58 protein-coding genes and 1 pseudogene (2 of these 59 only partly in view) are annotated in these 54552 nt (G+C 70.6%); 23 read left to right on the top strand and 36 right to left on the bottom strand.

Translation table 11 applies throughout. The annotated features are described in order from the left end of the window. A protein-coding gene (locus tag BLU84_RS03850) for a DJ-1/PfpI family protein (protein ID WP_074863040.1) crosses the window boundary here: on the top strand, positions 1 to 51 show its final stretch. The gene continues 522 nt to the left of window position 1, outside the view; 51 of the gene's 573 nt are visible here — the last part of the coding sequence; its start codon lies off the left edge, out of view; the stop codon is at positions 49 to 51. A 61-nt stretch (positions 52 to 112) separates the two neighbouring features. On the opposite strand, the gene msrA is transcribed toward BLU84_RS03850, so the two are convergent. Further along, complete coding sequence (msrA, locus tag BLU84_RS03845) at positions 113 to 763, bottom strand: peptide-methionine (S)-S-oxide reductase MsrA (RefSeq protein ID WP_074863338.1); 651 nt, start codon at positions 761 to 763, stop codon at positions 113 to 115. 233 nt (positions 764 to 996) lie between these two features. On the opposite strand from msrA, the gene BLU84_RS03840 reads away from it, so the two are divergent. Beyond that, positions 997 to 2670, top strand: coding sequence for a peptide-N4-asparagine amidase (locus BLU84_RS03840; protein WP_074863336.1), 1674 nt, complete (start codon positions 997 to 999; stop codon positions 2668 to 2670). Between the two features lie 316 nt (positions 2671 to 2986). Here the strand turns inward: BLU84_RS03840 and BLU84_RS03835 are convergent, their stop codons facing one another. The 3 genes from BLU84_RS03835 to BLU84_RS03825 form a co-directional block, all read right to left on the bottom strand. Continuing rightward, the gene (locus BLU84_RS03835; RefSeq protein ID WP_074863039.1) at positions 2987 to 3517 is read right to left on the bottom strand and encodes an adenine phosphoribosyltransferase; all 531 of its coding nucleotides are present in this window, start codon (positions 3515 to 3517) and stop codon (positions 2987 to 2989) included. A 63-nt stretch (positions 3518 to 3580) separates the two neighbouring features. Next, positions 3581 to 4525: a DMT family transporter gene (locus tag BLU84_RS03830; protein ID WP_074863038.1), complete on the bottom strand. Its 945-nt coding sequence runs from the start codon at positions 4523 to 4525 to the stop codon at positions 3581 to 3583. Between the two features lie 238 nt (positions 4526 to 4763). After that, positions 4764 to 5033, bottom strand: coding sequence for a putative signal transducing protein (locus BLU84_RS03825; protein WP_074863037.1), 270 nt, complete (start codon positions 5031 to 5033; stop codon positions 4764 to 4766). A 333-nt stretch (positions 5034 to 5366) separates the two neighbouring features. Here BLU84_RS03825 and BLU84_RS03820 point away from each other — a divergent pair, with 333 nt between their 5' ends. The 4 genes from BLU84_RS03820 (at position 5367) to BLU84_RS03805 (ending at position 9948) form a co-directional block, all read left to right on the top strand. Further along, positions 5367 to 7130: a glutamine--tRNA ligase/YqeY domain fusion protein gene (locus tag BLU84_RS03820; protein ID WP_074863334.1), complete on the top strand. Its 1764-nt coding sequence runs from the start codon at positions 5367 to 5369 to the stop codon at positions 7128 to 7130. Between the two features lie 10 nt (positions 7131 to 7140). Beyond that, positions 7141 to 7716 (top strand): nucleoside deaminase, encoded by a 576-nt coding sequence (locus BLU84_RS03815; RefSeq protein ID WP_074863033.1) that lies wholly within the window; start codon positions 7141 to 7143, stop codon positions 7714 to 7716. A 293-nt stretch (positions 7717 to 8009) separates the two neighbouring features. Then, positions 8010 to 9080, top strand: a complete 1071-nt coding sequence (gene rlmM / locus BLU84_RS03810; RefSeq protein ID WP_074863031.1) for a 23S rRNA (cytidine(2498)-2'-O)-methyltransferase RlmM — start codon at positions 8010 to 8012, stop codon at positions 9078 to 9080. A 178-nt stretch (positions 9081 to 9258) separates the two neighbouring features. After that, complete coding sequence (locus BLU84_RS03805; protein WP_074863029.1) at positions 9259 to 9948, top strand: EF-hand domain-containing protein; 690 nt, start codon at positions 9259 to 9261, stop codon at positions 9946 to 9948. A 478-nt stretch (positions 9949 to 10426) separates the two neighbouring features. On the opposite strand, the gene BLU84_RS03800 is transcribed toward BLU84_RS03805, so the two are convergent. Beyond that, positions 10427 to 12274, bottom strand: coding sequence for a DUF1302 domain-containing protein (locus BLU84_RS03800; protein WP_074863027.1), 1848 nt, complete (start codon positions 12272 to 12274; stop codon positions 10427 to 10429). Between the two features lie 239 nt (positions 12275 to 12513). On the opposite strand from BLU84_RS03800, the gene BLU84_RS03795 reads away from it, so the two are divergent. Further along, a complete protein-coding gene (locus BLU84_RS03795; protein WP_233431053.1) occupies positions 12514 to 13830 on the top strand; it encodes an MFS transporter in 1317 nt (438 codons plus the stop codon). An 18-nt stretch (positions 13831 to 13848) separates the two neighbouring features. Here BLU84_RS03795 and BLU84_RS03790 read toward each other — a convergent pair whose 3' ends face one another. From BLU84_RS03790 to ubiH, 3 genes are all read right to left on the bottom strand, one after another. Beyond that, complete coding sequence (locus tag BLU84_RS03790; protein WP_074863024.1) at positions 13849 to 14142, bottom strand: hypothetical protein; 294 nt, start codon at positions 14140 to 14142, stop codon at positions 13849 to 13851. Positions 14143 to 14359: 217 nt separating this feature from the next. Next, entirely contained in the window at positions 14360 to 15559 is a 1200-nt protein-coding gene (locus BLU84_RS03785; protein WP_074863022.1) for an FAD-dependent oxidoreductase, read from the bottom strand. Further along, the gene (gene ubiH / locus BLU84_RS03780) at positions 15556 to 16869 is read right to left on the bottom strand and encodes a 2-octaprenyl-6-methoxyphenyl hydroxylase (protein WP_074863332.1); all 1314 of its coding nucleotides are present in this window, start codon (positions 16867 to 16869) and stop codon (positions 15556 to 15558) included. Before ubiH ends, BLU84_RS03785 begins: the two co-directional genes overlap by 4 nt. Positions 16870 to 17165: 296 nt before the next feature. Between ubiH and BLU84_RS03775 the strand changes: the two genes are divergently transcribed. From BLU84_RS03775 to BLU84_RS03765, 3 genes are read left to right on the top strand one after another with little or no spacing between them, the layout of a single operon-like run. Beyond that, positions 17166 to 17756, top strand: a complete 591-nt coding sequence (locus tag BLU84_RS03775) for a hypothetical protein (protein ID WP_074863020.1) — start codon at positions 17166 to 17168, stop codon at positions 17754 to 17756. Positions 17757 to 17781: 25 nt separating this feature from the next. Beyond that, positions 17782 to 18336, top strand: a complete 555-nt coding sequence (locus BLU84_RS03770; RefSeq protein WP_074863016.1) for a cob(I)yrinic acid a,c-diamide adenosyltransferase — start codon at positions 17782 to 17784, stop codon at positions 18334 to 18336. 4 nt (positions 18337 to 18340) lie between these two features. Next, the gene (locus BLU84_RS03765; protein WP_074863014.1) at positions 18341 to 19255 is read left to right on the top strand and encodes a histone deacetylase family protein; all 915 of its coding nucleotides are present in this window, start codon (positions 18341 to 18343) and stop codon (positions 19253 to 19255) included. A gap of 138 nt (positions 19256 to 19393) precedes the next feature. On the opposite strand, the gene msrB is transcribed toward BLU84_RS03765, so the two are convergent. Beyond that, on the bottom strand, positions 19394 to 19822 hold the full coding sequence (gene msrB, locus BLU84_RS03760; RefSeq protein ID WP_074863012.1) for a peptide-methionine (R)-S-oxide reductase MsrB: 429 nt from the start codon (positions 19820 to 19822) through the stop codon (positions 19394 to 19396). A gap of 175 nt (positions 19823 to 19997) precedes the next feature. On the opposite strand from msrB, the gene lptD reads away from it, so the two are divergent. The 8 genes from lptD (at position 19998) to BLU84_RS03720 (ending at position 28593) form a co-directional block, all read left to right on the top strand. Next, positions 19998 to 22571 (top strand): LPS assembly protein LptD, encoded by a 2574-nt coding sequence (gene lptD / locus BLU84_RS03755; protein WP_074863010.1) that lies wholly within the window; start codon positions 19998 to 20000, stop codon positions 22569 to 22571. Beyond that, the gene (locus BLU84_RS03750) at positions 22568 to 23929 is read left to right on the top strand and encodes a peptidylprolyl isomerase (RefSeq protein ID WP_074863007.1); all 1362 of its coding nucleotides are present in this window, start codon (positions 22568 to 22570) and stop codon (positions 23927 to 23929) included. The genes lptD and BLU84_RS03750 overlap by 4 nt, the downstream gene beginning before the upstream one ends. 1 nt (position 23930) lies before the next feature. Beyond that, complete coding sequence (gene pdxA / locus BLU84_RS03745; protein WP_074863005.1) at positions 23931 to 24938, top strand: 4-hydroxythreonine-4-phosphate dehydrogenase PdxA; 1008 nt, start codon at positions 23931 to 23933, stop codon at positions 24936 to 24938. Then, positions 24935 to 25780 (top strand): 16S rRNA (adenine(1518)-N(6)/adenine(1519)-N(6))-dimethyltransferase RsmA, encoded by an 846-nt coding sequence (rsmA, locus tag BLU84_RS03740; protein ID WP_074863003.1) that lies wholly within the window; start codon positions 24935 to 24937, stop codon positions 25778 to 25780. Before pdxA ends, rsmA begins: the two co-directional genes overlap by 4 nt. A gap of 148 nt (positions 25781 to 25928) precedes the next feature. Then, positions 25929 to 26312, top strand: a complete 384-nt coding sequence (gene apaG / locus BLU84_RS03735) for a Co2+/Mg2+ efflux protein ApaG (protein ID WP_074863001.1) — start codon at positions 25929 to 25931, stop codon at positions 26310 to 26312. Positions 26313 to 26325: 13 nt separating this feature from the next. Then, on the top strand, positions 26326 to 27192 hold the full coding sequence (locus tag BLU84_RS03730; RefSeq protein ID WP_083382285.1) for a symmetrical bis(5'-nucleosyl)-tetraphosphatase: 867 nt from the start codon (positions 26326 to 26328) through the stop codon (positions 27190 to 27192). 76 nt (positions 27193 to 27268) lie between these two features. Beyond that, on the top strand, positions 27269 to 27940 hold the full coding sequence (locus BLU84_RS03725; protein WP_233431052.1) for a DUF1287 domain-containing protein: 672 nt from the start codon (positions 27269 to 27271) through the stop codon (positions 27938 to 27940). Continuing rightward, the gene (locus tag BLU84_RS03720; RefSeq protein WP_074862997.1) at positions 27937 to 28593 is read left to right on the top strand and encodes a hypothetical protein; all 657 of its coding nucleotides are present in this window, start codon (positions 27937 to 27939) and stop codon (positions 28591 to 28593) included. Before BLU84_RS03725 ends, BLU84_RS03720 begins: the two co-directional genes overlap by 4 nt. Before the next feature lie 21 nt (positions 28594 to 28614). Here BLU84_RS03720 and BLU84_RS03715 read toward each other — a convergent pair whose 3' ends face one another. The 9 genes from BLU84_RS03715 to BLU84_RS03670 form a co-directional block, all read right to left on the bottom strand. Next, a complete protein-coding gene (locus BLU84_RS03715; RefSeq protein ID WP_139174604.1) occupies positions 28615 to 29142 on the bottom strand; it encodes a dihydrofolate reductase in 528 nt (175 codons plus the stop codon). Then, positions 29139 to 29744 (bottom strand): YqhG/Tai3 family protein, encoded by a 606-nt coding sequence (locus tag BLU84_RS03710; protein ID WP_139174602.1) that lies wholly within the window; start codon positions 29742 to 29744, stop codon positions 29139 to 29141. The genes BLU84_RS03715 and BLU84_RS03710 overlap by 4 nt, the downstream gene beginning before the upstream one ends. Before the next feature lie 68 nt (positions 29745 to 29812). Beyond that, positions 29813 to 30607, bottom strand: coding sequence for a thymidylate synthase (locus tag BLU84_RS03705; protein WP_074862993.1), 795 nt, complete (start codon positions 30605 to 30607; stop codon positions 29813 to 29815). Positions 30608 to 30610: 3 nt separating this feature from the next. After that, entirely contained in the window at positions 30611 to 31504 is an 894-nt protein-coding gene (gene lgt, locus BLU84_RS03700) for a prolipoprotein diacylglyceryl transferase (RefSeq protein WP_074862992.1), read from the bottom strand. 358 nt (positions 31505 to 31862) lie between these two features. Then, complete coding sequence (locus BLU84_RS03690; RefSeq protein ID WP_074862987.1) at positions 31863 to 32357, bottom strand: TPM domain-containing protein; 495 nt, start codon at positions 32355 to 32357, stop codon at positions 31863 to 31865. After that, positions 32357 to 33241, bottom strand: a complete 885-nt coding sequence (locus BLU84_RS03685; protein WP_425479320.1) for a TPM domain-containing protein — start codon at positions 33239 to 33241, stop codon at positions 32357 to 32359. Before BLU84_RS03685 ends, BLU84_RS03690 begins: the two co-directional genes overlap by 1 nt. A gap of 11 nt (positions 33242 to 33252) precedes the next feature. Beyond that, positions 33253 to 34626 carry a TPM domain-containing protein gene (locus tag BLU84_RS03680; RefSeq protein WP_074862982.1) on the bottom strand — a complete coding sequence of 458 codons (1374 nt, stop codon included), beginning with the start codon at positions 34624 to 34626 and terminating at the stop codon, positions 33253 to 33255. Next, positions 34626 to 35648 (bottom strand): TPM domain-containing protein, encoded by a 1023-nt coding sequence (locus tag BLU84_RS03675; RefSeq protein ID WP_083382284.1) that lies wholly within the window; start codon positions 35646 to 35648, stop codon positions 34626 to 34628. Before BLU84_RS03675 ends, BLU84_RS03680 begins: the two co-directional genes overlap by 1 nt. Positions 35649 to 35658: 10 nt before the next feature. Beyond that, on the bottom strand, positions 35659 to 36288 hold the full coding sequence (locus tag BLU84_RS03670; protein ID WP_074862979.1) for a LemA family protein: 630 nt from the start codon (positions 36286 to 36288) through the stop codon (positions 35659 to 35661). 130 nt (positions 36289 to 36418) lie between these two features. Between BLU84_RS03670 and BLU84_RS28210 the strand changes: the two are divergent. Next, a pseudogene (locus tag BLU84_RS28210) lies at positions 36419 to 36523 on the top strand (DUF6053 domain-containing protein); the annotation flags it as partial. 93 nt (positions 36524 to 36616) lie between these two features. Here BLU84_RS28210 and BLU84_RS03665 read toward each other — a convergent pair. The 8 genes from BLU84_RS03665 to BLU84_RS03635 all read right to left on the bottom strand — a co-directional run bounded on the left by BLU84_RS03665 (position 36617) and on the right by BLU84_RS03635 (position 44459). After that, the gene (locus tag BLU84_RS03665; RefSeq protein WP_233431051.1) at positions 36617 to 37360 is read right to left on the bottom strand and encodes a TerC family protein; all 744 of its coding nucleotides are present in this window, start codon (positions 37358 to 37360) and stop codon (positions 36617 to 36619) included. 130 nt (positions 37361 to 37490) lie between these two features. Beyond that, entirely contained in the window at positions 37491 to 37886 is a 396-nt protein-coding gene (locus tag BLU84_RS03660) for a diacylglycerol kinase (RefSeq protein WP_074862975.1), read from the bottom strand. 565 nt (positions 37887 to 38451) lie between these two features. Further along, on the bottom strand, positions 38452 to 39690 hold the full coding sequence (locus BLU84_RS03655; RefSeq protein WP_074862973.1) for an ABC transporter permease: 1239 nt from the start codon (positions 39688 to 39690) through the stop codon (positions 38452 to 38454). Then, entirely contained in the window at positions 39687 to 40403 is a 717-nt protein-coding gene (locus tag BLU84_RS03650) for an ABC transporter ATP-binding protein (protein WP_074862971.1), read from the bottom strand. The genes BLU84_RS03655 and BLU84_RS03650 overlap by 4 nt, the downstream gene beginning before the upstream one ends. Beyond that, positions 40400 to 41992 (bottom strand): efflux RND transporter periplasmic adaptor subunit, encoded by a 1593-nt coding sequence (locus BLU84_RS03645; RefSeq protein WP_083382283.1) that lies wholly within the window; start codon positions 41990 to 41992, stop codon positions 40400 to 40402. Before BLU84_RS03645 ends, BLU84_RS03650 begins: the two co-directional genes overlap by 4 nt. 59 nt (positions 41993 to 42051) lie before the next feature. Beyond that, complete coding sequence (locus tag BLU84_RS28205) at positions 42052 to 42321, bottom strand: DUF6053 domain-containing protein (protein WP_425479302.1); 270 nt, start codon at positions 42319 to 42321, stop codon at positions 42052 to 42054. 68 nt (positions 42322 to 42389) lie between these two features. After that, the gene (locus BLU84_RS03640; protein WP_074862969.1) at positions 42390 to 43724 is read right to left on the bottom strand and encodes a sensor histidine kinase; all 1335 of its coding nucleotides are present in this window, start codon (positions 43722 to 43724) and stop codon (positions 42390 to 42392) included. 24 nt (positions 43725 to 43748) lie between these two features. Further along, on the bottom strand, positions 43749 to 44459 hold the full coding sequence (locus tag BLU84_RS03635) for a response regulator transcription factor (RefSeq protein ID WP_057948657.1): 711 nt from the start codon (positions 44457 to 44459) through the stop codon (positions 43749 to 43751). Between the two features lie 108 nt (positions 44460 to 44567). Here BLU84_RS03635 and BLU84_RS03630 point away from each other — a divergent pair, with 108 nt between their 5' ends. Next, on the top strand, positions 44568 to 44909 hold the full coding sequence (locus BLU84_RS03630) for a DMT family protein (RefSeq protein ID WP_074862967.1): 342 nt from the start codon (positions 44568 to 44570) through the stop codon (positions 44907 to 44909). Positions 44910 to 44961: 52 nt separating this feature from the next. After that, on the top strand, positions 44962 to 45609 hold the full coding sequence (locus tag BLU84_RS03625) for a hypothetical protein (RefSeq protein ID WP_074862965.1): 648 nt from the start codon (positions 44962 to 44964) through the stop codon (positions 45607 to 45609). Between the two features lie 43 nt (positions 45610 to 45652). Here BLU84_RS03625 and BLU84_RS03620 read toward each other — a convergent pair whose 3' ends face one another. The 9 genes from BLU84_RS03620 to nudE all read right to left on the bottom strand — a co-directional run bounded on the left by BLU84_RS03620 (position 45653) and on the right by nudE (position 51920). After that, complete coding sequence (locus BLU84_RS03620; RefSeq protein ID WP_139174600.1) at positions 45653 to 46225, bottom strand: hypothetical protein; 573 nt, start codon at positions 46223 to 46225, stop codon at positions 45653 to 45655. Between the two features lie 80 nt (positions 46226 to 46305). After that, positions 46306 to 46611: an Mpo1-like protein gene (locus tag BLU84_RS03615; RefSeq protein ID WP_074862961.1), complete on the bottom strand. Its 306-nt coding sequence runs from the start codon at positions 46609 to 46611 to the stop codon at positions 46306 to 46308. Between the two features lie 110 nt (positions 46612 to 46721). Further along, on the bottom strand, positions 46722 to 47456 hold the full coding sequence (locus BLU84_RS03610) for a hypothetical protein (RefSeq protein ID WP_139174598.1): 735 nt from the start codon (positions 47454 to 47456) through the stop codon (positions 46722 to 46724). Positions 47457 to 47812: 356 nt separating this feature from the next. Further along, a complete protein-coding gene (locus tag BLU84_RS03605) occupies positions 47813 to 48478 on the bottom strand; it encodes a hypothetical protein (protein ID WP_139174596.1) in 666 nt (221 codons plus the stop codon). A 49-nt stretch (positions 48479 to 48527) separates the two neighbouring features. Beyond that, positions 48528 to 48854 (bottom strand): YnfA family protein, encoded by a 327-nt coding sequence (locus BLU84_RS03600; protein WP_074862955.1) that lies wholly within the window; start codon positions 48852 to 48854, stop codon positions 48528 to 48530. Positions 48855 to 48997: 143 nt separating this feature from the next. Then, positions 48998 to 49642, bottom strand: coding sequence for a hypothetical protein (locus BLU84_RS03595; RefSeq protein WP_074862953.1), 645 nt, complete (start codon positions 49640 to 49642; stop codon positions 48998 to 49000). 1 nt (position 49643) lies between these two features. Next, positions 49644 to 50465, bottom strand: coding sequence for a nucleoside triphosphate pyrophosphohydrolase (mazG, locus tag BLU84_RS03590; RefSeq protein ID WP_425479319.1), 822 nt, complete (start codon positions 50463 to 50465; stop codon positions 49644 to 49646). A 1-nt stretch (position 50466) separates the two neighbouring features. Continuing rightward, positions 50467 to 51306: a 3'(2'),5'-bisphosphate nucleotidase CysQ gene (cysQ, locus tag BLU84_RS03585; RefSeq protein WP_074862949.1), complete on the bottom strand. Its 840-nt coding sequence runs from the start codon at positions 51304 to 51306 to the stop codon at positions 50467 to 50469. Then, positions 51303 to 51920 carry an ADP compounds hydrolase NudE gene (gene nudE, locus BLU84_RS03580; RefSeq protein WP_083382282.1) on the bottom strand — a complete coding sequence of 206 codons (618 nt, stop codon included), beginning with the start codon at positions 51918 to 51920 and terminating at the stop codon, positions 51303 to 51305. The genes cysQ and nudE overlap by 4 nt, the downstream gene beginning before the upstream one ends. A gap of 110 nt (positions 51921 to 52030) precedes the next feature. Between nudE and bioA the strand changes: the two genes are divergently transcribed. Both bioA and BLU84_RS03570 read left to right on the top strand, forming a co-directional pair. Continuing rightward, positions 52031 to 53425 (top strand): adenosylmethionine--8-amino-7-oxononanoate transaminase, encoded by a 1395-nt coding sequence (bioA, locus tag BLU84_RS03575; protein WP_233431050.1) that lies wholly within the window; start codon positions 52031 to 52033, stop codon positions 53423 to 53425. Beyond that, positions 53422 to 54162, top strand: coding sequence for a 16S rRNA (uracil(1498)-N(3))-methyltransferase (locus BLU84_RS03570; RefSeq protein WP_074862946.1), 741 nt, complete (start codon positions 53422 to 53424; stop codon positions 54160 to 54162). The genes bioA and BLU84_RS03570 overlap by 4 nt, the downstream gene beginning before the upstream one ends. A 165-nt stretch (positions 54163 to 54327) precedes the next feature. Here BLU84_RS03570 and BLU84_RS03565 read toward each other — a convergent pair whose 3' ends face one another. Beyond that, positions 54328 to 54552: the 3' end of an ATP-binding protein gene (locus tag BLU84_RS03565; protein WP_074862944.1), read on the bottom strand. Its footprint extends 2349 nt past the window's final position; 225 of the gene's 2574 nt are visible here — the last part of the coding sequence; its start codon lies beyond the right edge, outside the window — the gene reads right to left on this strand; its stop codon occupies positions 54328 to 54330.

The following is a 54552-nucleotide window of genomic DNA, read 5'->3' as shown; positions in this document are numbered from 1 at the left end:
GCCGAAGGCATCGCGCAGATGCGCGCGATGTTCGCGCGCGAATTCGCCTGAGCCTTGCGCCCAGGCCGCGCCCGCGCGGCGGTGCGGCTTCGCACCGCCGCGCAGTCGCGCCTCAGAGCGCGCCGATCGGGCAGCTCACGCCGGTGCCGCCCAGGCCGCAATAACCGGCCGGATTCTTCGCCAGATACTGCTGGTGATCGTCCTCGGCGTAATAGAACTCCGGCGCCGGCGGCGCGGTGATTTCGGTGGTGATCTCGCCGAATCCGGCCTCGCGCAACTTGGCCTGGAACGCGTCGCGGCTGCTCAGCGCGGCGCGGTACTGGCCTTCGTCCTCGCAATAGATCGCCGAGCGGTATTGGCTGCCGGTGTCGTTGCCCTGGCGCATGCCCTGGGTCGGGTCGTGGCTTTCCCAGAACACCTTCAGCAGCTCGTCGAAGCCGATCTTGGCCGGGTCGTAGACCACCAGCACGGTCTCGGCATGGCCGGTCTGGCCGCTGCAGACCTCGCGGTAGGTCGGGTTGGGCGTGTAGCCGCCGGAATAACCGACCGCGGTGACCGCCACGCCCGGCAGCGACCAGAACTTGCGCTCGGCGCCCCAAAAGCAACCCAGACCGAACTGCACCCGCGCCAGCCCCGGGTAGGCATCGCGCAGCTTGGCGCCGCTGAGGTAGTGGGCGTTGTGCAAGGGCATCGGCGTCGCGCGGCCCGGCAGCGCGTCTTCGCGCTGCGGCATGCGCTGCTTGAACGCGCCAATACCGGGGATGAAGGAACCGGCCATCGTCTGCCTCCGTAGCAACGGGATGGTGATGCGGGGTGTGGCGGCATCGCCGCCGTGCCAATGAAATGCGGCGCCGGTCGCAGGATTCAAGGCACCGGCGCGCATGCGCGCCTTGCCGCCGCGCGCGCCGGGCGGGAAGCTCGATCTTGCGCGAACGCCGCGCGGCGCCGCCCGCGTCGCGCGGCCCGCCTCCCCTGCCCGCCGCCAAGGATGCCCCGATGTCCGCACGCCCCGCTTCCCGCCTGAACGCGACTGCGCACCGCACTGCCGCGCGCCTGCCCGCCCTGGTCCTGGCCCTGCTGTGCGCCCACGCCGCGCCGGCGCTGGCCGCCGACGAGTTCGGCAGCGACTGGGACGACCCGCGTACCGCCGACCCGCCGGTGGCGCGGCCGGCCACGCGCAGCTGCACGGTCGAAATCCTCGACACCGCCTTCGCCGACTTCGACTGGCACCTGGGCCAGATCGCGCCGCCGGCCGCCTGCCCCGGCCCATGGAGCAAGGTCGTCCTGGAGATGGACGGACAGGTCAAGGGCGTGCAGTACGACCGCCTCGGCCATCTGGAGATCGGCGGCGTCACCGTGTTCTCCACCAGCACGCCGGAGCCCTCGCGCGACGGCATCGGCTGGCATGTGGAGAAGGACATCAGCGGCTACGCCGCGCTGCTGAAATCGCCGCAGCAGGTGCGCATGGCGCTGGGCAACGTGGTCAACGACACCTACACCGGGGTGATCTACGTGCAGGCGCGGGTGGTGTTCTACAACGCCGACCGCCGCCATCCCGCCGTCGACAGCGCCGACGCGGTCGCACCGCTGGCCAACGCGCGCCGCGACGGCGGCGACCTGGTCGGCGAATACACCCTGCCGGCCAACGCCACGCGCTGGTCGGGCGAGGTCTATGCCACCGGTTCCGGCGGCGGCTGCGAGGAGTTCTGGTACTTCACCGCGCCGCCGGAGGCGAACTATTCCTGCCCGGCCCAGCACGGGCCGTACCGCGAAGTGCAGGTGCTGATCGACGGCCGCGTGGCCGGCATCGCCATGCCCTACCCGCACATCTACACCGGCGGCTGGTCGAACCCGTTCCTGTGGTACGTGCTGCCGGCGCCGCGCGCGTTCAACATCGAGCCGATCCGCTACGACCTCACCCCCTTCATCGGCCTGGTCAACGACGGCCGCGCGCACGAGGTGCGTTTCCGCGTCGCCAACCTGCCCGACGGCGCCTCGGGCTGGACCTTGCAGCCCAACCTGCAGGCCTGGACCGACCCGCGCCGCGGCGCCACCGGCGGGCGCCTGCTGAGCTACGAGCTGACCCCGCTGGCGGCGCGCTCGACCTACACCGCCAAGCCCGATGGAACCTTCCAGGTCGACACCCGCGGCGGCCACCGCCTGCGCGCGACCGGTTATGTCGATACGTCCAAGGGTCGCGAATACACCACGGTCGAACGCATCGTCGGCAATACCGGGCTGCACACTTGGGGCGCCGACGAGAACCCGGACGGCATCAACGCGCAGTGGAACGACACCCAGACCGTGCGCCGCCTCGGCCGCGGCCTGCCGACGGTGTCGACCCTGGCCCAGCGCTTCGGCTTCGACGGCGCGATCAGCGTGACCCCGTCGGGCAGCGCGCAGCGCATCGTCACCACGATGAAGATCTTCGACCACGCCGACTGGCTGCAGACCCCGGGCCTGGGCCAGCCGGCCGCGGCGCAGGTCAAGCGCAACACCTTCGAAGGCGAAGCCGGCTGGAACTACGGCGTGCCGCGGCCGGAGCGGCACGCCACCGGCCATTCGACCCAGCGCCATCGCAGCTACGGCACGCAGGGCTGCTACGACCACGAGATATCGCAGCGCAACGGGTTCATCGACACGGATCGGTATCGCTGCGGGGCGCCGTAAGCCGGTATCGCGGAATCGTCGCGTTGCTTCGCGCTGCGGCGTGGAGCGGCGCGGCGGTTGCGGGAGCGGCGCCGGGCGGCGTGGCGGCGCGGTCGCGGCTTGCGCCGCTCCTACAGGGGCTGCGGGCGGTTTCGTGCGGTCCGCAGGTGGAACCCGGCTCGATCGCGGCGGCGCTGGGCGGCGTGGTGGCGCAGTCGCGGCTTGCGCCGCTCCTACAGGTAGCCCAGGGGCGATCCGCAGCCCCTGTAGGAGCGGCGCGAGCCGCGACCGCGATCTTTCACGATCGCGGCGCCGCTTCGATCAGGCGCCGCTTCGATCAATAACGCAGCAACGAATGCACCGGCGCCTCGCCGCTCCAGCGCGAGCGCCCGCCCAGCGCCGGCAGCTCGATCAGCACGCTGGCGCCGACCAGCACCGCGTCCAGCCGTTCGACCAGTTCGCGCGCCGCCGCCAGGGTGCCGCCGGTGGCCAGCACGTCGTCGACGATCAAGGTGCGCTCGCCGGGTTTGAGCGCGTCGCTGCGCGCCTGCAAGGCATCGCGGCCGTATTCCAGCTCGTATTCCACCGTCACCAGCGGCGGCGGCAGCTTGCCCGGCTTGCGCAACGGCACGAAGCCGGCGTGCAGCTTCTGCGCCAGCGCCGCGCCGAAGATGAAGCCGCGCGATTCGATCCCGCACACCGCCTGCACGCCGCTGCCCTGCCAGGGCTCGGCCAGCGCGTCGATGCAGCGGGCGAAGCCGCCGGCGTCGGCCAGCAGCGGGGTGACGTCGCGGAAGGTCACGCCGGGCTTGGGGAAGTCGGCGACGCTGCGGATCAGGCGCTGGATCGGGAGGAGAGGATCGGTCATGAGCGAAAACAGGCGATGAGGGGGGAATGAAAGAAGTGTGCGGCGCCGCGGCGTTGGGCCGCGTCAACGCGGCTTGCGCGAGAACAGCGGTTGGTCGCCGCGGGCCAGGCCGAGGAAGATGCCGGCCAGCGACAAGGCGATGCCGAGCAGCTCCAGCCCGCCGAGCTGCTTGTGGAAGATCAGCACGTCCCAGACATAGGCCAGCAACGGCTGCAGCAGCAGGCACAGGCCGACGATGCCGGCCGGCAGCAGCGGCATCGCCCGGCCGATCACCAGCCAGCCCAGCACCTGGGCGATGGCGGCGTAGGCGGTCAGGATCAGCCAGTCGTGCGCGGTTTGCGGCCACATGTTTTCGCCGCCCAGCGGCACGGTCGCGCCGAGCACGAGCACGCAGCCCAGGCACAGCCACCATTGCAGCGCCTCGTTGGGCGCCTCGCCGCGGCGCGCCTGGGCGGCGCGGAAGGCCAGCAGGAAACCGCCGTAGGCCAGCGCCGCGGCCAGGCCGAAGAACACGCCGAGGCGGAAGCGCGCGTCCATGTGCTCCCAGCCCGGCGCCAGCAGCAGCGCCAGCCCGACCAGGCCCAGGCTCAGGCCGACCCACAGCTTCCAGCCGGCGCGCTCGCCCAGGAACAGCGCGCCGGCGCCGGCCAGCACGAACACCTGGAAATTGGCCAGCAGCGTCGACAGGCCGACGCCGACATAGACGATGGAGCGGTGCCACATCCACAAGTCGAAGGCCAGGAACACCGCGCTGAGCATCACCAGGCCGAGCACGCGCGGCGCCGGCCGCCACGCGCGCAGGCGGCCGGGCCGCCACGGCTGGCCCAGCAACAGCAGCAAGATCGCCGCGGCCAGCGCCATGCGCCAGAACGCCGACGCGCCCGGGCCGATCCCGACCCAGCGCACGAACACCGCCGAACTGCTGATGACGCTGGCGCCGAGCAGCATCTGCAGCAGCGGCCCGTTGCCGGAGGCGGCGGGCGACGTGGACGACGAGGCGGCGTTCATGCGCGCCCCCGGGAAATGCGGCGATCGATGCGACAGATCATGGAAAAACTCCGGTAATCCGCCCGCGGCGCACCGCAGGCGGCGCGTCCGTCGCGGCGGCCGGCGCTGCGCCGGCCGCGCCGCTGCGGGCGCGAAGGGTTCGAAGACAGGTGGGGCCGGGAGCGACCCCGGCGCGGCCCGCGGCCGTAACCGGGACCGTGGGCGCCTCAGGCGCCCGGGCGAGCGGCGACGGCGCCGCTCAGGCCGGCAGCCACGCCGGTGGCGACAGCGTCGCCGGCGGCTCCGGCTCGGCCGGCGGGTCGCCCAGGGCCAGCGCCTGGACCACCTCGTCGGCCTGCGGCCAGGCCGGATCCGGCACGCAGACCTGGACCGCGCCGAACAACGGCAGCTCGCCCATCCCGCCGACCAGGGCCTCGCCGCGCAGAAACACCGGAATCCCGGCATCTTCCAGCGCATGGCGGACCAGATGGGCGTCGATCAGGTGGGCGGCTTCGTAGACGACTCGCATCGTCGCGTCCTTCGGCCGGCAGGCCAGGCGGGTTCGCGGCCAGCATACGCCGCAACGCCGCGCCGGGCGTATCCACATTCGTCATGTTCGGGCGCGCAAAGCGTCCCAATCGTGCAACGCCGCGCGAACCGGCCGCTCGGGCAAACCGGGGCTGTGCAGCGCGGCCTGCGCCAAGGCGGCTCGCCCCCAGAACTGCCCGCCGCCGAGCGATCCGCCGCAAAACCGCCCCGCTCGAACCGGCCGCTTCCGGCGGCCTCCGGACCGCCCGCCCAGGCACGCCGGCGCCGCACCGGCTAAACTCCCGATTCTCCCTTTTCGAAGATGCCGCGCCGCATGTCCGCCGATCCGTCACGCCTTGCCCCCGAAACTCCGACCGATGCCGCCCCGGCGCAGAAGCAGGATTTCGTCCGCCAGATCGTCCGCGACGACCTGGCCAGCGGCAAGCACCAAGCGGTGCGCACGCGCTTCCCGCCCGAGCCCAACGGCTACCTGCACATCGGCCACGCCAAGGCGATCTGCCTGGATTTCGGCGTCGCCAGCGAGTTCGGCGGCCGCTGCAACCTGCGCTTCGACGACACCAACCCGGCCAAGGAAGACCCCGAGTACGTCGAGGCGATCCAGGAAGACGTGCGCTGGCTCGGCTTCGAATGGGCCGAGCTGCGCCACGCCTCGGACTACTTCGAGATGTTCTACCTGGCCGCGCAGAAGCTGATCCGCCAGGGCGACGCCTTCGTCTGCGACCTCAGCGCCGAGGAAGTGCGCGCCTACCGCGGCAGCCTCAACGAGCCGGGCCGCAACTCGCCGTATCGCGAGCGCAGCGTCGAGGAGAACCTCGACCTGTTCGCGCGCATGCGCGCCGGCGAGTTCGCCGACGGCGCGCGCACCCTGCGCGCCAAGATCGACATGGCCTCGGGCAACATCAACCTGCGCGACCCGGCGCTGTACCGGATCAAGAAGGTCGCCCACCAGAACACCGGCGACGCCTGGCCGATCTACCCGATGTACGACTTCGCCCACTCGCTCAGCGATTCGTGCGAAGGCATCACCCATTCGCTGTGCACGCTGGAGTTCGAAGACCACCGCCCGCTGTACGACTGGTGCGTGGCCCGGGTCGACCTGCCCAACTCGCCGGACCTGCTGGCGCCGCTGCTGGCCAAGGGCTACCCGAACGAGGCGGCGATCCCGCGCCAGATCGAGTTCTCGCGCGCCAACCTCAACTACACCGTGATGAGCAAGCGCAAGCTCATGGTGCTGGTGCAGGAAAAGCTCGTCGACGGCTGGGACGACCCGCGCATGCCGACCCTGCAGGGCATCCGCCGCCGCGGCTACACCCCGGCGTCGCTGCGCCTGTGGGCCGAGCGCCTGGGCGTGAGCAAGCAGAACTCGGTGATCGACTACTCGGTGCTGGAAGGCTGCCTGCGCGAAGACCTCGACGCGGCCGCGGCGCGGCGCATGGCGGTGATCGACCCGCTCAAGCTGGTCATCGCCAACCTGCCCGACTCGCACGAAGAGTCGCTGCACTTCGCCAACCATCCCAAGGACGAGCGCTTCGGCTCGCGCCAGGTGCCGTTCTCCAACCAGTTGTGGATCGAGCGCGAGGACTTCGAGGAAGTCCCGCCCAAGGGCTTCAAGCGCCTGATCCCGGGCGGCGAAGTGCGCCTGCGCGGCGCCGGCATCCTGCGCTGCGACGAGGTGATCAAGGACGAGTCGGGCAAGGTCGTCGAACTGCGCGGCACGCTCGATCCCGAATCGCGCCCCGGCATGGCCGGCGCCGACCGCAAGATCAAGGGCACCATCCACTGGGTCAGCGCGCGCCACGCGGCGCAGGCGCAGATCCGCCTGTACGACCGCCTGTTCGACGTCGCAGCCCCGGACGACGACAGCGACGGCAAGACCTACCAGGATCATCTGAATCCGAATTCGCGCCGCACCGTCGTCGGCTATGTCGAGCCGTCGGCGGCGCAGGCCGCGCCGGAGCAGGCGTTCCAGTTCGAGCGCGTGGGCTACTTCGTCGCCGACCGCTACGACCACCGCAGCGACGCGCCGGTGTTCAACCGCAGCGTGACCCTGCGCGACACCTGGGCGAGCAAGGAATGAGCGCGCAACGATGAGCACGAAAATCCAGAACCCGCTGACCCGGCAGGTGCAGTTGCTGCTGCCGGACTGGATCGACGACGCGGTCGACCGCAGCCGCGTCTATGCCAGCGACGAGGATAAGGTCGCGCTGGCGATCGAGCTGTCGCGGCGCAACGTCGAACTGCGCACCGGCGGCCCGTTCGGCGCGGTGGTGTTCGACGGCCACGACCGCGTGGTCGGCGTCGGCGTCAACCGGGTGGTGCCGCAGAACTGCTCGGTCGCCCACGCCGAGATGATGGCCTTCATGTGCGCGCAGACCGCGGTCAGCCAGTTCCGCCTCAACGAACTGGGGCCGATGACCCTGGCCACCTCGGCCCAGCCGTGCTGCATGTGCTACGGCGCCAGCTTCTGGGCCGGCATCAACAACCTGCTGATCGGCGCGCGCTCGGAAGACGTGATGCGCCTGACCGAGTTCGACGAAGGCCCGCTGCCGGCGGACTGGATCGGCGAACTCGAACGCCGCGGCATCGCCGTGCGCCGCGATTTGCAACGCGAAGCGGCGTGCGAGGTGCTGCGCAAGTACGGCGAGAGCGGCGTTTCGTACTGAGACCGCGACGGCACGTCGAGCGCCGCCGCCGTTGCGAGGCTTTTCGTTCTGGCGCGACCGGAACCGATCGCCCGCCCCCCCACTGCGTCATTCCGGCGAAAGCCGGAACCCATTTTGATTTTGCTCTTGCCGTCCTGGCAGAGGCAGAAGCAACAGCAAAATGGGTTCCGGCTTTCGCCGGAATGACGCAGTGGAAAGAATTTCCCGCAACCGCAATCGCGGCGGCGCAACGGCGGTACCCCCCGACCGTCGCCTGTGCTTCACTTCCCCCATCCGTCCACGAGCTGCGCCCCATGACCGACTCCGCCCTGTTCTGCCTGTGCCGCGCCGGGTTCGAACCCGAGCTCGCCGCCGAACTGAGCGAGCGCGCCGCGCGCGCCGGCCATCCCGGCTACGCCCGCACCCAGCGCAACAGCGGCTATGTCGAGTTCGTGCTCGAGGACGCGGCCGCCGCGTCGCGCGCGCTGCCGTGGTCGGCGCTGATCTTCGCCCGGCAGAAGCTGGTGCGCCTGGCCGACCTGCGCGGCCTGGACCCGAGCGACCGCATCGCGCCGATGCTGGCCGCGCTCGACGCCGTCGGCGGCGCCGGCCTCAATGTGTCGTCGTTCGGCGAGCTGTGGGTGGAACATCCCGATTCCGACGAAGGCAAGCCGCTGGCCGGGCTGGCGCGCAGCTTCGGCAACGCGCTGCGCCCGGCGCTGCGCAAGGCCGGCTGGCTGAGCAAACACGACGACCCGAGCCGGCCGCGCCTGCACGTGGTCTTCCTCGCCGGCGACCACGCGGTGCTGGCGATGTCCGAACCGCTCGACAGCGCGCCGTGGCCGCTGGGCATCCCGCGCCTGAAGATGCATCCCGACGCGCCCAGCCGCTCCGCGCTGAAGCTCGAAGAGGCGCTGCTGACCCTGCTCGACCCGGAAGAACGCGAACGCCGCGTGCGCGACAACATGCAGGCCGCCGACCTCGGCGCCGCGCCCGGCGGCTGGACCTGGGTGCTGATGCGCAACGGCATGAAGGTCACCTCGGTCGACAACGGCCCGCTGCGCCAGGCCTTGCTCGACAGCGGCCGGGTCGATCACCTGCGCGCCGACGGTTTCACCTGGCAGCCCAAGCGCACGCTCGACTGGATGGTCTGCGACATGGTCGAGTCGCCGGCGCGCGTGGCCGAGCGCATGGCCACCTGGTTCCGCGAGAACTGGTGCCGGCAGGCGATCTTCAACCTCAAGCTGCCGATGAAGAAGCGCTGGGAAGAAACCCGGATCTGCCTGGAAGCGTTCGAGCATCAGGCCCACCGGCCGCTGATCGTGCGCGCGCGCCAGCTGTATCACGATCGCGAAGAGATCACGGTGTTCGCGACGCCGCGTTGAGCGACCGGCTTCGTATCTTCTCCCGCGCGGCGTTCATGCCGTCGACACATCGCTGAGCGCATCCGCAACGGCCGATCCTGAAGCCGCGCGCTGCGTTCATCGCGCGTTGCCGCGTTTAACATCGCATTGATCGCGCCCGGTTTAGCGTCGCCTCGTCCCCCACATCGAGGCGAGCACGATGCGAACGCATGCGATCAAGCGACACTCCCTGCTGATGCTGGCCACTGTCGCCGCGTTGGCCGCAAGCGCGGCTTCGGCGCAGGTGCCCGGCAAGGTCCAGTCCAAGCACGACGCGGTGGAAAAGGCCGACGTCGCCGCCCAGGACGCGCGCCAGGCGCGCGACAGCGCGAGCAGCGCCCAGGCCGCCGCCACCGCCGCCGCCCAGACCCGCCAGCAAGGCGCGATCAGCGAACGCGGCGCGATCGCCGCGCAGGCCACCGCGCAACAGGCCCAACGCGCCGCCGAAGACGCACGCCTAGCCTCGCAACAGGCCAAGCGCGCGTCCGAAGACGCGCGCTCCGCACAGGCCGCCGCGACCGCCGGCAGCAACCCGACCGGCGCCGCCATCGAAGCGCGCGCGGCCTTGAGCGAAGCGCGCACCGCCAACGCCGTCGCCGCCGATGCCGGCAGCGTCGCCCGCGCCGCCGCCGCGGCCACCGCCGAAGCCAACCAACTGCCCGACCGCGTGATCGCCCCGCCCAGCGACGGCCGCAGCGTCGACTTCGCCGCGCTCGACGCCAACGGCGACGGCGTCATCAGCCGCGAAGAATCGCGCGCGCACGGCGCACTGAGCGCAAACTTCCTGGCCGTGGACGTCGACGCCGACGGCCGCATCAGCGCCAACGAAATCGCCGCCTGGCGCCGTTGACGCGCCGCGCCACAAATTCACCGCGATAGCCACATGTGCTCCCTGTAGGAGCGGCGCAAGCCGCGACCGCGACAAGACAACTACGCCGCTACTCGCCTTAGCCGGAAAAGCGGGAGTCCGGACTTCGAACGTTCTCGCATGAGAAGCCCTGGATTCCCGCTTTCGCGGGAATGACGGCAATGCTCGCCTATCGAACAGCCGCGATTGCTCCCTGTAGGAGCGGCGCGAGCCGCGACCGAGACAAGACAACTACGCCGCTACTCGCCGCAGCCGGAAAAGCGGGAGTCCGGGACTTCGAACGTTCTCGCACGAGAAGCCCTGGATTCCCGCTTTCGCGGGAATGACGGTGTGGGAGGGGCGTCGCGCTGTCTGCTTCGCATCACACCCAGCGCCTCGTTTCTTTCGCCGCCCATCCTTCACTGAGCGTCTCTGCCACAACGCCTCAGCACCTCAGCCTCAGCATCTCAGGCTCAACAGCTCAAAACGTAGCCCCCACCGCCACGCTCGCATAATCGTGATCCGCCAACGGATCGTAATGCGCGCTGCCGGCGTAATCGGTGTAGCTCACACTGGCGAAATAGCGCGAACCGTACTTGGCCGACACGCCCAGGGTCAGCTGCCGCCGATCCTCGACCAGTTGATTGTCGATCGCAAACCCGCGCACGTCGTGACCGAAACTCAGGCTCGGCGATACCGTCCAGTCCGCGCCCAGCGCGTAGTCGAGCTGCGCGCGCAAGCGGTAGCCCCAGGCGTTGCGGGTGTAGAAACCTTGGTCGACGCAGCCGCGCGGGTTCTGGATCGGCGGGCAGGCGCCGCCGTAGCCCTGCGGCGAAAATCCCCAGTGGAAACCGCGGCCGTAGCGGGCCTGGCTCAACGGCGGCAGGTCGGCGCGGCTGAGCATCGCCTCGCCCGCCAGCGTCGCCTGCTTCGCGCCCAACACTCCGGCGAAACTGCGCTGCGCGTTCAACATCAACTGGTCCTTGTCGACCCGGTCGTAGCCGCGCAGCACCGCGCCCGGCGCTAGCGCCGCGTTGCGCGCGCCGATCGGCCCGCCGTTGCTGGTCAGCGCGCGGAACATGTCGGCGGTGTTGAGCTGCACCGGCTGGCCGCGCGTGTGCGAAAGCTCGGCGCCGAGGTTCCAACCGCGCCAGCGCGTCTGCGCGCTCAGGCCGAGGATGCGGATGTCGTCCGGGTATTCCCAGATCTCGCGGATCGTCGACAGCCGCGCCGACAGTTGCGCGTAAACCTCCGGCACGCCGGCGGCGATCAGCCGCGGCGCCATGCTCGGGTCGGTGCGCGCGGGGTCGATCACGGTCGCGTCCAGGTACGGCGCGCGCGAGTTGATGCGCAGGTAGTACGCGCCCCAGCCGCGGCCGCTGGCTTCGTCGCGATACCGCAGCGACAGCCCGTACTGGCCGCGGTCGCTGCCGTACCGGTCGCGGTCGCGCGGCAGGATCGCGCCCATCGATTGCATGAAGCCGTCGCTGAGCCACGGCCCGGCGCCGCTGGACGCGCTGTTGAGCGGGTAATACGCGTTGGACTGGATGCCGGCGCAGCCGCGCTCGATGCCCAGGTCGCTGCCGGAGAAGAACGTGCCGCAGGGGTCGTACTCCGACGGCCGCCAGTTCCACTGCCAGAAACCTTCCAGGCCCAGCTTCGAATCCAGCGTCCACTTCGTCCACAGCATCTCGACCGGGATCTGCGCTTCGCTGGCGGCATCGGTGCCGGGCCGGCGCAGCGTGGTGTAGTCGACCGGATTGATCTGGTTGACGCCGCTGAAGAACAGCCCGCCGCCCCACTTCACCGCCTGCTTGCCGACGCGCACGTCGAGCGCGCTGTCGTCGTCGAGCTTCAGGTGGCCGTAGACGTAGGCGTTGAGCCAGAGAAAACCGGAGAACTTGTTGGAACGCGAGAACCCCGCGTCGCTGAGCGGCGCCGACGGATCGAAGCCGTTGGGCACGTTGCCCTGGCGCACCTCGTGGCGGTCCAAGGTGGCGTCGTACCAGGTGCGCGCGCTGAGGTTGAGGCCGACGTCGCGGTACTTCAGGTCCAACGACTGGACGATCTTGAACAAGCTGGAGAACGCATCGCCGCGGCCGAAATTCAGATTGCCGTCGTCGGCGGTGTCGGCGCCGGTGCCGCCCTTGGGCCGGCCATCGGACGCGTAGCCCTTGCCGAGCAGATGCGGCTGCGCCTTGCCGGTGCGCACCGCGGTGCCGGCGACGACGCGGGTGGTCCATTGCCCGTGGACGCGGCCGTCGGCCAACTCGAAATCGGCAGCGGCGGCGGGTGCGGCGGCCAGCGCGGCGAGTATCGATGTGGACAAAACACACACTCGATACGTGAAAGAGCGACGTAAAAAATCAGCGGAAAACAGCAGAAAATCCGACATGCGCACCGATCCTGCAAAACTGCTGCAGGGTTTCTAGCACCGCCTCGGCGCGGCCCGCACTACTACTTTAGGCTGTGTTCCGCCGCATCCCGGTTGTGCGCGCGCGCAGTTGCGGCATAGTGCGATGCCAGTCCCGCCCGAGCCCGCCGCCGCCCATGAATTCGCCGCAGTCGATGAATTCCCCCGCCCTCGCCGCAACGCCCGCGGGCGCCGCGCCGCTGAACCGCAAGGACGCGCGCACGCTGTTGCTCTCGGCGCTGGGCGGCGCGCTGGAGTTCTACGATTTCGTGATCTTCGTCTTCCTGACCGAGACCCTGCGCAAGCTGTTCTTCCCGGTCGGCACGCCCGAGTGGCTGGGCACGCTGCAGGTCTACGGCATCTTCGCCGCCGGTTATCTGGTGCGGCCGATCGGCGGGGTGATCATGGCCCACTTCGGCGACCGCTCCGGGCGCAAGCGCATGTTCACCCTGAGCGTGTTCCTGATGGCGCTGCCGACGCTGTTCATCGGCCTGCTGCCGACCTATGCGCAGATCGGCCTGGCCGCGCCGTTGTTGCTGTTGTTCCTGCGCATCGTCCAGGGCATCGCCATCGGCGGCGAAGTGCCGGGCGCGTGGACCTTCGTCGCCGAACACGCGCCGCGCGGCCGGGTCGGCTTCGCCTGCGCCTCGCTCTCGGCCGGGCTTACCGCCGGCATCTTGATCGGCTCGCTGATCTCCACCGCGATCAACACCTTGCTGGCTCCGGCGCAGGTGCTGGACTGGGGCTGGCGGGTGCCGTTCCTGATCGGCGGCGTGTTCGGCTTCCTTGCCGTGTACCTGCGCCGCTGGCTCAGCGAGACGCCGGTGTTCACCGCGATGCGCGAAAGCCGGCAACTGGTGCAGGAACTGCCGCTCAAGCAGGTGCTGCGCGAACACCGCGCCGGCGTGGTGCTGTCGATGCTGGTGACCTGGCTGCTGACCGCGGCGATCGTGGTGATCATCCTGATGACGCCGACCATCGTGCAGCAGAAGTTCGGCATGGCGCCTGCGCACGCCTTCCTCGGCAACAGCCTGGCCGCGTTCTGCCTGACCCTGAGCGCGGTCGGCGGCGGCTGGCTGGTCGACCGCATCGGCCGCGGCCGCGCCTTGTTGATCGGTTCGCTCGGCGTGTTGGTCAGCAGCTTCGCGCTGTATTACGACTTGAACCATGGCGCGCACAACTTCCTGCTGCTGTACGCGCTGGCCGGCGTGTTCGTCGGCGTGGTCGGGGTGATCCCGGCGGTGATGGTGGCCGCGTTCCCGGCGCCGGTGCGGTTCTCGGGATTGTCGTTTTCCTACAACGTCGCCTACGCGGTGTTCGGCGCGGCCACGCCGCCGCTGATCGGCGGTTATCTGGCGCCGCATTTCGGCGGCATGGCGCCGGCGTACTACGTGATGGCGGTGGCGCTGGTCGGGGTGGCGGTGTCGGTGTATCTGCTGACCAACACCCGCCAGCGGTTCCACGAAGACTGAGCGCGCCGCGGGCGCGGCTCAGCAAACCATCACGAAGTAGACGCCGAAAATCCACAGCCCGGCGATCCAGCACCCCAGCATCGCCACGCACGCCACCAGGATCCAGGCCGCGCGCGCCCATCCGCCGCGGCCGAGCGCCCAGCGCGCAGCGACCACCGGCAAGGCCAGCCCGAGCAGCACGAACAGCGCCAGCACGGCCAGGCCCAGCGCCCAGAACGCGGTGGATTTTTCGCCGAACTCCGGCGGGCATTGGGTCGTGGCCAACGCCAGCGTCGGCCACAGCGCGCAGGCGAGCGCTGCGCAGCGCTTCATATGGCTTTCTCAGGGAAGGCAGGAGCAACAGCAAAATGGATTCCGGCTTTCGCCGGAATGACGGTGCACTGGAAGCGTTTCACCGCATGCAACAGACGCAACCTCCCAACCGTCATTCCGGCGAAAGCCGGAACCCATTTCGACTTTGCCGTTGCCTGCGCTGTGAGCGCCGCGACACGACTCGCGAACCGATGCGGGCCGCGAAAGCACCCCCGCATCACACGCCCGCCGCGCGCCGCCAGAAGAAATGCGCCAACGGCGGCAGCTTGCCGGCCAATCCCAGCAGTGGCCCGCGCAGCAGGGTCGCGGCGAAGTCGTCGTTGGAGAACAGCTTGTTCAAGCCGTCGAAACCGTAGGCGGCCAAAGCGTTCTCGCTGCGGCGCTCGCGCGCCCAGCGCTCCAGCCGGTGCGGCGAGCCGGGGTCGGCGCCGCGACGCTGCGCCTGCTGCAGGCTCGCACGCAGCCCGGCGACATCGCGCAAGCCGAGGTTGACGCCCTGCCCGGCCAGCGGATGCACCACGTGCGCGGCATCGCCGATCACCGCCACGCGCCCGGACACATAACGCTGCGCCAACTGCCGGCGCAGCGGAAACGCCGCGCGCTGCGACACGCCGGTGAGCGCGCCCAGGCGCCCGGCGAAGGCGCGTTCGAGTTCGATCAGGAACGCGCCGTCGTCGGCGGCGAGCAAACGCTCGGCCTCGGCGTCCGGCAAGGTCCACACGATGGAGCTGCGCTTGTCGCGCGCGCCGTCCTCGCCCAGCGTGGGCAGGAACGCGATCGGCCCGCCCGGCAGGAAACGCTGCCAACAGGTCGCTTCGTGGCTGCGTTCGCTGTCGACATACGCGACCAGGCCGCGCTGGCCGTAATCGTGCGCCGGCGCGTCGATGCCGGCGAGGCGGCGCAATTTGGATTCGGCGCCGTCGGCCGCGACCACCAGCCGCGCGCGCAGGCGGCGGCCGCCGGCCAGGGCGACGCCGACGCTGTCGGCCTGGTCGCGTTCCAGCCCTTCGACCTGCTCCGGGCAATGCAGTTGCACGCCGGCCGGGGCCAACGCCGACCACAGCCGGTCGACCAGCAAGCCGTTTTCGACGATCCAGCCCAGCTCGCGACGGCCGAACGCGTCGGCATCGAAGGCGATCTCGCCGCCGCCGGCCGCGTCCCACACCCGCATCGCGCGATAGGGCTGCGCGCGCGCCTCGCGCACCGAGCTCCACACGCCCAGGTCCTGCAGCAGCGCGGCGTTGTCGGGCGCGAACGCGTACACGCGCAGGTCCGGACGCTGCGGCGACCACGGCGCCGGCTCGCGCGCTTCGACCAGGGCCACCTCGAATCCGTCGCGGGCGAACGCCAGCGCCGCGGCCGCGCCGACCACGCCGGCGCCGACGACCACCACATCGAGAATCTCGCGCCGGCTCATGCGCGGCCTCCGCGGCGGCCGCTGGCGGCGTCGTCGAATCCGGCGGCGCCGGCGCGATCGTTGCGGCACAGCGCCGGCACGTCGCCGCGATAGCCCATCGCGCCGCCGACCAAAAACGACTGCGCACTGGCCAAACGATCGAACGCGAACAACCCAAGGCTGCGCAACGGCCGCATCAACTCGGTCTCGTTCGAGGCCAGCCGCGCCAGCCCGTCGGAGAAGCCCACGGTGCGTTCGCGGTCTTCCCGGCGCCGCTCCAGATAGCGCGCCAGCAACGCTTCGCTGCCGCAGTCGGCGTCGCCGGCGCTGCGCTGCTGCTCGATCAGTTCGGCCAGGGTCATCGCATCGCGCAGGCCGAGGTTGAAGCCTTGCGCGCCGATCGGATGGATGGTCTGGGCGGCGTTGCCGACCAGCACCGCGCGCGCCGCGACGGTGCGCTGCGCCAGCACCCGGATCGCCGGATACAGGCTGCGCGCGCCGCAGGCCAGCAACCGCCCGGCGCGCCAGCCGAACGCGTCCTGCGCGCGCGCCAGGAAGCCGGCCTCGTCGAGCGCGGCAACCGCGTCGGCCTCGGCCGTGGCGACGCCGTGGATCAAACCGTAATGGCGGTCGCCGCGCGGCAGCAGCGCGGTCGGGCCGTCGCGGCCCAGGCGCTCGTAGGCGGTGCCGTCGGGCGTGCGCTCGCCGCGCACGCGCGCGACGAACAAGGTCTGGCCGTAATCGTGTTGCTCGCTGCCGATGCCGAGCGCGTCGCGCACGCCGCTGCGGGTGCCGTCGGCGGCGACCAACAGCCGGGTGCGCAGGATCCGCTCACCGGCGCCGTCGGCCACGCGCACCGCGCGCCAGCCCTCGTCGCCGTCGGCCAGGCCGACGAAGCGCACCGGCCGATAGCGCAGCAGCCGCGGCAGTTCGGCCAGCCGCGCCTCCAGCGCTTCGCCGAAATCGCGCGCCACCACCACCCGGCCGAATTCCTCGCGGCCGTAGCGCTGGGCTTCCAGCACGGTGCGGCCGAAATCGCCGCGGCGGCTGATGTGGATGCGCCGGATCGGCCCGGTCGGCGCGCGCAACTTGGCCAGCACGCCGAGCGCGTCGAGGGCGTTGAGGGTGGCTTCGGCGAAGCTGAGGTTGCGTTCGTCGAACACCGCCGGCAGCGCGCCGGGCGGAGCGGCTTCGATCAGGCCCACGTCGAGGCCGATACGGTCCAAAGCGATGGCGAGACTGGCGCCGACCAAGCCGCCGCCGACGATCAGGACATCGTGGCTGGCGTGGATCTGCGCGCCGGAGGAGTGCGGCGTAGCGTCGGAAGTCATGGCGTTCATGATACTGGCGCGTTCGCTAAGCGTGCGTTCGCGGTTGTCGCAGCGTGGCGACCGGGTAGAAGAGCGTCGGGCCTGAAGGCCCTCCCACAAGTGCCCAGGCTTCGGCTGCCTGTGGCAGCGCCCGTGCGGGAGAGGCTTGCCTTTGCGGGAGGGCCTTCAGGCCCGACGCTGTTCGGCCAGCCCCACTGAATCAATCACTTAGGCCAAAACCGCGACCCAGGCGGCACATCCGCCCCGAGCTTCTTTAGAATGGCCGCATCGACGCGCCCGCGTCCGGAGCCAGATCCATGAAGCCGAACACCCGCAACAGCCTGATCCTCGCCCTGCTGGCCGTGTTGATGGTCGCCACCCGCGTCAATCATTGGGCGCCGATCCCCGACGCCTCGTGGGCGGTGTTCTTCATCGGCGGCTTCTATCTGCGCAGCTGGACCCGCTGGGCGTTCCCGGCGCTGATGGCGCTGGCGGTGCTGATCGATTACGCGGTCATCAGCCGCATGGGCATCAGCTTCTGGGACCACTACTGCGTCTCGGCCGCGTACTGGTTCCTGATCCCGGCGTACTTCGCGATGTGGGCCGGCGGCCTGTTCGTGGCGCGCAACTACAAGCGCCGCTGGAGCACCCTGGGCGTCGCCGCGGTCGCGATGGTGGCGTCGGTGGCGGTGTGCCAGTTGCTGAGCCAGGGCAGCTTCTACTGGATCTCCGCCTCGGTGCCGAACCCGACCGTCGCCGGCTGGGCCGCCAATTACTTCGAATGGCTGCTGCCGTACCTGCGCACCACCGCCACCTACGTCGGCATCGCCGCGCTGGTCCAGGCGATCGCCGCCGGCGCGAGCAAGACCGCGCTGGACGCGCGCTCCGACGACGCGCGCAAGCGCTGATCGCCGCAGCGCACGGGTCGACGCGATGGGCAACCGCCTCTCCAAGATCTACACCCGCACCGGCGACGACGGCTCCACCGGCCTGGGCGACGGCAGCCGCACCGGCAAGGATTCGGCCCGCGTCGGCGCCTACGGCACGGTGGACGAAGCCAATTCGACCATCGGCCTGATCCTCGCCGCCGAACTGCCGCACGACGTGCGCGAGCAACTGGTGTCGATCCAGCACCAGATGTTCGACCTCGGCGCCGAGCTGTGCATTCCCGGGCACGCAGCGATCTTCGCCGCCGACATCGACCGGCTGGAACAGTGGCTCGACGCGCACAACGAGGACCTGCCGCCGCTCAAGGAGTTCATCCTCCCGGCCGGCGGCGAGGCCGCGGCGCGCTGCCACATCGCCCGCACCGTGGTCCGCCGCGCCGAGCGCGAGACCGTCGCGCTGGCGCGCAGCGAAGACATCCGGCCCGAGGCGGTGCGCTATCTCAACCGCCTGTCCGACCTGTTGTTCGTGATCGCCCGCGTGCTGGCCCGCGCCGGCGGCCACGGCGAGGTCACCTGGAACCACGAGCGGCGCAAGGCCTGACGGCGTGCGCGTCTACACGCATCCGGCCTGCACGCGCCACGACCCGGGTCCGGGCCATGCCGAGCGGCCGCTGCGTCTGGTCGCGGTGACCGAATCGCTGCGCGAAGCCTTCCCCGACCGCCTGCGCTGGTGCGAAGCGCCGGCCGCGAGCCGCGGCCAACTGCTGCGCGCGCATTCCGACGAATTGCTGGCGCTGGTGCTGGACACGCCGGTCGACGGCCCCGTCCAGCTCGATCCCGACACCGTGCTCGCGCCGGGCTCGGCCGAGGCCGCGCTGCGCGCCGCCGGCGCCGGCGTGGCGGCGGTGGACGCGGTGCTCAAGGGCGAGGAAACCCGGGTCTTCTGCGCGGTGCGCCCGCCCGGCCACCACGCCACCGTGCACGCGGCGATGGGCTTTTGCCTGTTCAACAACATCGCTGTCGCCGCCGCCCACGCCTGCGACAAGCACGGCCTGGCGCGGGTCGCGGTGATCGACTTCGACGTCCACCACGGCAACGGCACCCAGGCCATCTTCGACAACGATCCGCGGGTGATGTACGTGTCCTCGCACCAGATGCCGCTGTACCCGGACACCGGGTATGCGCACGAACGCGGCGTCGGCAACATCGTCAACGCGCCGCTGCCGCCGGGCACCGGCAGCGAGGGCTTCCGCCGGGTCTGGCGCGAGCGTCTGCTGCCGACCCTCGACGGCTTCCGCCCGCAACTGGTGCTGATCTCGGCCGGCTTCGACGCGCACAAGCGCGACCCGCTGGCGCAGATCGACCTGGACGGCGAGGACTTCGCCTGGCTCACCGCCGAACTGGTCGCCCTGGCCGAGCGCCACGCCCAGGGCCGGGTGGTGTCGATGCTGGAAGGCGGCTACGACCTCGCCGCGCTGCGCGAGAGCGCGGTGGCCCACGTCGGCGCGATGCTGGCCTGAGAGCCATATCGCCTGAGCGGGCCGAAGCCCCTGTAGGAGCGGCGCGAGCCGCGACCGCGGGGTAGCCAGTCGCGTCGCAAGCGCAGTGTCGCGGTCGCGGCTTGCGCCGCTCCTACAGGAAGCTACGGCCGCCGTGGATCAGCCTTCGGGCTTGGCCTCGAACTCCAGCGACGCCGAATTGATGCAGTAACGCAACCCGGTGGGTCGCGGCCCGTCCGGAAAGACGTGCCCCAGGTGCGACCGGCAACGCGCACATTTGACTTCGATCCGGCGCATTCCGTGACTCTCGTCGGCATGCTCGGCGACCGCGTCGGGGTGGATCGGCTGGTAGTAGCTCGGCCAGCCGCTGCCCGAGTCGTACTTGGTGTCCGAGCCGAACAAAGGCTCGCCGCAGGCGACGCAGGTGTAGGTACCGGCCTCCTTGTGGTTCCAGAAGCGGCCGGTGAAAGCGCGCTCGGTGGCCGAGCAGCGGCACACGGCGTACTGCTCCGGCGACAGCTGCTCGCGCCATTCAGCTTCGGTCTTCTCGACCGGGACGGCGGGGTCGGGGCTGGGGTGCTGGCTCATGGTCTCCTCCGGGGTGGGCGGCGCCACGTTGCCGGCACGATCGGCAGGGATTCCCGGCCGGACCGGCGAAAGTTGCAAGATGAACGCCGTTGACTCCCAGATGGCGCTCGCGTTGCCCGCTTGCAAGGGATGGGGCAAGCTAACCGCCGTTTTTCAACGTCTGCCGGATGCTCGCGTGCGCAAACCCCTCCGCTTGCTCCCGTTGTCGCTCTGCATCGCCATCGCCCTGCCCGCGTACGCGGCGGACGACAACGAGAATTGGGGGCTGTGCCCGCTGATCGACGCGGTCCCGTCCTTCGACGACGCCCCCGCCCCGAGCGGCACCGCCGACCAGCGCGCCAGCCAGCCCACCGCCATCGACGGCGGCACCCTGCAGCGCGCCGGCGACGACCAGAACATCGTCGTCCAGGACAACGTCCGCCTCAGCCGCGGCGACCAGTTCCTGGGCACCGACAAGCTCAGCTACAACCAGGAATCGGGCAAGTACACCGCCGAGGGCCACGTCCGCTACCAGGACTCGAGCATGCGCCTGGTCGCCGAGCACGCCGAGGGCGACCAGAACGCCGACAAGCACCAGATCGACGACGTCGAATACCAGCTGACCTCGCGCCGCGGCAACGGCGGCGCCGAGCGGATCGAGCTCAACGGCGTCAAGGGCTCGCTGCTGAGCTCGACCTATTCGACCTGCGCGCCGAACCAGCGCGCCTGGGAACTGCGCGCCCACCGCATCGACATCGACACCGACGAAGGCATGGGCGTGGCGCGCAACGCGACCCTGCGCATCGGCAAGGTGCCGGTGCTGTACGTGCCGTGGTTCATGTTCCCGGTCGACGACCGCCGCCGCACCGGCCTGCTGTATCCGAACATCGGCTTCTCCGGCAAGAACGGCTTCGACTGGCGCCAGCCGATCTACCTCAACCTGGCGCCGAACTACGACGCGACCTTGTTCCCGCGCTACATGAGCAAGCGCGGCGAGAGCCTGGGCGTGGAGTTCCGCTGGCTGTACGAGAACGGCTCGGGCGAGACCTACGTCAACTGGATGCCGCGCGACGACCTCTCGCGCAAGGATCCGGACCGCTACAGCTACTACATCCGCGAAGGCAATCCGGTGCTCAAGCCGGGCGAGCCGATCCCGCTGCTGCCCGAAAACCAGCGCCCGCGCGACAACCGCGGCGAGTTCGCGTTCAAGGGCAGCCACCGCTTCAACGGCACCTGGTACGCCGCCGCCAACCTGGCCTGGGTCAGCGACAAGTACTACCTGCAGGACTTCAGCAACAGCCTGTACGGCCAGTCGGCCACCTCGCTGCGCAGCGAGGTCGGCGTGTACGGCCGCGGCCGCTACTGGGACGCGAGCTTCATCGCCGACCACAACCAGCTGGCCGACTTCACCCTGCAGGAAAACTCGCTGGCCTACGACCGCCTGCCGCGCGCGACCTTCCATTGGGCGCAGCCGATGCAGCGCTGGCTGGAGACCGGCGTGGACACCGAGGCGGTGCGCTTCCAGCACTCGGACATGAAGTTCATCAGCAACGATCCCACGCCAGGCATTCCGGCCAACCTGCGCCGCGAGATCCCGGGCGGCAGCCGCTTCGACATCCGTCCCTACGTGAGCTTCCCGCTGGAAGGCGCGGCCTGGTACATCCGGCCCAAGCTGGCCTGGCGCTACACCGCCTACGACCTGGACGCCAACCTCGCCCAGCAGATCGCCACCCAGCGCGCGATCACCGAGTTCAAGACCAACACCCCGAGCGAAGAGCAGATCCGCTCGTTCTACAACAAGTCGCCCAGCCGCAGCCTGCCGATCACCTCGATCGACGCCGGCCTGTATTTCGACCGCGAGACCGAAATCCGCGGCGATCACTACGTGCACACCCTGGAGCCGCGCGTGTTCTACCTGCGCGCGCCCTACCGCGACCAGGACGGCTTGCCGCTGTTCGACACCAGCCCGATGTCGTTCAGCTGGGGCGCGCTGTTCCGCGACAACCGCTATTCCGGCGCCGACCGCCAGACCGACGCCAACCAGCTCACCACCGCACTGACCACCCGCCTGATCAACTCCGAGGACGGCCGCGAGCGGCTGGCCGCGAGCATCGGCCAGATCCAGTACTTCGACGACATCCGCGTGGTCGCCGGCGCCGAGACCCCGATCAAGCAGGGCAAGTCGGCCTGGGTCGCCGACGTCAGCGTCTCGCCGACCGACCGCTGGACCATCAACGCGACCTACCAGTGGGATCCGCGCCTGCGCAGCGAGGACGTCGCCACCCTGCGCGCGCGCTACCTGTTCGGCAACGCCGGCGTGGTCAACTTCGCCTACCGCTACCGCCGCAACCTGGCCGCGCCGCCGGGCTCGCCGAGCGACATCGCCGATCAGTATGAGCAGGCCGACGTCTCCTTCCTGTACCCGATCAACAACAACTGGAGCATCGTCGGCCGCTACTACTACTCGATCAAGGACAGCCGTCCGCTCGAGCAGATCGCCGGCGTGCAGTGGGAAAGCTGCTGCCTGGCGGTGCGCGCGATCGCCCGCCGCTACCAGCGCAACCGCTCCGAAGACCTGAACAGCTCGTTTCAGGTGGAGTTCGAACTCAAGGGTCTAGGCTCGGCGGGCCAGAACACGGAGAAGGTTTTGCGCCGTGCTATTCTCGGCTACAACCGCGACGACCTCTATTTGACGCCTCCTTCGCCTTCGATCAGCCGCGAAAATCGCGGTCCCGGCGGCGACGAGGCCATCCTCGACCCGACCCTATGAACAATCGTTTTGTCCGTGCCCTGACCGCTGGCGTCCTGGCCGGCGGCCTGCTGATCGGCGTCGCCCAGGCCCAGGAGCTGCAGCCGATCGACCGGATCGCTGCGGTCGTGGACGAGGACGTCATCCTCAAGACCGAGCTCGACCGCGCGGTCGCCAACATCCTGGGCCAGTACGCCGGCCGCAGCGAACAGCTGCCGCCGCGCGACGTGCTCGAGCGCCAGGTGCTCGAGCGCCTGATCCTGCTCAAGCTGCAGGTCGCCCAGGCCCAGGGTACCGGCGTGCGCGTGACCGACCAGGAGATCGAGCAGGCCATCGCCGGCATCGCCCAGTCCAACCGCATCAGCGTCGACCAGCTGCGCCAGCAGCTGGCCCGCGACGGCAGCTCGTTCGCCGACTTCCGCAATTCGATCCGCGACGAACTGCTGGTGCAGCGCCTGCGCCAGCGCTTCGCCCAGACCCGGGTCTCGGTCAGCGACGCCGAAATCGATGCCGCCCTGGCCGCCCAGGCCAACACCGGCACCCAGTACCACCTGGCCCACATCCTGATTTCGCTGCCCGAAGGCGCCACGGCCGAGCAGATCGCCACCGCGCAGAAGAAGGTCGACGGCGTCAAGACGCTGATCGACAAGCGCGAGATGGACTTCAATGCCGCCGCGGTGCGCTATTCCGACAGCCCCAACGCGCTGGAAGGCGGCGACCTGGGCTGGCGCAGCACCGACGAAATCCCGGCCGCGTTCGCCGAGCTGATGAAGTCGATGAAGGCCGGCGACGTCACCCAGCCGCTGCGCGGCCCGAGCGGCTTCCAGCTGCTCAAGCTGGTCGAGGTGCGCGACGCCTCCAAGGCCGGCCCGCAGATGGTCACCCAGTACCACGCCCGCCACATCCTGGTGCGCGTCAGCGACAAGATCACCGAAGCCCAGGCCAAGGCCAAGGCCGAGACCCTGCGCGCGCGCATCGCCGGCGGCGCCAAGTTCGAGGACGTGGTCAAGGAAAGCTCCGAAGACCTGGGCACCCAGGCCAAGGGCGGCGATCTGGGCTGGTTCACCCGCGACGAATTCGGTCCCGAGTTCGGCGGCGCGGTCGGCGCCCTGGCCGACAACGAAGTCTCGCAGCCGGTCCACACCAGCGCGGGCTACCACATCGTCCAGCGGTTGGGCACGCGCGAAAGCGACATGGCCGACCAGAGCAAGCGCGCCCAGGTCCAGGAGACCATCGGCCGGCGCAAGCTGGAAGAAGAGTGGAACCGCTTCCTGCGCGAGAAGCGCAGCGAGGCCTATGTCGACTTCCGCGTCGGCAAGGGCTCGGAAAGCAACCAGCCGGGTACCGAAACCACGCTGCCGCCCGCCAAGGGCGGCTGACGTGACCCCGCCCCGGCTCGCGCTGGTGCCGGGCGAGCCGGCCGGCGTCGGGCCGGAGCTGTGCGTGCGGCTGCTGCAACAGCCGCGCGACTACGACCTGATCTGCTACGCCGACCCGCGCAGCCTGCGCGCCGCGGCCGACGCCCTCGCCCTGCCCTTGACCCTGCTTCCGCCCGACCGCCCTTCGCGCGCGCCGGGCGAGATCGCCGTGGTCGAAATCCGCAACCCCGCGCCCCCGGCCTTCGGCACGCCCGAGCCGGCCAACGCCGCGGCGGTGATCCAGGCCCTCACCGACGCCGCCCAGGCCTGCCTGGACGGGCGCCTGGACGGGGTGATCACCGGCCCGGTGCACAAGGCGGTCATCAACCAAGGCGGCATCGCCTACACCGGCACCACCGAGCTGCTGGCCCAGCAGGCCGGCTGCGAGGTGGTGATGATGCTGGCCAACGACATCGTCCGGGTCGCCCTGGCCACCACCCACCTGCCGCTGCGCGCGGTCGCCGATGCGATCGCGCCCGAGCCGCTGGCGCGGACCCTGCGCATCGTCGAGGCCGCCCTGCGCGGCGACTTCGGCCTGCAGCGCCCGCGCATCGCCGTGCTCGGCCTCAACCCCCACGCCGGCGAAGCCGGGCACCTGGGGATGGAGGAGATCGAGGTGATCGAGCCGGTCCTAGCCGCGCTGCGCGGCGAGGGGCTGGACCTGATCGGCCCGCTGCCGGCCGACACCGCGTTCCTGCCGGCCAAGCTGCAAGGCTTCGACGCGGTGCTCGCGATGTACCACGACCAGGGCCTGCCGGTGCTCAAATACAGCGGTTTCGAGCGCGCGGTGAACCTGACCCTGGGCCTGCCCTACCCGCGCGTGGCGGTCGACCACGGCACCGCCCTGGACCTGGCCGGGCGCGGCCTGGCCGACCCGTCCAGCCTGATCGCCGCAGCCGACACCTGCGCCCGCATCGCCCGGACGCGTTCGTCCCGCACTTCCCGTACCCCGCCCGGAGGCTCGCCATGACCGGCACCGCCAAGACCCACGCCAAGGGCTTCAAGCCCGAGGCCAAGAAGCATCTGGGCCAGCACTTCCTGCACGACGCCAACATCATCGCGATGATCGTGCAGGCGGTGGACCCCAAGCCAGGCGACCGTCTGGTCGAAATCGGCCCCGGCCAGGGCGCGATCACCTTCCCCCTGCTCGACCGCCACGGCGAGCTGACCGTGATCGAGTTCGACCGCGACCTGATCTTCCCGCTCACCGAGTCGGCGCGTTCGCACGGCACGCTGGAAGTGATCCATCGCGACGTGCTCACCGTCGATTTCGGCGCCCTGGCGCACAACGGCGGGCCGATCCGGCTGGTCGGCAACCTGCCCTACAACCTGTCCTCGCCGATCCTGTTCCATGCGCTGGAGCACGCCGCGGCGATCCGCGACATGCACTTCATGCTGCAGAAGGAAGTCGTCGACCGCATGGCCGCCGAACCCGGCAGCAAGGTCTACGGCCGGCTCAGCGTGATGCTGCAGGCCTACTGCCAGGTGATCGCATTGTTCGACGTGCCGCCGGCGGCGTTCCGGCCGCCGCCGAAGGTCGATTCGGCGGTGGTGCGGATGATCCCGCTGGCGCCCGAACGCATCGGCATCGACGACCACGCGCTGTTCGCGCGCGTGGTCCGCGACGCCTTCGGCCAGCGCCGCAAGACCTTGCGCAACGCGCTTTCGCTGGTCTGCGACGGCGCCTCGATCGAAGCCGCGGGCCTGCGTCCCGACGCGCGCGCCGAGCAGTTGCAGGTGGCCGAATTCGTGCGTCTGGCCAACTGGCTGCGCGCGCACGACAAGGTGCTGCCGGATCCTTCCGCGAGCTGATCGCAGCGCATCAAACCGCTGCCGGCGCGGCCGCCCGCCGACGCCTGCGACCACGATCCCAGCCGCTGCGCCCGGGGCGTTTTGCCCCTCCCCGCGTTATAGCGGGAACTCATTCCCGCTTCATCCCCGCTTTGCTTAAACTGCCGCCATGAACCGCCCCACCGAATACGTCTTCGACATCGACGTGGCCACCCGTTACCTGGACGATCAATCCGCTCCGGAGCAGGACCGCTACGTGTTCGCCTACACCATCCACATCCGCAACGCCGGCACCGTTCCCGCGCGCCTGATCGCGCGCCACTGGGTGATCACCGACGCCAACGGCAAGGTGCAGGAAGTGCGCGGCGACGGCGTGGTCGGCGAGCAGCCGTGGCTGCGTCCGGGCGACGATTACGAATACACCTCCGGCGCGGTGCTGGAAACCAGCCTGGGCACGATGGAAGGCAGCTACGCGATGGTGGCCGACGACGGCACCCGTTTCGATGCGCCGGTTCCGTCGTTCACCCTGACCGTGCCGCGCACGCTGCACTGAGCGCGGACGGCACATGAGCGTTTGGGCAATCGGCGACCTGCAAGGCTGTTACGACGCCACCCAGCGACTGCTGGAGCGGCTCAACTTCGACCCCGCGCAGGACCGGCTGTGGTTCTGTGGCGACCTGGTCAACCGCGGCGGGCAATCCCTGGAAACACTGCGTCTGGTCCACTCGCTGCGCGAGCACAGCGTGGTGGTGCTGGGCAATCACGACCTGTCGCTGCTGGCGATCGGCCAGCGCACCGAGGAAGAGAAGCGCAAGGTCAATCCCGACCTGCAGCGCATCGTCCTGGCCGAGGACGGCGAGTCGCTGCTGGACTGGCTGCGCATGCAGAAGCTCGTCCACGTCGACCGCACGCTCGGCTGGATGATGGTGCACGCCGGGCTGGCGCCGCGCTGGACCCCGGCGATGGCCGAGCGCCACGCGCGCGAGGTCGAGGAGCGCCTGCACGGCGATCAGTACCGGCGCCTGCTCAAGAACATGTACGGCGACCGCCCGGCCTGGAATCCCAAGCTGGCCGGCATCGACCGCCATCGCGCGATCATCAACATCTTCACCCGCCTGCGCTATTGCACGCCGCGCGGCCGCATCGCCTTCGAGGACAAGGGCAGCCCGGGCACCCAGCCGGTCGGCCTGTACCCCTGGTACGAGGTGCCGGGCCGGGTCGAGCGCGATCTCAAGATCGTGTGCGGGCACTGGTCCACGCTGGGCTTGTTCATCGGCCACGGCGTGCACGCCATCGACACCGGCGCGGTCTGGGGCGGCAAGCTCACCGCGCTGCAGCTGGACACCGACGAGCTGCGTCTGGTCCAGGTGCCCGGCCGCGACGTGCCGGCGCATCCGCCGCGGCCCAGGCCGCCGCGCCCGCCGGCGAGCTGAGCGGACGATGCGCCTGCGCCACGGATGGCCGCGACCGCAGCCCGGGCCGATGCTTCGCGCATCGGCCGGCCGGTTCTTGCCGCGACTGCTTCGCTTCGCGCTGCCGCTGCTCGCCGCGCTGCTGGCCGCCTGCTCGCAATCCGCCGCGCCGCCGGCCGAGCCTTCCACTACCAGCCGCGTATGGCCGGCGCCTTCGGCCGAACCCGCCCAGCCCTCGCCGCCCCTGGTCGCCGCCGCGCGCGCGCAGGTCGGCGTGGTGCGTTTGTACGACCCGGCTTATGTGCAACTGAGCTATCCCGGCGGCGACGTCGCGCCCGACCGCGGCGTGTGCACCGACGTGGTGATCCGCGCGCTGCGCGTGCAGGGCCTGGACCTGCAACGCAGCGTGCACGAAGACATGCGCGCCAACTTCGCCGCGTACCCGGCGCTGTGGCGGGCGACGGCGACCGACCGCAGCATCGACCACCGCCGCGTGCCCAACCTGCGCCGCTGGTTCGAGCGCCAGGGCTGGTCGCAACCGGTCAGCGCCGACGCCGCCGACTACCGCGCCGGCGACGTGGTGACCTGGGATCTCGGCCGCGGCCAGACCCACATCGGCATCGTCTCCGACCGCCGCTCCTGGGACCGGCGCCGGCCGCTGATCCTGCACAACATCGCGCGCGGGACGCAGGAGGAAGACGTGCTGTTCGCCTACACCGTCACCGGACGCTATCGGCCGCAGCTGCCGCCGGCGGTCGCGCAGCGATGAAGCCGACCGAGACACCGCCGCCGCAGACGCCGGCCGAGCCGCCGCCCGGCACCGGCGGCCCCAACCGCCGGCTCGCCGCCGAGATCGACGCGCGCGAGTACCGCCGGCATCGGCCCGACCTGATGCTGCTGATGGGTTGCGCCGTCATCGGCGTGCTGGTTCTGGTGCAGATCGTGCGCACCCACCTCGACACGTCGGACGCGGCCGCCAAGGCCGAGGCGGAACGCAGAGCGGCGGTGGACGATAGCGCCGCGCCGGCTGCGAGCGCTGGCACCCACGCGGCTGCGTCGGTCATGGACCGCGTATTCGAAGCCACGCTCGCCGACCTCAAGGCGCGCAGCGCCTCGGACGTTGAGGCGCAGCGGCAGACCGTCGCCTATCGCGCGATGCTGGCCGCCACCATCGCCAAGGCCCAGCTCGCGCTCGATATCGACGCGTTCGAATGCGGGCCGCGCCTGTGCATGGGCTCGGTGCGCGGCGACGCCAGCGCCTACGCGGCGCTGCACGCCGCACTCGCGAGCGCGTCGCCGCTGCCCATCTACGCCCTCACTGATCAGCCCGGCGCGCGCGAGCGCGCCGACGGCCCGCATCGCTTCATGTTCTCGATCGAGGCGAGCGCCGGCGAAACCGGCGCGCCTGCGCCCAAGCCCTGAGCGCCGCCGCCTGCGGCAGACTCAGTCCATGCCCAGGCGAACGTAGTCCACGTACTCGAAGTCGAACTCGTTGCGTTCGTCGGCGCGGTGCGATTCGCGCGCGGTCTCGCGCCATTCGGCGGCATCGAAGCGCGGGAAGAACGCATCGGCGCCCTCGACCACGGTGTCGACCCGGGTCAGGTACAGCCGCGTCGCCGACGGCAGGCACAGCGCATAGATCTCGCCGCCGCCGATCACGCACAGCTCGGCGGCGCCGTCGGCCGCGGCCAACTCCAGCGCCTGCTCGGTCGAGCCCACCGCCTCCATGCCGGCGAACGGCACCGCGCCCGAACGCGTCAGCACCAGATTGCGCCGCCCCGGCAGCGCGCGGCCGAGCGACTGCGCGGTCTTGCGGCCCATCAACAGCGGCTTGCCCAGGGTCAGCGCCTTGAAGCGTTTGAGGTCGTCGGACAAACGCCACGGCAGCGCGTTGTCGCGGCCGATGGCGTGATGGCGGTCGAGCGCGGCGATCAGGCTCAGACGCGGCGCGGCGGGGGTCGGTGCGGTCATCGGAAAGCCTCTTCGAGAACTAGCGAAAGCCGTGCGTTGCCGCCGGCGCCTGCGGTGTCGAACTCGATGTCGTCGAGTTTCCAGGCGCCATCCTCGCGGCGCATCAGCGCGCGGTCGTGCCGCTGCCGCGCGGGATCGGGCTCGGCGACGACGGTCAAGGCGATGTCGATGCGCGCGCGGTCGCCGGCGAGCGCCTCGGCGGCGCCCGGCGCGAAGCCGACGAGGTTTTCGTCCTGGAACGCGCTGCTGAAGACGTCGTCTTCGATCAGCGGCGGCTTGTCGCCGGGATGTTCGGCGATGAAGCGGTCCTGCAGACGCAGCGCTTTTTGCAGGCGTGCGCGCAACGCGCGGGTCAGCAATGGCTCGCACGCGGCCAGGCGCGGACCTTGCGGCAGGCCGGCCGCGCTGCCGTCGGCATAGGCGCGCATATGCAGGCGATAGAACGCGGACACCGCTTCGATCGCCTCCACGGGAACGCGCGCATCGGCGGCGACGGCGGCGTGCGCGCGCGCCGGTTCGGGCGCGGCCGTATGCACGCAAGCGACCGTCGCCAGCAACGCCATCGCGAGCCCAACCACAGCGAGCCGACGATAGTGCGGCATGCGCGCTCCATGCGGCCCGGCGGCGCCGGCGCCGTTCGATCCCCGACCGCCGCGCGCGGCGGCGGCGTTCACACCGCCACCGGCGCCTTGATCGCGGGCGCGGGATCGTAGCCCTCGATGGCGATATCGTCGTAGCCGAACGCGAACAGATCGCTCACATCCGGATTGAGCCTCAGCGTCGGCAGCGCGCGCGGTTCGCGCGCGAGCTGCTCGCGCGCCTGCTCGAAGTGATTCGAGTACAGATGCGCATCGCCCAGCGTGTGGACGAAATCGCCGACGCCCAGCCCGCACACCTGCGCGATCATGTGGGTCAGCAGCGCGTAGCTGGCGATGTTGAACGGCACGCCGAGGAAGATGTCGCCGCTGCGCTGGTAAAGCTGGCAGCTGAGCTTGCCGTCGACCACGTAGAACTGGAACAGCGCGTGGCAGGGCATCAGCGCCATCTTCGGCAGGTCGGCGACGTTCCAGGCGCTGACGATCAGCCGGCGCGAATCGGGATTGCGCTTGATCTCGTCCACCACCCAGCGGATCTGGTCGATCTCGCCGCCCGCGCCGTCGGCCCAGCGCCGCCACTGGTGGCCGTAGACCGGGCCGAGGTCGCCGTTGGCGTCGGCCCATTCGTCCCAGATGCCGACCTTGTTCGCTTTCAGGTAGGCGATGTTGGTGTCGCCCTGCAGGAACCACAGCAGCTCGTGCACGATCGAGCGCAGGTGCAGCTTCTTGGTGGTGACCAGCGGGAAGCCCTGGTTCAAGTCGAAGCGCATCTGCCAGCCGAACACGCTGCGCGTGCCGGTGCCGGTGCGGTCCGATTTCTCCGCGCCGTGTTCGAGCACATGGCGCAGCAGGTCGAGGTATTGGCGCATCGCTCAGCCCTTGGCCGGCTCGGCCGCCGGCAGTTGCGGTTGCAGGGTCGGCGAGCGCGTGGACAGCCACAGCCAGAACAGGCCCAGCACGATCAGCGGCACGCTCAGCACCTGGCCCATGGTCAGCCAGCCGAAGGCGAGGTAGCCGTGGTCGCCGAGCTGCTGGTCGGGCACGCGCACGAATTCGACCAGGAAGCGGAAGCAGCCGTACAGCAGCGCGAACAGGCCCGAGACCGCATAGCGCGGGCGCGGCTTGCTGGAGAACCACCACAGCAGCACGAACATGGTCAGCCCTTCCAGCGCGGCCTGGTACAGCTGCGAGGGATGGCGGGCGTAGCGTTCCAGCGCGCCGGCGGCGAACTGGGTCTGCAGTTGCTGCGCGCTCCAGTTGGCGAACTCCGGCGCGCGCGGAAACACCACGCCCCAGCCGCCGTCGGTGAACTTGCCCCACAACTCGCCGCCGATGTAGTTGCCGAGCCGGCCGAAGCCCAGGCCCGGCGGCACCAGCGGGGCGATGAAGTCGAGGGTGTCGAAGAAGTGGGTGCGGTGGCTGCGCGACCACCACCACACTGCGGCGACCACGCCGAGCAGGCCGCCGTGGAAGCTCATGCCGCCTTCCCAGATGCGCAGCAGCATCAGCGGGTCGCGCAGCAGATCGGCGAAGCCGTAGAACAACACGTAGCCGATGCGGCCGCCGAGCACGACGCCGATCATGGCGTAGAACAGCAGGTCGCCGTAGGAGGCCTCGCTGACCCCGGGCAGGCGTCCGGCGCGGACCCGTTGCCGCCCCAGCCACCAGGCGGTGACGAAACCCAGCAGGTACATGATTCCGTACCAGTGGATTTGCAGCGGGCCGAGGGACAGCGCGATCGGATCGATCTGGTGCAGGATGATCATGCGACGAGACGGGCTCGGGGCAGCGGAGGACCGACGTATTGTGCCCCAGCGCGCCGGCGCGCAGGGTGCGGGTTGCGGCCGCTGGGCGCCGGGGGCGCACCGCGTTTCAGCTGCGCTTGGGCTTGCCTCGGCGACGCCGGGGCGGCGCTGTGCCGGCGCGGGGCGTGCGGTTGCCGAGGTGCGGCTTGCGAGCGGCGTGCTTGTCCGGGCCTGGCGACGCGGCGCCGACCGCGGCGACGTCGGTTAGAACGAGCTGTTGCGCGGCCGGCTGCCACAGGCGCGATGGCAGCAGGGCCCAGCGCGGCTGGACTGGCTCGTGCGGCATCGGCGGCGACGGCATCGGCCGCCCCGGAACCGGCTACAGCAGAACCGGCTCGTCGGGCAACTCGTTGCCGGCCGCATCGGCGCCGCCGGCCCGGCGCGGAAACGCCTCGGCCATGATCTGGTTCAAAGCGGCGATGCCGCCGAGCACGGCCGCCTCGGCCTCGCCGGCCGCCAGCGCCTGCTGGATGCCTTCGCACACCGCCTGCCAGCGCTCGTCGCCGACCCGCCGCGCGTAGCCGCGGTCGGCGACGATCTCGATGCGGTGATCGGCCAGCAACAGGTACAGCAGCACGCCGTTGTTGCCCGCGGTGTCCCACACCCCGAGCTGGGCGAACGCGGCGTGCGCGGCCTGGCGCGCGTCGCGCCCGGCGATGAGTTCGTTCCAGCCCAGCCGCGCCTCGACCGCGAAGCGCAGCTGGCCGCTGTGGTCGGCTTCGCCCACGGCGATGGCCTCGGCGATGCGGCGCAGGCTGGCTTCGGGGAACCGCCGCCGCGCCGACGCGGCGCACAGGTGCTTGAGGATGCGCATCACCAGCTCCCCGAGGCGCCGCCGCCTCCGCTCGAACCGCCGCCGCCGGACCAGCCGCCCCCACCACCGCCTCCACCGCCACCCCAGCCGCCGCCATAACCGCCCCAGCCGCCGCTGCCGGCGTAATGCCCGTCGCCGCGGCCGAACAGCGAGAAGAAGAAGCCGCAGGCCACCGCCAGCGCGACCAGGCCCCACGACATCGCCAGCAGCCAGGCGACCACGCCGGCGCCGACGCCACCGATCGCCCCGCGCAGCAGCGCCGGCACGCCGCCGAACACGCCGCGGATCAAGGCCGAGCCGATCATCGCCAACACCAGCACCATGACCCAGTTGCCGCCGTCCGCGCCGGCGCCCACGCCCTGCTCGCCGGCGCCCATCGGCTCGGGCAGCGGCTCGCCGTCGATCAGCCGGGTCAGCATCGCGGTGGCGTCGAGCAGGCCGCCGGCGTAGTCGCCGGTGCGGAACTTGGGCCCGATGTATTCCTGGATGATGCGGCCGGACTGCAGATCGGTGATCGCGCCCTCCAGCCCGTAGCCGACCTCGATGCGCACGCGCCGGTCGTCCTTGGCTACCACCAGCAGCACGCCGTCGTCGACGCCCTTGCGACCGAGCTTGAACTGCTCGAACGCGCGCACCGCGTAGGAGTCGATGTCCTCCGGTTGCGTGCTCGCCACCATCAGCACCTGCAACTGGCTGCCCTTGCGCTGCTGCAGCGCGCGCGCCTGCGCTTCCAGGGCCGCGCGCGCGGTCGCGTCGAGGGTGCCGGTAGTGTCGACCACCGGCGAATCCAGCGCCGGGATCGGCGCCGGCGCCTGGGCGAAGGCGGCCGCCGCCAGCAGCGACAGGCCCAGCGCCAGCAGCGCGCGCCAGCCGCGTGTTCGTATCGTGCGCAGGTTCACCATGATCCGCTCGCTCCGCCGCCACCGCTGCGGCCACCGCCGCCGGACCAGTCCGAGCCGTTGGATCCGCCCGAACCCATACCACCCGAATCCGAACGGGCCGGATCGCCCGAACGCGCCGCGCGTTCGCCATCGGCCGACACGCGCCGGCCGCCGGCCGTTACGCGCGAACGCGAACCGCCGCCCCAGCCTTCGCCGTTGAGCAGGAACACCAGCAACCACGCGAAGTAGCCGAACAGCCCGACGCCGAGCCAACCGGCAGCGCCCAGGCCGGCCAGGTCGCCGCCGCCGAGCCGCAGCAGCGCGCGCCAGCCGCACCAGGCCAGGCCCGCCAGCACCGCGACGCGCAGCGCGAACCCCAGCCGCCCGCTCTGCCAGGCGATCGCCGGCGGCGCGACCACGCCGACCATCAGCGGCGTGGCGAACAGCACCGCCACCATCGCAATGCCGATCTCGCCCGGCGCCGGCACGCCACGGCAGAACAGCGCCGCCAGCGCGACCGCGACGGCCAGCGCGACCGCAACCGCGCCGGCCAGGATGCGCAGCCAACGCCGCGGCCGCAGCGCCTGTCCGAGCGCGCCGCCGGCGAGGCCGCAGGCCAGCGCGAACACGATCCGGGTCGCCGACGGCCCGCCCCAGGTCGCCGCGGCCAGCGCGGGCGGCAGCAACGCCGCCGGCGCCGCCACGGCCAGCGGCCAGCCGCGCGCGTTCGCCTGCCAGCCCACGGCCAGGGCAAAGGCGAAACCGAGCACGCCGATGAGGTGGACCGGCCGCCACGTCGCCGCGCCGGACGCGGCGGACGCATAGGCATCCGGGTGCGGCGGCGGCAGCGGTTCTTGTTCGATCAGCGCGGCCAGCGCCGCGCTGGCGGCGTCGATGCCGGCGTCGTACTCGCCGCGCGCCAGCGCCGGCAGCAGGTAATCGGACAGCACGTCCTGCGCGGCCGCATCGGTAATCCGGCCTTCCAGTCCGTAGCCGACCTGGATGCGCGCACGGCGGTCCGCGCGCGCGACCACCAGCAGCACGCCGTCGTCGACGCCGGCGCGGCCGAGCGCCCACGCATCGAACGTGCGCTGCGCATAGGCGGCGATGTCTTCCGGCGCGGTGCTGGCCACGACCAACACCTGCAACTGCGCGCCGCTGCGTTCGCGCAGCTCGCGCGCTCGCATTTCCAGGCGCGCGCGGGTGGCGGGGTCGAGCGTGCCGGTGTCGTCGCGCACCGGCGAATCCAGCGCCGGCACCGGCGGCAACGCGGCCGGCGGCGTCTGCGCCCACAGCGGCCACGCGAGCGTCAGCAGGCATAGCAGCAGCGCGAGCGCGCCACCACGCCGGCGCGGCGCGAATCCGGACTGCAGGCGTGTGGCCGCCATCACCAGCGCCCCGACGCGCCGCCGCCGTCGCTGCTTCCGCCACCGCCGGAATAGCTGCTGGAACTGCTGGAGCTGGAGGATGAGGACGAGGACGAACGCCGGCGCCGGCGCTCGTCTTCGTCGTCCCAATGCGGACCGCCGCGGCGCGCGCTGCCGCTGGCGAACGCGCTGACCGCTGCGAACGCGGTGGTGATGTAGGTCAGCAGCGCCATCGGCATCCACCGGTTCCAGTCCAGGAGGTCCGGCGCCGCCTTCGGCGCGGTGAACACGTAGGCGGCCGCCGCCACCGCGGCGATCAGCGCGAGCCGGCCGAAGAACGCCATCGGCCCGCGCCGCCACGCCGCACGCATGCCGAACAAGGGGATCAGCGCGAACGGCGAGGCGATCAGGCCGGCGAACACCCACAGCGGCCACGGCACGCGTTCGCCTTCGGGCGCGGGCAACGGCGTGCCGTCGACCAGGCCGATCAACGCGTCGTAACCACGCTCCAGACCGCCGGCGTAGTCGCCGTCGCGGAACGCCGGGGCCAGGACTTCCTCGATGATCCGGCCGGCATCCTGATCGGAGATCGCCTCGTCCAGGCCGCGGCCGAGGTGGATGCGCATGCTGCGGTCGCGCTTGGCCACCACGATCAGCACGCCGTCGTCGACGCCCGCCCGGCCCGGCTGCCATTGCGCGAACACCCGGCCGGCGTAGGCGGCGATGTCTTCGCCGCCGGTGCTGTCGAGCATCAGCAACATCAGCTGCGCGCCTTTGCGCCGTTGCAGTTCCAGCGAGCGCTCGCTCAGGTGCGCGATCGCGGCGGCGTCGAGGCTGCCGGTGAGGTCGACCACCGGGCCGGTCAAGGTCGGCACCGGCACGCCCGCCGACGGCCCGGCTTCGGCCGGCGCCTGCGTCCCCTCGGCCGGCAGCGCCACCGTGACCGGCGCCGTCTCGCGCGCGGCCAGCGGCGCGGCGCACAGCCACAACGCCGCCAGCAGCGCCGCCCAGGGCCGCGAGGGTCGGCGCGAAACCGTGTTCATCGCCGCTCGATCAGGGTTGCTGCGGCGCCGGCGGTTGCGCCGCCGGCTGCTGCGGCGCGGGCTGGGCCGAGCCGAAGTCGACGGTCGGCGCCTGCTGGATCTGCGCTTCGTTCTCGACCGTGAAGTTGGGCTTGGTCGCGTAGCCGAACAGCTTGGCGGTGAGGTTGGTGGGGAACTGGCGGATGAAGGTGTTGTAGTCCTGCACCGCGCCGATGTAGCGCTGGCGCTCGACCGTGATCCGGTTCTCGGTGCCTTCCAGCTGCGTCTGCAGGTTCAGGAAGCTCTGGTCGGCCTTGAGCTGCGGGTAGTTCTCGCTGACCACCAGCAGCCGGCCGATGGCGCCGCGCAGCTCGCCCTGGGCCTGCTCGAACTGCTGCAGCGAGGCCTGGTCGTTGGCGTTGACGTTGATGCTGCCGACCTTGGCGCGCGCTTCGGTGACCTGGGTCAGCACCTGCTGCTCGTGGCTGGCGTAGCCCTTGACCGTGGCGACCAGGTTCGGCACCAGGTCGGCGCGGCGCTTGTAGACGTTGAGCACCTGCGACCAGGCCGCTTTCACGCCCTCGTCCTTCTGCTGGATGGTGTTGTAGCCGCAGCCGCTGAGCAGCACGGCCAGGGCGAGCACGATCAGGGGACGCAACATGGCGCGGCACTCCGGCGGGATGACGGCCGCATTGCAGCACCGGGCGCGAGGCGGCGCAATGGACGGCGCGTGATGAAGACGGGGCGGAACTCGACCGGATGCGTTTGTGGGAGGGACTGGCTGGACTTTTATGGAGGGGCTGGCTGGTGCTTTTGTGGGAGGGACTTCAGTCCCGATGCTGTTCGGTCCGTTCGCGGCGATCCGGCACAAAAGCGTCGGGACTGAAGTCCCTCCCACAAAAGCCGCCCCGTCGCAAAACGGTGGCGGCCAAAAACGAAAAGGCCGGCGATCGCTCGCCGGCCTTGGTTCGCTGCGCGGATGTCCGCGCTTACTCGGCGGTCAAGCGCTGCGCCGCGCGCTTCTTCGCCCACAGGTTCAAACACTCGACCAGCGCCGAGAAACCCATCGCCGCGTAGATGTAGCCCTTCGGCACATGGATGCCCAGGCCGTCGAGGATCAGGAACGCGCCGACCAGGACGATGAAGGCCAGCGCCAGCATCTTGATGGTCGGGTTGGAGTCGATGAATTGGCCCAGCGGACGCGCCGCCAGCAGCATCACGCCGACCGCCAGCAGGATCGCGGCGACCATCACCGGGGTGTGGCTGGCCATGCCGACCGCGGCGATCACCGAGTCCAGCGAGAACACGATGTCGATCACCGCGATCTGGGCGATGACCATCATGAACGACGCCGCCGGCTTGGTGTGGACGTCGTCGGAGTCTTCCTCGCCGACGATCAGGTCCTTGATCTCCATCGAGCCCTTCACCAGCAAGAATGCGCCGCCCAGGATCAGCACCAGGTCGCGGATCGAGATGCCGATGCCGGCGACGGTGAACAGATCGGCGGTCAGCCCGGCCAGCCAGGCCAGGGTCAGCAGCAGCGCGATGCGGGTGATGCAGGCCACCGCGATGCCGAACTTGCGCGCTTTCTCGCGTTGGTCGAACGGCAGCTTGCTGACCGCGATCGAGATGAAGACGAGGTTGTCGATACCCAGCACGATCTCGATCGCGCTCAGGGTGAACAAGGTGATCCAGACTTGCGGATCGGTCAGCATTTCCATCACGTGCGGCATACCTCTGAGTGTTATGGGTGTAGCGCCCGCGGCCTGGCCGCGAGCACGGGCGCGCCGAAACGGGCGGCCCGGGGCGGACGGCGCGGGGGCGCCGCCCTGACGATGCGCGTTGCGTTCCTTGCCGGGGCGATCAGCCCATCCAGTGCTGCCACAGGCGCGGGCCGAGGATCGCGGCCCACACCAGCAGCACGTTCATCAGCAGCACGAACACCGCCGCCGAGCCCATGTCCTTGGCGCGGCCGGCGAGTTCGTGGAATTCCGGGCCGTAGCGTTCGATCACCGCCTCGATCGCGGAGTTGAGCAGTTCCACGCTCAGCACCAGCAGGATCGAGCCGATCAGCAGCGAGCGCTCGACTCCGGTTTCGCCGAACCACCAGCCCAGCGGCGCCAGCACCAGGAACAGGCAGACCTCGAGCCGGAACGAGGACTCGTGCAGCCAGGCCGCGCGCAGGCCCTGCATGGACCAGGTCGCGGCCTTGAGGATGCGGCCGGGGCCGCGCGGCAAGTGTCCGTATTCGTCAGCCATGCCGGCGCACGCTCGCAGCGGAGGCGACGGCGCGGCGGCGCGCGGTCGGGAACGACGGGGAAGTCGGCATGGGCGGGCGTTCTCGATCCTGGGGCCGGAACCGGCCCGATGGGGGAGCCGGCCCGATGGCGGAGTAAGACGAACGGCGGCCGGCGGCCGCCACAGGGCCGGGATTTTGCCACAAGCCCGCGGCGGTCGCCCCGGCGCGGGTGCGCGGCGGCGGGCGGGTGCGGGCCGCCCGGGCCCGGCGCGGCGGGCCGGAGGCTGGCCGCGGCGGGGCGGCGGCTGCACCTGTCGAGCGGCCTGGGCCGGCCGGGCCGGTTCAGGTACACGACCGGCGCCCTCGCCGACGCGCCCCCCGGTCCGCCCCCTGTAGGAGCGGGGCAAGCCGCGACCGCGAAACCGCGCCTGCGTCGCACGCCACACTTTTGTCGCAGGCCGCGCTTTCGTCGGGGGGCAGATTTGCGTCGCAAGCCGATTGTCGCGGTCGCGGCTTGCGCCGCTCCTACGGGGCTTCGGCCGGTCCACGTTCGCTGCGGCTCCGGATCGCCGCACGGGCGATCCGCTACTGCTGCCGCAGCGCCTCGATCGGATCCAGCTGCGAAGCCTTGCGCGCCGGGTAGTAGCCGAAGAACAAACCGGTCGCGATCGAGAACCCCGCCGCCAGCCCGATCACCTGCCCGTTCAAGGCCACCGGCAGCGCGCCGATGCGGCCGACCAGCAAGGTGCCGACCACGCCGATGGCGATGCCCAGCGCGCCGCCGATCAGCGAGATCAGCATCGCCTCGGCCAGGAACTGGCGCTGGATGTCGCGCGGCCCGGCGCCGACCGCCATGCGCAGGCCGATCTCGCGGATGCGCTCGGTCACCGACACCAGCATGATGTTCATGATGCCGATGCCGCCGACGATCAGCGAAATCGTCGCCACCGCGCCGAGCAGCAGCGACATCAGGCGCGTCGTCTGCGTACGCGTGGCCACCACCTCGGCGATGTTGCGCACGCTGAAATCGTCGTCGCCGCCGGGCTGGATCTTGTGGCGCTGGCGCAGCAGGCCTTCGATCTGTTCTTGCGCGTAGGACACGTCCTCGGCGCGGCCGACGCCGACCGCGATCTGCATCACCGCGCCGTTGGGCAGGCCCATCGCGCCGAGCATGCGCCGGCGCCCGGTTTCCAGCGGCACCAGCACGACGTCGTCCTGGTCCTGGCCGAAGCCGCCCTGCCCCTTCGGGTTGAGCGTGCCCAGCACCGTGTACGGCACCCGGCCCAGGCGGATGGTCTGGCCGATCGCGTCCTCGTCGCCGAACAGTTCGCGGCGCACGGTTTCGCCCAGGATCACCGACTTGGCGCCGCTGCCGTAATCGCGCGCTTCGAAGTCCGAGCCCGAGGCGATGGTCCAACCGTTGATGTCGAAGAAATCCGGCTGCACGCCCTGCCACTGGGTCGACCAGTTGTTCTCCGCGTACACCGCCTGGGTGCCGCCGCGCAGCGAGGCGGCGACGTATTGCACTTCCGGCACTTCGGTGCGGATCGCTTCGGCGTCGTCCTCGGTCAGGGTGAAGAAGCTCGACGAGCTCAGGCGCACGCCGCCGGTGCCGCGCCCGCCGCCGCCGGCGCTGATGTCCAGGCGGTTGGAGCCCAGGCCGGACACCAGCTTGTCGATCTCCGACTGGGTGCCCTGGCCGACCGAGACCATCACGATCACCGCCGCGATGCCGATGATGACGCCCAGAGACGTCAGCGCGCTGCGCAGCCAATTGCCGCGCAGCGCGAATACCGCCGTGCGCAGCACTTCGAGGAAGTTCATGCGCCGCGCTCCTGCTCGTGCAGTTCGCCGTCGCGCATCACGAAGATGCGGTCGGCGTGCGCGGCCACGTCCGGGTCGTGGGTGATCAGCACCACGGTGTGGTCGCGCGCCTGCAGGCTCTTGAACAGCGCCAGGATCTCCTCGCCGGTGCGGGTGTCGAGCGCGCCGGTGGGTTCGTCGGCGAGCAGGATCGGCGGGCGGTTGATCAGCGCGCGGGCGATCGCCACGCGCTGCTGCTGGCCGCCGGACAGCTCGCTCGGCCGATGCCCGGCGCGCGGGCCCAGGCCGACCGCCTCCAGCGCTTCCTGCGCGCGCTGCACGCGCTCGTCGCGGCGCACGTTGGCGTAGCCCATCGGCATCGCCACGTTCTCCAGCGCGTTCATGCGCGGCAGCAGGTTGAAGCCCTGGAACACGAAGCCGATCTTGTCGCGGCGCAGGATCGCGCGCTCTTCCTTGTCGAGCGTGGCCACGTCGACGCCGTCGCACAGGTAGACGCCGCTGGTCGGCGTGTCCAGGCAACCGATCAGGTTCATCAGCGTCGATTTACCCGAGCCGGACGGCCCCATGATCGCGACGAACTCGCCGCGCGCGATGCGCAGGTCGACGCTGTGCAGCGCGATCACCTCGGCCTCGCTGCCGGGCGAATAGACCTTGCCCAGCGCGCGCGTCTCGATGACCGCGGCGGCCGGCGTTGCGGCGGCCACGGCGCTCATTTCGCGCCGCGTCCGGTGCCGACGACGACCTCGGCGCCTTCCTTGATGTTGCCCGAGACCTCGGTCCAGCTGCCGTCGCTGGCGCCGACCCGCACCACCACCGCTTCGGGCTTGCCGCCGACCAACTTGTACAGCGGCGCGCGGCGCGCGCTGACCAAGGCCGAGACTTCGCTGTCCCAGGTTTTTTTCTGCTCGTCGCTGAGCGTGTCGCGGAACGCGCCGAACTGCTGGTTGAAGCGTTCGAGCATGCGCTGGCGCGCGGCGCCGGAGACCGCGCCGGCGGCGCGGTTGCGGTTGTTGTTGCCGCCGCCACCGCCGCCCGGCCCGCGGCCGCCGCCCATGATGATCGTCGGCGCGCCACCGCCCGGCGGACCGCCACTGGCACCGCCGCCCGGCGCGACGCTGCGCGCGGCCATGCGCTGCTTCATCTGTTCCAGCGCCGCATCGAACGCCGCGCGCTGCTCCGGGCTCAGCTTGAGTTGCTCGGCCACCCGCGGCAGGTCGTTGCCCAGGCCGCCGCGCTGACCGCCGGGGCCGCCGGCCGGCGCGCCGGCTGCGGCCGCCGCGTCGTCGTCGGGCTTGTAGCGCAGCGCGGCGTTGCCCACGCGCAGCACGTCGTCGCGGTGGCTGACTTCGATTTCGGCGTTGGCGGTCATGCCCGGCAACAGCACGCCGTCGGCGTTGTCGACCGACACCACCACCGGATACGTGATGACGTTGCTGGTGTTGGTCGCCGACAGCCGCACCTGCTGCACGGCGCCGCGGAACTTGCGGTCGGGGAAGGAATCGACGGTGAAGTTGACCGCCTGGCCGGATTTGACCTGGCCGATGTCGGCCTCGTCGATGGCCAGCACGATCTCCATCTTCGACAGGTCTTCGGCGATCTGGAACAGCACCGGCGCCTGCAGGCTCGCGGCCACGGTCTGGCCGGGCTCGATGCTGCGGGTCAGCACCACGCCGTCGACCGGCGCGCGGATTACCGTGCGCTGCAGGTTCAGGCGCGAGGTCTGGGTCGAGGCGATCTGCTGTTCGATCTGCGCCTTGGCGCCGTTGAGCTGGGCGCGGGCCTGGTCGAGCGCGGCGCGGGCCAGGTCGACGTCGCTGCGCGCGATCAGCTGGTCTTTCGACAGCGAGGCTTTGCGCTGGTAGTCGAGCTCGGCGTTGCGCAAGGTCGCCTGCGCGGTGGCCAGCGAGGCGCGGGCGTTGGCGACCTGGGCGTTGCCCTGGTTGATCTGCGCCTCGTACGTGCTCGGGTCGATGCGCGCGATCACCTGGCCCTTGGTCACGCGGTCGTTGTAGTCGGCCAGCACTTCGATCATCTGCCCGGAAATCTGGCTGCCCACGTCGACGGTGGAAATCGCCGACAGCGCGCCGGTGGCCGAGATGGTCACGCGGATGTCGCCGCGCTCGATCTTGGCGGTGCGGTAGGCGCTGGCGGCCTGCTCGGCGTTGCGCTGGCTGTAGAAGTGCCAGCCAATCCCGGCCAGCGCCAGCACCGCCACGGCGATGGCCGCGCGCTTGGGCCACGGGGATTTGCGCGGGCGCAGGGAGGACGCGGAACGGGGCGAGGACGACTGGGCTGCGCTCATGAGTTCGGGACGGTGGGCTCTGCAGGTGCCAACGCGCGTGGCTGAATGGGGTTGACACGTTATGCGTCGAATTTTTCAACGCCTGTTGCCGATGTCGAGTTTGACCGCGTGCGCGAAGCGGCGGCAAGGCGGCATCGGTTCATGGATGCGGCGATGAGGCGAAGCGTCGCGCGGTCGGGATGAGGATCGCCGGGCGCTTGCGGGAGGGACTTCAGTGGGTAGGCGACTTCTGTGGAAGGACCTCTTGTGGGAGGGACTTCAGTCCCGACGCTGTTGTGCCGGGTCGCCGCGATCTGAACGGAAAGCATCGGGACTGAAGTCCCTCCCACAAAAGCCGGCTGCGCCCACCAACGATGCGGCGATCTGGGCTATCTGTTCCCGGCAGGAGGCCGAGGCCTCAGGCCTCCGGCACCCGCGGCACCGGCGCGCTCGGCGGCGGCGCCGGCGGTTGCGGCAGGCCCGGCTTGAACCGGATCACCGCGGTGGTGCCCTGCCCCGGCGCGCTGGTCAGGGTCACCGGCCAGCCAAAGCGCTCGCCGAGCCGGCGCACGATCGACAAGCCCATGCCCTTGCCGTCGCCGGCGGAGAAATCGGCGCGGTAGAACGGGGTGAAGGCCTTGGTCAGGGTCTCCACCGACATGCCGATGCCGGTGTCGCGGATCTCGATGCTGTCGCGGCCCAGGCGCACGTCGATGCGGCCACTGTCGGTGAAGCGCACCGCGTTGCTGAGCAGGTTGGCCACCATCACCCCCAGCGCATGCGGCGGCGCGGTCAGGCGCGGGCCGCCTTCGTCGTACAGATGCAGTTCCACCGGCTTGCCGTTGAGCAGCGGCAGGATCCGCTCCATCTCGTTGTCGACGATGTCGCGCACGGCGAATTCTTCCGATTGCGGCTCCACATCGGATTCGCGCGCCAGGATCAGGAAGGCGTCGATCACCGCCTCCATGTCGCGGCCGGCGCGCTGCACCCGCAGCAGCGAGCGCTGCGCGCGCACCGGGGTGTCGGGGTCGGCCAGCATCAGGTCGGTGGCTACGCGGATCACCGTCAGCGGCGTGCGCAGCTCATGGCTGGCGTCGCGGGTGAAGTCGCGCTCGCGCTGGACGAAGTCGCTGACGCGTTCGGCCAGGCCGCTGAGCGCGCTCGACAGCCGGCGCACTTCGCTGCCGGGGTCGTAGGGGAATTTGATCGGCTCGATCAGGCTGGTGTCGGGATCGCGCGGATCCCATTGCGAGACCACGTTGGCCAGCCAACTCACCGGCGAGACCAGGCGCTTGGAAGTGCGGTAGGTATGCCAGGAAATCAGGTAGGTGGTCAGCAGCGAGAACAGCAGCGAGAACAAACCGGTGTAGAGGATCGCCTCGTCGATCAGCGAGGTCGAATACACCAGGTAGAAGCTGCCGCTCTCGCGCCGGTCCACCAGCACCACGCGGCCGCCGCCGGGCAGGTTGTGCAGGCCCGAGTCGACCCCGCGCATCTGCGCCGGCAGCACCGAATCGCTGGCGCCGGTGGGGACGAAATGGCCGCGCGTGGTCGAGGTGCGCGGCAGCGGATAGGCCGGATCGCGCTTGCGCCCGTCCCAGTAGTCGTCGGCCTCGCGCTGCATGCGCTGCTCGAGCACCACATGGCGCACCGCCAGCCCCGCCAGGAGGATGCCCAGCGTGATCGCTATGCTGCCGATCAAGGCTTGCAGGATGAAGGCAAGCTTGATCTTGCGCGGTAGCCCTTGCGGCATGGCGGTGGCGGGGGACCGGTCCAATCAGTCCGGCGGCTGCGAAATGTCCGCCACCCGGTAGCCGGCGCTCTGCACGGTATGCAGCAATTGCTTGTCGAAGGGCTTGTCGATGGTCTTGCGCAGGTTGTACAGATGGCTGCGCAAGGTGTCCGAATCGGGCAGGCCGTTGCCCCAGATCTCGCGCTCGATCTCCTGCCGGCTGACCACGCGCGGCGATTCGCGCATCAAGATGGTCAGCAGGCGCAGGCCGATCGGCGAGAGCTGCAATTCGCTGCCGCCGCGGGTGACCCGCAGGCTGGCCGGGTCTAGCACCAGATCGGCGACCTTGAGCACCTCGCCGCCGACCTGGCGGCGCTCGCGCCGGATCAGGGCGCGCAGGCGCGCTTCCAGTTCCTGGATCGCGAAGGGCTTGGTCAGGTAGTCGTCGGCGCCGGCGCTCAGGCCGGTGAGCTTCTCATCGAGGGTGTCGCGCGCGGTCAGCATCAGCACCGGCGTCGATTTTCGCGCTTCTTCGCGCAACTTCTTGCAAACCTCGATGCCGTCCATGCGCGGCAGCATCAAATCCAGCACGACCACGTCGTAGCTGTTCTCCGTCGCCAACCGGTATCCGTCCAGACCATCGGCGGCGTAGTCGACCTCGAAGCCTCGGCTTTCCAGGTACTCGCCCACCATCTCGGAGATATTGCGGTTGTCTTCGACGATGAGGACCAGGCCCCCGTCTCTCGTACCCTGCATGCAGCCTCTCCACTGTCCTTCAGTTTTGTGAAGATTGCCCTCCACAAGGTGGACGGTTCGTGAAGGCCATACTGTAGGTCCATCACAAACCGCCCCCGTGGCCCTTGCATGCTCGCCGACCGCCTCTACCCGATCCTGCTGCTGCTCGGCTCCAACATCTTCATGACCTTCGCCTGGTACGGGCACCTAAAGTACAAGTCGGCGCCGCTGACGGTGGCCATCGCGGTCAGCTGGGGCATCGCCTTGTTCGAGTACTGCCTGCAGGTGCCGGCCAACCGCATGGGCAGCGCGGTCTATTCGGCGCCGCAGCTCAAGGGCATGCAGGAGGTCATCACCTTGCTGGTGTTCGCCTGCTTCTCGATCTGGTACCTCGGCCAGCCGCTGAAGTGGAACCACTGGGCCGGGTTCGGGCTGATCGTGGTGGCGGCGTGGCTGATCTTCCTGGATTGAACTGGCCCCGGTCGAGGCAGCCCCGCTTGCGGACCGGCGGGAGCGCGCGGACATGAACGGCTACGCGCCCACGACGCGAGCACCGCTGAGCCTGCGCGCCGTGCTCACGCAGTTTCTCGACCATGGCCGGCTGGTGTCGGCCGCGGCCTTCGGACTCGACCCGGAGTGGGACCTGGACACCGCTCTCGCCCATGGCTGGCAACCTTCCAGCCTGGAGCCGGGGGCGACCGCGCAACTCGAAGGCGACGTCCTGCTGCGCCATCGCGGCGGCTGGCGGGCGCTGACGCTGAAGCCGTTCTACCTGCGCGGGCGCTATCTCGGCGCAAGCTTCGCCTGCGGGCGCGGCCTGCCGCTGGCGCAGGCGCTGCCGTGGCTGGCCGCACGCCGGCCGGCGGCGAAGACCGAGTGGTTCCACTTCGTCGGCGCCGACCAGGGCGCGGTGCTGATCGACGGGCGCGTCGGCCTGCACTTCGACCGTCGCGGCCGGCGCTTTTTCCTCAACGGGTTCGATGCCAGCGTCCCCGCGCCGGCCGACGATCCGGACCTGCCCGGCGGCTGGGACAACGCGAAGTGGCTGCGCGGCCTGATGGCGCCCTGCGACAGCCTCGCCCAGTGGCGTGCGCTGGCGGCGCAAGACGCCCATCCGCGCGCAGCGGCGCAGGCGATCGGCGAGATCGCGCCCTATCTGCCCAGACGCTGAGCGAGCCGGTCCGGCGAGCGCTGCGGGGGCGTACGCCGCCCGATCAGGGGGCACAGGTCGACACCACCTCGACCTCGCGCTCCCAGGAGCGGCCGCGCAGGTCCAGGCTGAGCCGACCTTTCCAGACGGTGCGGGTCGCCTCCTCGTCCTGGCGCGCCCGAACGGCCTGGGCCGGCGGCACCAGGCGCCAACCGTCGGCGTGTTCGGCGTACAGACGCGGCGCCTGCAATTGCAGCCGGGCTGAGACCCGTTCGGTCGGCGCCGACCACCGCACCACCGCGCCGCGGCGCTCGCGCAGGGTCTGGCTTTCGATGTCGCTGGCGGCGCCCTCGCGGCGCAGCGCCAACGGGCGGCCGGCGACGGACAGATACAACGCCGGCCAGGCGGACGGATAGGCCCCCCCGTCCTCGCGCGCGAGCCAGACCGTCGCCACTCGCTGGCCCGAGCCGACCTTGCCGGTGCCGTTCACCCAGACATCGACCAAGGTACAAGTCTTGGTCTCCTTCGCATCCTCCAGCCACGGCGAGGTGCGCAGCGGCAAGTCCGGCGCGCTCGGCGCGGCCGCGCGCGCGGCGGCGCAGGCGAGGCTCAAAACGGCGAACGCCAGGGATTTCACGGCCAGCATCCTTGCATCGGGTACGCGGCGCGGCGGCCGCGCGCGGACTTGGAAAGGGTGCGCTCGGCGAGGAGCGCGGTTCAGAACCTGATCTTGCCGGTGAGGATGTCCTTGAACATCACCCAGTCGCCGGCGAACGAATACAACGGGTGCTTGAACGTCGCCGGCCGGTTCTTCTCGAAGAAGAAATGCCCGACCCAGGCGAAGCCGTAGCCGCACACCAAGGCGGCCAAGAGCAGCCACGGCCGCCCCTGCGCGATCGCCAGCGCCAGCAGCGCCAGCACCCCGCAACTGCCGACGAAATGCAGCCGGCGGCTGGTGCGGTTGCTGTGCTCGCTGAGGTAGAACGGGTAGAACTCGCGGAAATTCTGGAAGCGCTGGCTCATCTGCGTCTCCTCGCGCCGGCGGCGCGCTGGGTCGGTCTCGCTATCGGCTCACCATAACGCGGCCGGCTGCGGCGGAGTGTCGTCGACGCGACATTCAGCGGCGCCGGCGCTCAGCCGCCGCCGGGCGCGGCGGGCGCCACCGGCAACGTCAGCGCCTGGACTTGTTCGGGCGTCAGCGAGTCCGGCCCCAGGCCGGTGGCCAGGATGTCCTGGTTCAACTCGTACAAGGCCTGCACCGGCGTGCCGGTCAGGCAGCGGATGCGATTGCCGTCGACCTGGAAATCCCGCGCCGGGTACGAACCCGGCTCCGGCGGCAGCCACTGGGTGTAGGCTGCCTCGCCCGCGAACGCGTTCGGCACCGCAACCGCCCGATCAGTGCGGCGACGCGCTTGCATCTGCGATACCGGCGCGCAGCCGGCCCAGCCGCCGCCGCGGGCGGCGAAGACCGGGTAGTGGGCGACTTCGACCAGGCCCGCGCCTTCGCGCCGCAGGAACAACAGCGCATGCGCGAAACCCAGCAGTTCGGGCTCGCCGAGGTGCTGGTGGAAGTCGAACTCCAACTCCGCGCGTTGATCGCGTCCGTGCAGCCATTGCTCGACCCGGTATCGGGCGCGGTAGCGTCCGCCCCATTCGTCGTCCTGCGCGGCCATCGACTCCAGCGAGATCCGTTCGCCCACCGCGACGACCAGGTCGGCGACGGGATCGAGCGCCGGCGCCGCGGCAGGCGCCGCCGGCAGCGGCGCTGCGTCGGCCTGCGGTGCGGCGGGTTCGCGGGCGCATGCGCAAAGCAGCGCCACCCACAGCAAGCCAACCGCCGGATGCGGGCGCGAGGGATGCCGGTTCATGCAGATCTCCGCTGCGTAGGTGGCTGCATACTCGACCGCCTCGGCAACCCGCGCAAGCGCGCCGCCGACGCGCCCGCGCGCAGCGGCAGGCGCGACCCACGCCGCGCCTGCGCTTAACGCAACTGCCGCGCCAACTGCCGCTGCCGCACCGCTTCCTCGAACAGCAGCAGCGGGGCCACCACGGCACTCAGGCCGCCGCGCCGTTCGACGAGGCAACCGGCCGGTCGCAGGCGATCAGCGCTTCGTTGTGATTCGCCCGCTGTGCGCATCGCGCCGCGGCAGGCCGGCTACGGCACGCTCGCGTCGGGCTTCGGAGCATGACGGCACGGCAACTCGGGCCGCGCGTGGCAGCAGATTCAACGCGCGGACGTCCGCGGCTCATCCGCGAACCAGCCATCGTCCCTGAGCACGCCGCGTTTCTTGACTTCGAACAAGGCCTGCGCCGACGCGCCGCGCAGACAGTAGGCGCGCCGCCCCTCGACCCGGAAGTCCGAACGTCGAAACTGCTTTTGCGAAAACACCGGGGTCCAAGACGCGTCCAGTGGGACATAGGCGTCGTCGCCGAAGCTCATCGGCCGCGCCGGGGCGATACCGCGCCGCTCCTTGCGTTCCCACGCGGACAACGGACCGCAACCGGCCCATTCGCCCGCGGCGGTGCGGAACACCGGGTAGAACTGGTACTTCACCTGCACGTAGCGCTCGCCGTCGCGCGCCAGGAACAACAACGAGTGCGGGAAGAACGAGAAACCCGGCTCGGAGTAATGATCGTAGGCCTCGAACTCGATCCGCTCGCCGTCGTAGCGGCCGTGCAGCACCTGCACCACCCGGAAGCGGGCCTTGAACGCGCCATCCATCAGCAAAACGTTCGGCGGCAACTGCGGTTCGAACTCAACCACCGACTCCTTTTCGCCGACGAACACCAGCAGATCGTCCGGATCGCGCGGCGGCGCCGGATCGGCCTGCGCCTGCGCGCACGCCAAGGCCAACAATCCCGCGGCGATCCATCCCTTTACGCGTCCCATAGCGCCTCCTGCCTGCCTGTCGCGATGCTGCCTACGCACAGTTGGCGGTTCAAGCCGTGCGCGGCGCGAACATGATCACCGCCATGCCGGCCAGGCACAACGCCGCGCCGAGTAGATCCCAGCGGCTGGGTTTGATCTGGTCCGCCCACCACAGCCAGAAGATCGCGACGGTGACGTAGACGCCGCCGTAGGCCGCGTAAACCCGGCCCGAGGCAGCGGGGTGCAAGGTCAGCAGCCACGCGAACAGCGCGAGGCTGGCGGCGGCCGGCAACAACAACCACGCGCTGCCGCCTTTGCGCAGCCATAGGTACGGCAAGTAACAGCCGACGATTTCGGCGACGGCGGTGAGCAGGAACAGCAGGAAGGTCTTGAACATGCGGGGTCTCCGGGAAGCCGGCTTAGGCAGCGACCGGACAGGAAAGCTTCGGGCCTGAAGGCCCTCCCACAAAAGCGCGTCGCCGCCGGTTTTGTGGGAGCGCCTTCAGGCCCGAGGCTCTGCGCTGCGGGCGCATGGCGTCGCTAGAATCCCGACAGTTCGATCCGGTCCTTGCCGGCGAGCCCGAGCCGATCCGAGCGCCGATCGATGCCCACGGCGTGACTGCGCCCGCAGCCGGAGAACGTCCAGGTTTCCACCGGGACGGACGCTTGGTCTGCGCTCGCCGCCGTTGCCGGCGCCGCGCTCACCCCTTCCAGGGCCGCGCAATCCAGCCGCGCCAACGCCAGCGGCGCGATCGAAGCGAGCAGCGGCTTGGCGGCGGCCGCATCGATCTGCGAATTGGTCACCGACGGATAGTCGATCCGGCCCCACTCGTTGATGCGCTCGACGCACTGGTAGGACGCGACCAGCTTGTTGTCGCCCGACGCAACCGAGATTCCGACCCCGACGTACTGCGCCATGCGCTTGCCCGCCTTGCTGCTTGCGTAGTCCTGGAACGCGGCCAGGCGCTGCGCGGGAATGCGCGACTGCCACGCGGAAAAAGCGCTGTCGACTTGCTTGGACAGCGGCGGCATCGCGCGCTTGCAGTGCTCGGCGAACTGGCTGTGGAACAGGTACTCCCGGTTCGCATCGTCCTGGGCGGCCGCGATGGCGGGCCACACCGATGCCGTCGCCAAAGTCGCTACCGCCAGCGCCGCGCGCATCCGTTCGCGATCCTTGCTGCGCATCTCAGCGCTCCTCGGCCTTGACCCGGTTCCAATAACCGTCCTGCGCTTCCAGCGACAGCTCCGGCAGCGCCATGCCGTCCTGCGCGGCCTGCAATTCCATCGCGCGGAAGCGGCGTTCGAACTTGAGGTTGGCGCGGCGCAGCGCGGCGCCGACGTCGACCTTGGCGTGGCGGGCGAGATTGGCGCAGACGAACAGCACGTCGCCGATCTCCTCCTCCAGCCGGTCGCGCGCGGCCGCGTCGTCGGGCGCGGCGGCGACCGCGTCGAACTCGACCCGCACTTCTTCGATTTCTTCGTGCAGCTTGGCGATCACCGGCGTCGGCGCCGGCCAGTCGAAGCCGACCGAAGCGGCGCGCTTTTGCAGCTTCACCGCGCGCTGCCATTCCGGCAGGCCGCGGGCGATGCCGGCCAGCGCCGAGGTGTCGGCTTCGCCGGCGGCCTGGCGCTCGCGGCGCTTTTGTTCTTCCCACGCCACCGTCTGCGCATCGGCGTCTTCGACGCTGGCCTCGCCGAACACGTGCGGATGCCGGCGCACCATCTTGTCGCTGATCGCGGCGACGACATCGTCGAAGGCGAAGGCGTCTTGTTCCTGCGCCATGCGCGCATGGAACACCACTTGCAGCAGCAGGTCGCCGAGTTCGTCCTTGAGCGCGTCCAGGTCGCCGCGGTCGACCGCGTCGGCGACTTCGTAGGCTTCCTCGATGGTGTACGGGACGATGCTGGCGAAGGTCTGCTCGATGTCCCACGGGCAGCCGCGCTCGCGGTCGCGCAGGCGCGCCATGATTTCCAGCAGGCCGGCGATGCCCGGCGGCAGGTTCAGCACCTCAGCCATCTTGCCAGGCCCTCCACGGCAGCGACAGGTCGCCCAGGGCGATGAAGTCGCCGTTGAGCAGGCCGTCGCGCTGGTTGTAACGGAACGGGCGTCCGCGCGGGTCGAGCACCGCGCCGCCGGCCGCTTCGAGCACGCATTGCCCGGCGGCGGTGTCCCACTCGCTGGTCGGGCCGAAGCGCGGATACAGATCCAGCGAGCCTTCGGCGATGCGGCAGAATTTCAGCGACGAGCCCAGGCTGACCATGGCGATGCCGCCGGCGGCTTGGCGATGCGCGCGGGCGAGGAACTCGTCGCTGCGCTGGCTGTGGTGCGAACGGCTGGCGGCCACCCGCAGCGGCTGCGCCGGCGGCACCTGCGCCTGCACGCGGCGCTCGACATCGCCGTCGCGGCGATAGGCGTGGCCGCCGCGCGCGCCGTGCCACAGCGCGCCGCCGACCGGCGCCAGGACCACGCCGAACACCGGCTCGCCGCGTTCGATCAGGGCCAGGTTGACCGAGAACTCGCCGTTGCGCTTGACGAACTCGCGGGTGCCGTCGAGCGGATCGACCAGCCACAGCCGGTCCCAGCCGCGGCGCTGGGCGGCGTCGACTTCGTGCGCGGATTCTTCCGACAGCACCGGGATGTCCGGCGTCAGCCGCGCCAGCCCGTCGACGATGACGTGATGCGCGGCCATGTCGGCGGCGGTGAGCGGCGAGGCGTCGGCCTTGCGCTCGACTTCGAACTCGCCGTCGTAGATTTCCAGGATCGCCGCGGCGGCGGCGCGGGCGATGGCGATGGCGCCTTCGACCAGGGCGCTGTCGGCGACGAAGGCGGGGGCTGCGGCTGCGCTCATGGGGCTATCTCCGAACCGCCGGTGGGATCGGCGGGTTCCGCCGGCGGCGGCGCCGGCTCGCCGTGGCGCAGCCATTCGCGCGCGATGAACAGCGCGGCGATGGTGCGGCCTTCGGAAAAATCTTCGCGCAGGATCAGCTCGTGCAGGCGGTCGAGCTTCCACGGCACCACTTCGAGCTCTTCCGGCTCGTCGCCGGGCAAGCGCTCGGGATACAGGTCGCGCGCCAGCACCAGGTAGGCCTGGTGGATCATGTAGGTCGGCGCCAGGCTCAGCGAGCGCAGCACGGTCAGCGAACGCGCGCCGAAACCGGCTTCTTCCTTGAGTTCGCGGTTGGCGGCCTCGATGGCGTCTTCGCCGGCGTCGATCCGGCCCTTGACCAGGCCCAGCTCGTAGCGGTGCACGCCGGCGGCGTACTCGCGCACCAGCAGCACGGTGTCCTCGTCCAGCATCGGCACCACGATCACCGCGCCGGGCCCGCCCGCGCGCGGGCGGCCAAGCAGGCGCTCGTAGCGGCGGCGCTCGCCGTTGGAGAACTCCAGGTCGAGCGATTCCATCCGGTAACCGGCGGCGTCGTGCTCGACGACGTTGTGGACGATCGGCAGCCGCCGGCTCATGGCGCGGCCCCGGACCCGAGCGGCGCGCGCGAAGGCGCCATGAACGGCATGGGCGGAAGGCGGAAAGGCACGATAATAGGGGGATGCGAGAGATCACTCACGACCCCCTGATGCTAGCAGAGCCCGGCAACGCTGCGGCGCACGCCTGGCGCGAACGCGACTTGAACGTGCTGTGGCACCCGTGCACCCAAATGCGCGAGCACCCGCACACCCTGCCCTTGCTGCCCATCGCCAGCGGCCAGGGCCCCTGGCTGATCGGCCACGACGGCCGCCGCTGGCTGGACGCGATTTCCAGTTGGTGGACCAACCTGTTCGGCCACGCCGAGCCGCGCATCGCCGCGGCCATCGCCGCGCAGGCGCGGACCTTGGAGCACGTGATCCTGGCCGGCGTGTCGCACCCGCCGGCGGTGGAGCTGGCCGAGCGCCTGCTCGCGATCGCCCCGCGCCAGGCCGGGCGCGCGCCGCTGGCCAAGGTGTTCTACGCCGACAACGGCTCGGCCGGGGTCGAGGTGGCGCTGAAGATGGCCTTCCACTGGTTCCGCAACCGCGGCGAGGACGGCCGGACCAAGTTCGTCGCCCTGGAGAACGGCTACCACGGCGAAACCCTCGGCGCGCTGGCGGTGGGCGATGTTCCGCTGTACCGGCGCGTCTACGCGCCGCTGCTGATCGAGTCGCTGTTCGCGCCCTCGCCCGACGCCTACGCCTGCGAACCCGGGCAAAGCCCGGCCGAGCGCGCGCGCCAGGCCGCGCAGGCCTTGCGCGAACTGCTCGAGCGCCATGCCGGACAGGTCTGCGCGATGATCCTGGAGCCGCGCGTGCAGTGCGCCGGCGGCATGCGCATGCACGATCCCGAGTACCTGCGGCTGGCGCGCGAGATCTGCGACGAGCACGGGGTGTTCCTGATCGCCGACGAGATCGCGGTCGGCTTCGGCCGCACCGGCACGATGTTCGCCAGCGAGCAGGCCGGGGTCATGCCCGACCTGCTGTGCCTGTCCAAGGGCCTGACCGGTGGCGCGCTGCCGCTGGCGGCGGTGCTGGCGACGCAGTCGATCTACGACGGCTTCCTCGACGACTCGCGCGAACGCGCCTTCCTGCATTCGCACAGCTACACCGGCAACCCGCTGGCCTGCGCAGCGGCGCTGGCGAGCCTGTCGATCTTCGAACAAGACGATGTGATCCAGCGCAACCGCGCCACCAGCGCGCGCATGGCCGAGCTGGCCGCGCCGCTGGGCGATCATGCGCACGTCGCCGACCTACGCCAGGCCGGCATGATCGTCGCGTTCGAGCTGACCCGCGGCGGCGACAAGCGCACGCCGTTCGACCCGGCCGCGCGCATCGGCCTGCGCGCCTACCGCGCGGCCCTGGAGCGCGGCGTGCTGCTGCGCCCGCTCGGCGATATCTTGTATTGGATGCCGCCGTACTGCATCGACGAAGACGCCTTGCAACTGCTCGCGCGGACCACGCGCGAAGCCATCGACAGCGCCATCGCGGAGGCCGACGCATGAGACTGACCCGCGTGCATGTGGAAAACGGCGATCTGGCCCCGGGCCGCGAGGTGGTATTGCCCGAAGGCCCGGCCACGCATCTGGCGCGGGTGCTGCGCCACGAGGTCGGCGACGCCTGCGTGCTGTTCAACGGCGACGGGCGCGATTACCACGGCGTCGTCAGCGCCATCGGCAAGCGCGAAGTGCGCGTGGCGATCGAATCGGCGCAGGACGTCGCGCGCGAATCGCCGCTGCGGCTGGTGCTGCTGCAGGGCGTGGCGCGCGGCGAGAAGATGGACCTGATCCTGCAGAAGGCGACCGAGCTGGGCGCGAGCGCGTTCCATCCGCTGTGGTCGCAGCGCAGCGAGGTCAAGCTCGACGCGGCGCGTGCGGACAAGCGCCTGGCGCATTGGCGCAGCGTGGTGGCCTCGGCCTGCGAACAAAGCGGGCGCGCATCGGTGCCGGAGGTGGCCGCGCCGCTGGCGCTGGCCGCCGCGCTGGCGGCGCTGCCGGCGGACGGGCTGCGGCTGATCCTGGATCCGGACGGCGAGCTGGGTTTCGCGACCCTGCAGGTGGATGCGGCCGCACCGGTGTTGTTGGCGATCGGGCCGGAAGGCGGCTGGTCGCCGCTGGACCGCGAACAACTGCGCGCGGCCGGATTCCACGGATTGCGGCTGGGGCCGCGCATCCTGCGCACCGAAACCGCCGGGCTGGCGGCGATCGCGGCGTTGCAGGCTCGGTTCGGCGACCTGGCTTGAGGTTGCATAGGCGGTTGCGCGCGGCGGATCGCGCGCCGTCGCCGTATCGCCGTTCACCGCCACGCTGGCTAGATCGCACGCGAACCTGAGCGGTGCGCACGCAGCCCGAGGTCTTAAGACCCGCTGCGTTCCTTGTCCCGTCTCGCGACCGGTTGGCCGGCGGCCTCAACCCGCCGGCCAGGCGATGCGCACTTCGGTCGAGCGTCCCGGCACCGTCAGCAGCGACACCTGCGCGCGCAGGCCGCGCAAACGTTCGACCGCGTTCGGCAGGCCCAGGCCGCGCCCGCTCGCGCCGCCGGCGTGCGGCGCGGTGGTGACGCCGGGTTCGAACACTTTCATGATCGCCTCGCGCTCGCTCAGCTGCCCCGCCTGCAGCGGAGTGAAGCCGCC

Origin of the sequence: Lysobacter enzymogenes (assembly GCF_900106525.1) — a bacterium.
Lineage (GTDB): Bacteria > Pseudomonadota > Gammaproteobacteria > Xanthomonadales > Xanthomonadaceae > Lysobacter > Lysobacter enzymogenes.
This window is presented reverse-complemented; position numbering and strand designations above follow the sequence as displayed.

What these genes read in the sequence shown, in the direction of transcription:
- BLU84_RS03825 (WP_074863037.1), bottom strand. Translation starts at nt 5,033, where the DNA reads ATGCGAGTCGTCTACGAAGCCGCCCACCTGATCGACGCCCATCTGGTC.
- BLU84_RS03645 (WP_083382283.1), bottom strand. Translation starts at nt 41,992, where the DNA reads ATGAGCGCAGCCCAGTCGTCCTCGCCCCGTTCCGCGTCCTCCCTGCGC.
- BLU84_RS03660 (WP_074862975.1), bottom strand. Translation starts at nt 37,886, where the DNA reads ATGGCTGACGAATACGGACACTTGCCGCGCGGCCCCGGCCGCATCCTC.
- BLU84_RS03650 (WP_074862971.1), bottom strand. Translation starts at nt 40,403, where the DNA reads ATGAGCGCCGTGGCCGCCGCAACGCCGGCCGCCGCGGTCATCGAGACG.
- BLU84_RS03815 (WP_074863033.1), top strand. Translation starts at nt 7,141, where the DNA reads ATGAGCACGAAAATCCAGAACCCGCTGACCCGGCAGGTGCAGTTGCTG.
- BLU84_RS03655 (WP_074862973.1), bottom strand. Translation starts at nt 39,690, where the DNA reads ATGAACTTCCTCGAAGTGCTGCGCACGGCGGTATTCGCGCTGCGCGGC.
- rlmM (WP_074863031.1), top strand. Translation starts at nt 8,010, where the DNA reads ATGACCGACTCCGCCCTGTTCTGCCTGTGCCGCGCCGGGTTCGAACCC.
- BLU84_RS03790 (WP_074863024.1), bottom strand. Translation starts at nt 14,142, where the DNA reads ATGAAGCGCTGCGCAGCGCTCGCCTGCGCGCTGTGGCCGACGCTGGCG.
- BLU84_RS03805 (WP_074863029.1), top strand. Translation starts at nt 9,259, where the DNA reads ATGCGAACGCATGCGATCAAGCGACACTCCCTGCTGATGCTGGCCACT.
- BLU84_RS03705 (WP_074862993.1), bottom strand. Translation starts at nt 30,607, where the DNA reads ATGCGCCAATACCTCGACCTGCTGCGCCATGTGCTCGAACACGGCGCG.
- BLU84_RS03610 (WP_139174598.1), bottom strand. Translation starts at nt 47,456, where the DNA reads ATGAACCGGCATCCCTCGCGCCCGCATCCGGCGGTTGGCTTGCTGTGG.
- BLU84_RS03820 (WP_074863334.1), top strand. Translation starts at nt 5,367, where the DNA reads ATGTCCGCCGATCCGTCACGCCTTGCCCCCGAAACTCCGACCGATGCC.
- BLU84_RS03605 (WP_139174596.1), bottom strand. Translation starts at nt 48,478, where the DNA reads ATGGGACGCGTAAAGGGATGGATCGCCGCGGGATTGTTGGCCTTGGCG.
- BLU84_RS03670 (WP_074862979.1), bottom strand. Translation starts at nt 36,288, where the DNA reads ATGTTGCGTCCCCTGATCGTGCTCGCCCTGGCCGTGCTGCTCAGCGGC.
- BLU84_RS03795 (WP_233431053.1), top strand. Translation starts at nt 12,514, where the DNA reads ATGAATTCCCCCGCCCTCGCCGCAACGCCCGCGGGCGCCGCGCCGCTG.
- nudE (WP_083382282.1), bottom strand. Translation starts at nt 51,920, where the DNA reads ATGAGCCGGCGGCTGCCGATCGTCCACAACGTCGTCGAGCACGACGCC.
- cysQ (WP_074862949.1), bottom strand. Translation starts at nt 51,306, where the DNA reads ATGAGCGCAGCCGCAGCCCCCGCCTTCGTCGCCGACAGCGCCCTGGTC.
- BLU84_RS03635 (WP_057948657.1), bottom strand. Translation starts at nt 44,459, where the DNA reads ATGCAGGGTACGAGAGACGGGGGCCTGGTCCTCATCGTCGAAGACAAC.
- BLU84_RS03640 (WP_074862969.1), bottom strand. Translation starts at nt 43,724, where the DNA reads ATGCCGCAAGGGCTACCGCGCAAGATCAAGCTTGCCTTCATCCTGCAA.
- BLU84_RS03750 (WP_074863007.1), top strand. Translation starts at nt 22,568, where the DNA reads ATGAACAATCGTTTTGTCCGTGCCCTGACCGCTGGCGTCCTGGCCGGC.
- BLU84_RS03690 (WP_074862987.1), bottom strand. Translation starts at nt 32,357, where the DNA reads ATGCGCATCCTCAAGCACCTGTGCGCCGCGTCGGCGCGGCGGCGGTTC.
- BLU84_RS03600 (WP_074862955.1), bottom strand. Translation starts at nt 48,854, where the DNA reads ATGTTCAAGACCTTCCTGCTGTTCCTGCTCACCGCCGTCGCCGAAATC.
- BLU84_RS03720 (WP_074862997.1), top strand. Translation starts at nt 27,937, where the DNA reads ATGAAGCCGACCGAGACACCGCCGCCGCAGACGCCGGCCGAGCCGCCG.
- BLU84_RS03665 (WP_233431051.1), bottom strand. Translation starts at nt 37,360, where the DNA reads ATGCCGCACGTGATGGAAATGCTGACCGATCCGCAAGTCTGGATCACC.
- BLU84_RS03835 (WP_074863039.1), bottom strand. Translation starts at nt 3,517, where the DNA reads ATGACCGATCCTCTCCTCCCGATCCAGCGCCTGATCCGCAGCGTCGCC.
- BLU84_RS03785 (WP_074863022.1), bottom strand. Translation starts at nt 15,559, where the DNA reads ATGAGCCGGCGCGAGATTCTCGATGTGGTGGTCGTCGGCGCCGGCGTG.
- BLU84_RS03595 (WP_074862953.1), bottom strand. Translation starts at nt 49,642, where the DNA reads ATGCGCAGCAAGGATCGCGAACGGATGCGCGCGGCGCTGGCGGTAGCG.
- ubiH (WP_074863332.1), bottom strand. Translation starts at nt 16,869, where the DNA reads ATGACTTCCGACGCTACGCCGCACTCCTCCGGCGCGCAGATCCACGCC.
- BLU84_RS03680 (WP_074862982.1), bottom strand. Translation starts at nt 34,626, where the DNA reads ATGGCGGCCACACGCCTGCAGTCCGGATTCGCGCCGCGCCGGCGTGGT.
- BLU84_RS03615 (WP_074862961.1), bottom strand. Translation starts at nt 46,611, where the DNA reads ATGAGCCAGCGCTTCCAGAATTTCCGCGAGTTCTACCCGTTCTACCTC.
- BLU84_RS03675 (WP_083382284.1), bottom strand. Translation starts at nt 35,648, where the DNA reads ATGAACACGGTTTCGCGCCGACCCTCGCGGCCCTGGGCGGCGCTGCTG.
- BLU84_RS03840 (WP_074863336.1), top strand. Translation starts at nt 997, where the DNA reads ATGTCCGCACGCCCCGCTTCCCGCCTGAACGCGACTGCGCACCGCACT.
- apaG (WP_074863001.1), top strand. Translation starts at nt 25,929, where the DNA reads ATGAACCGCCCCACCGAATACGTCTTCGACATCGACGTGGCCACCCGT.
- lgt (WP_074862992.1), bottom strand. Translation starts at nt 31,504, where the DNA reads ATGATCATCCTGCACCAGATCGATCCGATCGCGCTGTCCCTCGGCCCG.
- msrB (WP_074863012.1), bottom strand. Translation starts at nt 19,822, where the DNA reads ATGAGCCAGCACCCCAGCCCCGACCCCGCCGTCCCGGTCGAGAAGACC.
- BLU84_RS03730 (WP_083382285.1), top strand. Translation starts at nt 26,326, where the DNA reads ATGAGCGTTTGGGCAATCGGCGACCTGCAAGGCTGTTACGACGCCACC.
- rsmA (WP_074863003.1), top strand. Translation starts at nt 24,935, where the DNA reads ATGACCGGCACCGCCAAGACCCACGCCAAGGGCTTCAAGCCCGAGGCC.
- BLU84_RS03775 (WP_074863020.1), top strand. Translation starts at nt 17,166, where the DNA reads ATGAAGCCGAACACCCGCAACAGCCTGATCCTCGCCCTGCTGGCCGTG.
- BLU84_RS03630 (WP_074862967.1), top strand. Translation starts at nt 44,568, where the DNA reads ATGCTCGCCGACCGCCTCTACCCGATCCTGCTGCTGCTCGGCTCCAAC.
- BLU84_RS03710 (WP_139174602.1), bottom strand. Translation starts at nt 29,744, where the DNA reads ATGCCGCACTATCGTCGGCTCGCTGTGGTTGGGCTCGCGATGGCGTTG.
- BLU84_RS03830 (WP_074863038.1), bottom strand. Translation starts at nt 4,525, where the DNA reads ATGAACGCCGCCTCGTCGTCCACGTCGCCCGCCGCCTCCGGCAACGGG.
- BLU84_RS03715 (WP_139174604.1), bottom strand. Translation starts at nt 29,142, where the DNA reads ATGACCGCACCGACCCCCGCCGCGCCGCGTCTGAGCCTGATCGCCGCG.
- BLU84_RS03770 (WP_074863016.1), top strand. Translation starts at nt 17,782, where the DNA reads ATGGGCAACCGCCTCTCCAAGATCTACACCCGCACCGGCGACGACGGC.
- bioA (WP_233431050.1), top strand. Translation starts at nt 52,031, where the DNA reads ATGCTAGCAGAGCCCGGCAACGCTGCGGCGCACGCCTGGCGCGAACGC.
- BLU84_RS03625 (WP_074862965.1), top strand. Translation starts at nt 44,962, where the DNA reads ATGAACGGCTACGCGCCCACGACGCGAGCACCGCTGAGCCTGCGCGCC.
- BLU84_RS03570 (WP_074862946.1), top strand. Translation starts at nt 53,422, where the DNA reads ATGAGACTGACCCGCGTGCATGTGGAAAACGGCGATCTGGCCCCGGGC.